The 56,457-nt window shown below is 71.9% G+C and carries 54 protein-coding genes and 1 riboswitch (1 of these 55 only partly in view); of the genes, 7 read left to right on the top strand and 47 right to left on the bottom strand.

Translation table 11 applies throughout. The features are described from left to right. The 9 genes from AB0G59_RS24770 to rpsB all read right to left on the bottom strand — a co-directional run. Window positions 1-62, bottom strand: partial view of an ABC transporter ATP-binding protein gene (locus tag AB0G59_RS24770; RefSeq protein ID WP_360915518.1) — the 5' end (the start) only. It extends 961 nt beyond the left edge of the window; the window shows 62 of its 1,023 coding nt (coding positions 1-62); it begins with the start codon at window positions 60-62; the stop codon falls past the left edge of the window. Continuing rightward, complete coding sequence (locus AB0G59_RS24765; RefSeq protein ID WP_360915579.1) at window positions 63-1,676, bottom strand: iron ABC transporter permease; 1,614 nt, start codon at window positions 1,674-1,676, stop codon at window positions 63-65. Between the two features lie 83 nt (window positions 1,677-1,759). Further along, on the bottom strand, window positions 1,760-2,848 hold the full coding sequence (locus tag AB0G59_RS24760) for a thiamine ABC transporter substrate-binding protein (RefSeq protein ID WP_360915515.1): 1,089 nt from the start codon (window positions 2,846-2,848) through the stop codon (window positions 1,760-1,762). After that, window positions 2,844-2,949, bottom strand: a riboswitch (TPP riboswitch). It overlaps the preceding gene by 5 nt. 32 nt (window positions 2,950-2,981) lie before the next feature. Then, a complete protein-coding gene (gene rlmN, locus AB0G59_RS24755) occupies window positions 2,982-4,091 on the bottom strand; it encodes a 23S rRNA (adenine(2503)-C(2))-methyltransferase RlmN (RefSeq protein WP_360915511.1) in 1,110 nt (369 codons plus the stop codon). A 186-nt stretch (window positions 4,092-4,277) separates the two neighbouring features. After that, entirely contained in the window at window positions 4,278-5,381 is a 1,104-nt protein-coding gene (locus tag AB0G59_RS24750; protein ID WP_360915509.1) for a phosphatidate cytidylyltransferase, read from the bottom strand. Continuing rightward, window positions 5,381-5,938 carry a ribosome recycling factor gene (frr, locus tag AB0G59_RS24745; protein ID WP_360915506.1) on the bottom strand — a complete coding sequence of 186 codons (558 nt, stop codon included), beginning with the start codon at window positions 5,936-5,938 and terminating at the stop codon, window positions 5,381-5,383. The genes AB0G59_RS24750 and frr overlap by 1 nt, the downstream gene beginning before the upstream one ends. Before the next feature lie 167 nt (window positions 5,939-6,105). After that, window positions 6,106-6,885, bottom strand: coding sequence for a UMP kinase (pyrH, locus tag AB0G59_RS24740; protein WP_071965840.1), 780 nt, complete (start codon window positions 6,883-6,885; stop codon window positions 6,106-6,108). A gap of 161 nt (window positions 6,886-7,046) precedes the next feature. Further along, window positions 7,047-7,883, bottom strand: coding sequence for a translation elongation factor Ts (gene tsf / locus AB0G59_RS24735; RefSeq protein ID WP_360915502.1), 837 nt, complete (start codon window positions 7,881-7,883; stop codon window positions 7,047-7,049). A 173-nt stretch (window positions 7,884-8,056) separates the two neighbouring features. Then, window positions 8,057-8,908 carry a 30S ribosomal protein S2 gene (rpsB, locus tag AB0G59_RS24730; protein WP_071965842.1) on the bottom strand — a complete coding sequence of 284 codons (852 nt, stop codon included), beginning with the start codon at window positions 8,906-8,908 and terminating at the stop codon, window positions 8,057-8,059. A 312-nt stretch (window positions 8,909-9,220) separates the two neighbouring features. On the opposite strand from rpsB, the gene AB0G59_RS24725 reads away from it, so the two are divergent. Further along, window positions 9,221-9,883, top strand: a complete 663-nt coding sequence (locus AB0G59_RS24725) for a M23 family metallopeptidase (protein WP_360915499.1) — start codon at window positions 9,221-9,223, stop codon at window positions 9,881-9,883. Here AB0G59_RS24725 and AB0G59_RS24720 read toward each other — a convergent pair. The 18 genes from AB0G59_RS24720 to proS form a co-directional block, all read right to left on the bottom strand. Further along, entirely contained in the window at window positions 9,837-10,394 is a 558-nt protein-coding gene (locus AB0G59_RS24720) for a TetR/AcrR family transcriptional regulator (protein WP_071965843.1), read from the bottom strand. The genes AB0G59_RS24725 and AB0G59_RS24720 overlap by 47 nt on opposite strands. A 94-nt stretch (window positions 10,395-10,488) precedes the next feature. Next, a complete protein-coding gene (gene whiG, locus AB0G59_RS24715; protein WP_360915496.1) occupies window positions 10,489-11,325 on the bottom strand; it encodes an RNA polymerase sigma factor WhiG in 837 nt (278 codons plus the stop codon). 254 nt (window positions 11,326-11,579) lie between these two features. Beyond that, complete coding sequence (dprA, locus tag AB0G59_RS24710; protein ID WP_360915493.1) at window positions 11,580-12,767, bottom strand: DNA-processing protein DprA; 1,188 nt, start codon at window positions 12,765-12,767, stop codon at window positions 11,580-11,582. Next, window positions 12,764-14,428: a YifB family Mg chelatase-like AAA ATPase gene (locus AB0G59_RS24705; protein WP_360915490.1), complete on the bottom strand. Its 1,665-nt coding sequence runs from the start codon at window positions 14,426-14,428 to the stop codon at window positions 12,764-12,766. Before AB0G59_RS24705 ends, dprA begins: the two co-directional genes overlap by 4 nt. Further along, complete coding sequence (locus AB0G59_RS24700; protein WP_360915487.1) at window positions 14,428-14,787, bottom strand: YraN family protein; 360 nt, start codon at window positions 14,785-14,787, stop codon at window positions 14,428-14,430. The genes AB0G59_RS24705 and AB0G59_RS24700 overlap by 1 nt, the downstream gene beginning before the upstream one ends. 127 nt (window positions 14,788-14,914) lie before the next feature. Next, window positions 14,915-15,223: a DUF2469 domain-containing protein gene (locus AB0G59_RS24695; RefSeq protein WP_071965846.1), complete on the bottom strand. Its 309-nt coding sequence runs from the start codon at window positions 15,221-15,223 to the stop codon at window positions 14,915-14,917. Window positions 15,224-15,262: 39 nt separating this feature from the next. Next, window positions 15,263-15,769 (bottom strand): NUDIX hydrolase, encoded by a 507-nt coding sequence (locus tag AB0G59_RS24690; RefSeq protein WP_360915484.1) that lies wholly within the window; start codon window positions 15,767-15,769, stop codon window positions 15,263-15,265. Then, the gene (gene lepB, locus AB0G59_RS24685; protein ID WP_360915481.1) at window positions 15,762-16,502 is read right to left on the bottom strand and encodes a signal peptidase I; all 741 of its coding nucleotides are present in this window, start codon (window positions 16,500-16,502) and stop codon (window positions 15,762-15,764) included. The genes AB0G59_RS24690 and lepB (AB0G59_RS24685) overlap by 8 nt, the downstream gene beginning before the upstream one ends. A 114-nt stretch (window positions 16,503-16,616) precedes the next feature. Then, window positions 16,617-17,642, bottom strand: a complete 1,026-nt coding sequence (lepB, locus tag AB0G59_RS24680; RefSeq protein WP_360915576.1) for a signal peptidase I — start codon at window positions 17,640-17,642, stop codon at window positions 16,617-16,619. Further along, complete coding sequence (lepB, locus tag AB0G59_RS24675; protein WP_360915478.1) at window positions 17,581-18,648, bottom strand: signal peptidase I; 1,068 nt, start codon at window positions 18,646-18,648, stop codon at window positions 17,581-17,583. The genes lepB (AB0G59_RS24680) and lepB (AB0G59_RS24675) overlap by 62 nt, the downstream gene beginning before the upstream one ends. 112 nt (window positions 18,649-18,760) lie before the next feature. Next, complete coding sequence (gene lepB, locus AB0G59_RS24670) at window positions 18,761-19,588, bottom strand: signal peptidase I (RefSeq protein ID WP_360915475.1); 828 nt, start codon at window positions 19,586-19,588, stop codon at window positions 18,761-18,763. A gap of 45 nt (window positions 19,589-19,633) precedes the next feature. Then, complete coding sequence (gene rplS, locus AB0G59_RS24665; RefSeq protein WP_071961628.1) at window positions 19,634-19,984, bottom strand: 50S ribosomal protein L19; 351 nt, start codon at window positions 19,982-19,984, stop codon at window positions 19,634-19,636. 130 nt (window positions 19,985-20,114) lie between these two features. Continuing rightward, window positions 20,115-20,930 (bottom strand): tRNA (guanosine(37)-N1)-methyltransferase TrmD, encoded by an 816-nt coding sequence (gene trmD / locus AB0G59_RS24660; protein ID WP_360915471.1) that lies wholly within the window; start codon window positions 20,928-20,930, stop codon window positions 20,115-20,117. Next, window positions 20,930-21,487, bottom strand: coding sequence for a ribosome maturation factor RimM (gene rimM, locus AB0G59_RS24655; protein WP_360915468.1), 558 nt, complete (start codon window positions 21,485-21,487; stop codon window positions 20,930-20,932). The genes trmD and rimM overlap by 1 nt, the downstream gene beginning before the upstream one ends. A gap of 156 nt (window positions 21,488-21,643) precedes the next feature. After that, entirely contained in the window at window positions 21,644-21,880 is a 237-nt protein-coding gene (locus AB0G59_RS24650; RefSeq protein ID WP_360915465.1) for an RNA-binding protein, read from the bottom strand. A gap of 2 nt (window positions 21,881-21,882) precedes the next feature. Continuing rightward, a complete protein-coding gene (rpsP, locus tag AB0G59_RS24645; protein ID WP_360915462.1) occupies window positions 21,883-22,317 on the bottom strand; it encodes a 30S ribosomal protein S16 in 435 nt (144 codons plus the stop codon). Window positions 22,318-22,504: 187 nt separating this feature from the next. Beyond that, window positions 22,505-23,095 (bottom strand): hypothetical protein, encoded by a 591-nt coding sequence (locus tag AB0G59_RS24640; protein ID WP_360915459.1) that lies wholly within the window; start codon window positions 23,093-23,095, stop codon window positions 22,505-22,507. A gap of 269 nt (window positions 23,096-23,364) precedes the next feature. Continuing rightward, a complete protein-coding gene (proS, locus tag AB0G59_RS24635) occupies window positions 23,365-24,780 on the bottom strand; it encodes a proline--tRNA ligase (RefSeq protein WP_360915456.1) in 1,416 nt (471 codons plus the stop codon). Window positions 24,781-25,096: 316 nt separating this feature from the next. On the opposite strand from proS, the gene AB0G59_RS24630 reads away from it, so the two are divergent. Further along, window positions 25,097-25,924: an SAM-dependent methyltransferase gene (locus AB0G59_RS24630; RefSeq protein WP_360915453.1), complete on the top strand. Its 828-nt coding sequence runs from the start codon at window positions 25,097-25,099 to the stop codon at window positions 25,922-25,924. A 71-nt stretch (window positions 25,925-25,995) separates the two neighbouring features. Here AB0G59_RS24630 and ffh read toward each other — a convergent pair whose 3' ends face one another. The 5 genes from ffh to AB0G59_RS24605 all read right to left on the bottom strand — a co-directional run bounded on the left by ffh (window position 25,996) and on the right by AB0G59_RS24605 (window position 33,539). Continuing rightward, a complete protein-coding gene (gene ffh, locus AB0G59_RS24625) occupies window positions 25,996-27,546 on the bottom strand; it encodes a signal recognition particle protein (protein ID WP_360915450.1) in 1,551 nt (516 codons plus the stop codon). A 148-nt stretch (window positions 27,547-27,694) separates the two neighbouring features. Next, entirely contained in the window at window positions 27,695-30,103 is a 2,409-nt protein-coding gene (locus AB0G59_RS24620; RefSeq protein ID WP_360915447.1) for a [protein-PII] uridylyltransferase, read from the bottom strand. Between the two features lie 21 nt (window positions 30,104-30,124). Further along, window positions 30,125-30,463, bottom strand: a complete 339-nt coding sequence (locus tag AB0G59_RS24615; RefSeq protein ID WP_360915444.1) for a P-II family nitrogen regulator — start codon at window positions 30,461-30,463, stop codon at window positions 30,125-30,127. Continuing rightward, on the bottom strand, window positions 30,460-31,734 hold the full coding sequence (locus AB0G59_RS24610; protein ID WP_360915441.1) for an ammonium transporter: 1,275 nt from the start codon (window positions 31,732-31,734) through the stop codon (window positions 30,460-30,462). The genes AB0G59_RS24615 and AB0G59_RS24610 overlap by 4 nt, the downstream gene beginning before the upstream one ends. Window positions 31,735-32,039: 305 nt before the next feature. Next, window positions 32,040-33,539 carry a hypothetical protein gene (locus AB0G59_RS24605; protein ID WP_071964633.1) on the bottom strand — a complete coding sequence of 500 codons (1,500 nt, stop codon included), beginning with the start codon at window positions 33,537-33,539 and terminating at the stop codon, window positions 32,040-32,042. Window positions 33,540-33,989: 450 nt separating this feature from the next. Here AB0G59_RS24605 and AB0G59_RS24600 point away from each other — a divergent pair, with 450 nt between their 5' ends. After that, window positions 33,990-34,661 (top strand): bifunctional DNA primase/polymerase, encoded by a 672-nt coding sequence (locus AB0G59_RS24600; RefSeq protein ID WP_360915437.1) that lies wholly within the window; start codon window positions 33,990-33,992, stop codon window positions 34,659-34,661. 108 nt (window positions 34,662-34,769) lie between these two features. On the opposite strand, the gene ftsY is transcribed toward AB0G59_RS24600, so the two are convergent. Continuing rightward, window positions 34,770-36,008 carry a signal recognition particle-docking protein FtsY gene (gene ftsY / locus AB0G59_RS24595; RefSeq protein ID WP_071964635.1) on the bottom strand — a complete coding sequence of 413 codons (1,239 nt, stop codon included), beginning with the start codon at window positions 36,006-36,008 and terminating at the stop codon, window positions 34,770-34,772. Between the two features lie 220 nt (window positions 36,009-36,228). Here ftsY and AB0G59_RS24590 point away from each other — a divergent pair, with 220 nt between their 5' ends. Continuing rightward, the gene (locus AB0G59_RS24590) at window positions 36,229-37,725 is read left to right on the top strand and encodes a cytosine permease (RefSeq protein ID WP_360915433.1); all 1,497 of its coding nucleotides are present in this window, start codon (window positions 36,229-36,231) and stop codon (window positions 37,723-37,725) included. A 280-nt stretch (window positions 37,726-38,005) separates the two neighbouring features. On the opposite strand, the gene AB0G59_RS24585 is transcribed toward AB0G59_RS24590, so the two are convergent. The 4 genes from AB0G59_RS24585 to AB0G59_RS24570 form a co-directional block, all read right to left on the bottom strand. Beyond that, on the bottom strand, window positions 38,006-39,424 hold the full coding sequence (locus AB0G59_RS24585) for a sugar porter family MFS transporter (protein WP_360915430.1): 1,419 nt from the start codon (window positions 39,422-39,424) through the stop codon (window positions 38,006-38,008). 203 nt (window positions 39,425-39,627) lie between these two features. Then, window positions 39,628-43,188: a chromosome segregation protein SMC gene (smc, locus tag AB0G59_RS24580; protein WP_360915427.1), complete on the bottom strand. Its 3,561-nt coding sequence runs from the start codon at window positions 43,186-43,188 to the stop codon at window positions 39,628-39,630. A gap of 190 nt (window positions 43,189-43,378) precedes the next feature. Then, entirely contained in the window at window positions 43,379-43,579 is a 201-nt protein-coding gene (locus tag AB0G59_RS24575) for a hypothetical protein (protein WP_360915424.1), read from the bottom strand. 405 nt (window positions 43,580-43,984) lie between these two features. After that, window positions 43,985-44,266 carry an acylphosphatase gene (locus AB0G59_RS24570; RefSeq protein ID WP_360915421.1) on the bottom strand — a complete coding sequence of 94 codons (282 nt, stop codon included), beginning with the start codon at window positions 44,264-44,266 and terminating at the stop codon, window positions 43,985-43,987. A 228-nt stretch (window positions 44,267-44,494) separates the two neighbouring features. Between AB0G59_RS24570 and AB0G59_RS24565 the strand changes: the two genes are divergently transcribed. Then, a complete protein-coding gene (locus tag AB0G59_RS24565) occupies window positions 44,495-45,577 on the top strand; it encodes a CAP domain-containing protein (protein ID WP_360915418.1) in 1,083 nt (360 codons plus the stop codon). Window positions 45,578-45,647: 70 nt separating this feature from the next. On the opposite strand, the gene AB0G59_RS24560 is transcribed toward AB0G59_RS24565, so the two are convergent. Next, complete coding sequence (locus tag AB0G59_RS24560) at window positions 45,648-46,232, bottom strand: flavodoxin family protein (RefSeq protein WP_360915415.1); 585 nt, start codon at window positions 46,230-46,232, stop codon at window positions 45,648-45,650. A 106-nt stretch (window positions 46,233-46,338) separates the two neighbouring features. Between AB0G59_RS24560 and AB0G59_RS24555 the strand changes: the two genes are divergently transcribed. Next, window positions 46,339-46,725: a helix-turn-helix domain-containing protein gene (locus tag AB0G59_RS24555; RefSeq protein ID WP_360915412.1), complete on the top strand. Its 387-nt coding sequence runs from the start codon at window positions 46,339-46,341 to the stop codon at window positions 46,723-46,725. Window positions 46,726-46,728: 3 nt separating this feature from the next. Here AB0G59_RS24555 and mutM read toward each other — a convergent pair whose 3' ends face one another. From mutM to AB0G59_RS24510, 9 genes are all read right to left on the bottom strand, one after another. Beyond that, window positions 46,729-47,619, bottom strand: coding sequence for a bifunctional DNA-formamidopyrimidine glycosylase/DNA-(apurinic or apyrimidinic site) lyase (gene mutM, locus AB0G59_RS24550; protein WP_360915409.1), 891 nt, complete (start codon window positions 47,617-47,619; stop codon window positions 46,729-46,731). 52 nt (window positions 47,620-47,671) lie between these two features. Then, window positions 47,672-48,508 (bottom strand): ribonuclease III, encoded by an 837-nt coding sequence (gene rnc / locus AB0G59_RS24545; protein ID WP_360915406.1) that lies wholly within the window; start codon window positions 48,506-48,508, stop codon window positions 47,672-47,674. 19 nt (window positions 48,509-48,527) lie between these two features. Beyond that, window positions 48,528-48,701: a 50S ribosomal protein L32 gene (gene rpmF, locus AB0G59_RS24540; RefSeq protein ID WP_360915403.1), complete on the bottom strand. Its 174-nt coding sequence runs from the start codon at window positions 48,699-48,701 to the stop codon at window positions 48,528-48,530. Between the two features lie 2 nt (window positions 48,702-48,703). Then, on the bottom strand, window positions 48,704-49,300 hold the full coding sequence (locus tag AB0G59_RS24535; RefSeq protein WP_360915400.1) for a YceD family protein: 597 nt from the start codon (window positions 49,298-49,300) through the stop codon (window positions 48,704-48,706). 191 nt (window positions 49,301-49,491) lie between these two features. Beyond that, entirely contained in the window at window positions 49,492-50,607 is a 1,116-nt protein-coding gene (locus AB0G59_RS24530; protein ID WP_360915397.1) for an ATP synthase F0 subunit B, read from the bottom strand. Window positions 50,608-50,720: 113 nt separating this feature from the next. Next, complete coding sequence (gene coaD / locus AB0G59_RS24525; RefSeq protein WP_071961648.1) at window positions 50,721-51,230, bottom strand: pantetheine-phosphate adenylyltransferase; 510 nt, start codon at window positions 51,228-51,230, stop codon at window positions 50,721-50,723. Next, window positions 51,227-51,826, bottom strand: coding sequence for a 16S rRNA (guanine(966)-N(2))-methyltransferase RsmD (rsmD, locus tag AB0G59_RS24520; RefSeq protein WP_360915395.1), 600 nt, complete (start codon window positions 51,824-51,826; stop codon window positions 51,227-51,229). Before rsmD ends, coaD begins: the two co-directional genes overlap by 4 nt. A gap of 118 nt (window positions 51,827-51,944) precedes the next feature. Next, complete coding sequence (gene recG / locus AB0G59_RS24515; protein WP_360915392.1) at window positions 51,945-54,140, bottom strand: ATP-dependent DNA helicase RecG; 2,196 nt, start codon at window positions 54,138-54,140, stop codon at window positions 51,945-51,947. A 48-nt stretch (window positions 54,141-54,188) separates the two neighbouring features. After that, window positions 54,189-55,865, bottom strand: coding sequence for a DAK2 domain-containing protein (locus AB0G59_RS24510; RefSeq protein ID WP_360915389.1), 1,677 nt, complete (start codon window positions 55,863-55,865; stop codon window positions 54,189-54,191). A 247-nt stretch (window positions 55,866-56,112) separates the two neighbouring features. Between AB0G59_RS24510 and rpmB the strand changes: the two genes are divergently transcribed. Further along, on the top strand, window positions 56,113-56,298 hold the full coding sequence (rpmB, locus tag AB0G59_RS24505; protein ID WP_003957616.1) for a 50S ribosomal protein L28: 186 nt from the start codon (window positions 56,113-56,115) through the stop codon (window positions 56,296-56,298). Window positions 56,299-56,457 lie beyond the last annotated feature (159 nt).

Genomic DNA, 56,457 nt, shown 5'->3' with positions numbered 1-56,457 from the left:
GCGTCCAGGGCGGGCCGCCCGCCGAAGCCGACGGTCACCCCTTCGAGTCGCAGCAAGGACACCTAGAACTCTCCCGTACGGTCGGTGCGAATGCGCTCCAGTACCAGCAGCGCCACCGCGCACACCAGCATCAGGATCGTGCTGAGGGCCATCGCCTGGCCGTAATTGAGCTCGCCCGGGCGGCCGAGCAGCCGGGCCACGGCCACCGGAAGGGTGGGGCTGTCGGGCCGGGCGATGAAGACGGTGGCCCCGAACTCGCCCAGCGACACGGCGAACGCGAAGCCCGCCGCCACCGCGAGCGCCCGCCCGACCAGGGGCAGGTCCACCTCGCGCCACGCCCGCAGTGGCGAGGCGCCGAGCACGGCCGCGGCCTCCCGCAGCCGGGCGTCCACCGCGCGCAGTACCGGCAGGACGGTCCGTACGACGAAGGGCACGCCCACCAGGGCCTGGGCCAGCGGCACCAGGATCCAGGAGGTGCGCAGGTCCAGCGGAGGCTCGTCCAGCGCGATCAGGAAGCCGAAGCCGACGGTCACGGCGGAGGTGCCCAGGGGCAGCATCAGCAGCGCGTCGAAGCCCCGCACGAGCCGGCCCTCGCGCCGGGTGAGCGCCGCCGCGGCGAGACCGCCCACCACCACCGCGATGACCGTGGCGGCCAGCGCGTACGCCAGGGAGTTGCCGATCGCCTCCAGGGGCGCGACGACGAACGTACCGCCGCCCTCGCCCGCCGAGGCCAGGGCGCGGTAGAAGGCCAGGCCGTAGCCGTCGGGCCCGTCGAAGGAGCGCAGGACGAGCACCACGAGCGGTACGAGCACGAGCAGCGCGACGACGGCCAGGACCGAGCCCAGCAGCGCCCACTGGGCGGCGCCCTGCGGGCGGCGGGCGGTGCGGGAGGCGTCCACCAGCTTCAGCGTCGCCTCCCGCCGCCGCACGGTCCAGGCGTGCACACCCAGCAGGGCGGCCACGGCCGCGAACTGCACGAGGGTGAGGACGGCGGCCGTGGGCAGGTCCAGCAGCTGCGCGGTCTGCTGGTAGATCTCCACTTCCAGCGTGGCGTAGTGCGGCCCTCCGAGGATCTGGACGACGCCGAAGGAGGTGAAGGTGAACAGGAAGACCATCAGGGCGGCGGCGGCCACGGCCGGGCCCAGCGCGGGCAGGGTCACCCGCCGCCAGGCGGCGAGGCGGCCGGCGCCCAGGACGCGCGCCGCCTCCTCCTGGCGGGGGTCGAGCTGGGCCCACAGGCCGCCGACCGTACGGACGACGACGGCGTAGTTGAAGAAGACGTGGGCGAGGAGGATCGCCCAGACCGTGGTGTCCAGACGCACCCCCCACAGCTCGTCCAGCAGCCCCCCGCGTCCCAGCAGCGCCAGGAAGGCCGAGCCGACCACGACGGTCGGCAGCACGAAGGGGACGGTGACCACGGCCCTCAGCAGGTGCTTGCCGGGGAAGTCGAAGCGCGCGAAGACGTACGCGCCGGGGAGCGCGAGCAGGAGCGTGAGGGCGGTGGAGGCGGCGGCCTGCCAGGTGGTGAACCACAGGACGTCGCCGATGCGGGGGTCGGTGACGACCTCGCCGATGCGGGCGAGCTGCCACTGGCCGCCGGCCTTCAGGCCACGGGAGACGATCGCGGCGACGGGGTAGGCGAAGAAGACCCCGAAGAAGGCGAGCGGCACGGCCATCAGGGCGAGCCGCGTCGCCGTCCGCCGGGGGCCGCCCGGCAGGGGTGCCTGACGGGCGGCCGCTCCGGGGCCGGTCTCGGGACCTACTTCAGGACGAGCGAGGACCATTCCTTGACCCACTGGTCGCGGTTCTTGGCGATCTTCTCGGGCGCGAGCGTCTCCGGGCGGTCGATCCGCGCGCCGTACTTGGTGAAGACCTCGGGCAGCTTGGCGTCCTGGTGGGCCGGCTTGACGAACATCTGGAGGGGCATGTCCTCCTGGAACGTCCTGCTCAGCAGGAAGTCGATCAGGGCCTTGCCGCCCTCGGCGTTCTTGGCGCCCTTGAGCAGGCCCGCGAACTCGATCTGGCGGAAGCAGGTGCCCGTCGCCACGCCGGTCGGGCCCTCCTTGGGCTCCGGCTTCACGCCGAGGACCTCGGCGGGCGGGCTGGAGGCGTAGGAGACGACCAGGGGCTTGTCGCCCTTGGCCTTCCTTCCGGCGGCGGAGCCGGAGAAGCGGTCGTTGTAGGCCTGCTCCCAGCCGTCGACGACCTCGACGCCGTTGTCCTTCAGCTTCTTCCAGTAGTCCTTCCAGCCGTCGTCGCCGTACTTGGCGGCGGTGGCGAGCTGGAAGGCCAGGCCGGGCGAGGAGGTCGCGGCGTTCTCGGTGACCAGGAGGTTCTTGTACTCCGGCTTGACCAGGTCGTCGAAGGACTGCGGCGGGGCCAGCTTGTGGTCCGCGAAGTAGGCGCGGTCGTAGTTGACGCAGATGTCGCCGGTGTCGACCGGGGTGACCCGGTGCTCGGCGGCGTCGGCCTGGAGGTCCTTGGGGACGCCGTCCAGGCCCTTGGCCTCGTACGGCGCGAACAGGCCGTTGTCGAGCGCGCGGGAGAGCAGGGTGTTGTCGACGCCGAAGAAGACGTCGCCCTGCGGGTGGCTCTTGGAGAGGATCGCCTGGTTGACGGCCCGGCCGGCGTCGCCGCTCTTGAGGACCTTGACGGTGTAGCCGGTCTGCTCGGTGAACTTCTCGAGCACGTCCTTGGAGGCCGTGAAGGAGTCGTGCGAGACGAGGGTGACGGTCTTGTCCCCGGACGCCCCCGAGCCCTTGTCGTCCGAGCCGCAGGCCGCGAGGGCGGGCAGGCCCAGCGCGACGGCGGCCGCCGCGCCGAGGGCACGCCGAAGGTTGGTGTTCATGGTGGTGCTGACTCCCTACGCCGGTATGACCCGGATCAGGTCCGAGGGTCTGCGGGCCGTGCCGCACTCTCAGCGCTTGCTGCGCTCCCCTGTCGGATTGTTCATTTGTACGAGTTGATGCAGAGGGACAGTATCAGCGCTCGGTGGCGGCCAGCTGTCCGCACGCCCCGTCGATCTCCTGGCCCCGGGTGTCACGCACGGTCACGGGCACGCCGTGGGCCGCGATCGCCTCGACGAAGGCCCGCTCGTCCTCCGGCCGGGACGCCGTCCACTTCGAGCCGGGGGTGGGGTTGAGCGGGATGAGGTTGACGTGCACCCGCTTGCCCTTGAGGAGCCTGCCGAGCAGGTCACCGCGCCACGCCTGGTCGTTGATGTCGCGGATCAGGGCGTACTCGATGGAGATGCGGCGGCCGGACTTCTCCGCGTACTCCCAGGCGGCGTCGAGGACCTCGCGGACCTTCCAGCGGGTGTTGACCGGCACGAGGGTGTCGCGCAGCTCGTCGTCCGGCGCGTGCAGCGAGACCGCGAGCCGGCACTTGAAGCCCTCGTCGGCGAAGCGGTGCATCGCCGGGACCAGGCCCACCGTGGAGACGGTGATGCCGCGCTGGGAGAGGCCCAGGCCGTCGGGCTCGGGGTCGGTCAGCCGGCGGATGGCGCCGACGACGCGCTTGTAGTTGGCCAGCGGCTCGCCCATGCCCATGAAGACGATGTTGGACAGCCGGGCGGGGCCGCCGGGGACGTCGCCGTCGCGCAGGGCGCGCATGCCGTCGACGATCTGGTGCACGATCTCGGCCGTCGAGAGGTTGCGGTCCAGGCCCGCCTGGCCGGTGGCGCAGAACGGGCAGTTCATGCCGCAGCCGGCCTGGGAGCTGATGCACATGGTGACCCGGTCGGGGTAGCGCATCAGGACGGACTCGACGAGCTTGCCGTCGTGCAGGCGCCACAGGGTCTTGCGGGTGGTGTCGTTGTCGCACGAGATGTGCCGCACCACGCTCATCAGGTCCGGCAGCAGCTCGCCGGCGAGCTTCTCGCGGGACGCGGCCGGGATGTCCGTCCAGGCCGCCGGGTCGTGCGCGTACCGGGCGAAGTAGTGCTGGGAGAGCTGCTTGGCGCGGAACGGCTTCTCGCCGATCGCGGCGACGGCCTCGCGGCGCTCGGCGGGGGTGAGGTCGGCAAGGTGCCGCGGGGGCAGCTTGGCCCCGCGGGGGGCGACGAACGTCAGTTCTCCAGGCGCGGGGGCCATGAGCGAAAACTCCTCATTGCGACGAGAGCGGATGATCTCCGCAGTCGCGGAGCCAGCGGCAGGACGATGCCGGAACCCGGAGGTCTCAGAAAGGGGCACCCCCGCGTGCGCGGGGCCGGAAAAGGGCCCGCCGCGCAGCGACGAGCCCTTCCAGGGTACCTGGCCCGCATCCGGGCCCGATTCGATCTAGGCGGAGCCCACGAACGCCACCATCAGCAGCCACACCACGGGCGCGGTCGGCAGGAGCGAGTCCAGCCGGTCCATGATCCCTCCGTGGCCGGGCAGCAGGGCGCCCATGTCCTTGATGCCCAGGTCCCGCTTGATCATCGACTCGCCGAGATCGCCCAGCGTGGCGCTGACGGCGACCGCGAGGCCGAGCAGCAGCCCCTCCCACCACACGCCGTCCTCGATCAGGAAGTGCATGCACAGCGCGCCCGCCACCATGGCGAACGCCACGGCGCCGAGGAGCCCCTCGCGGGTCTTGCCGGGGCTGATGCGCGGGGCGAGCTTGTGCTTGCCGAACCGCCAGCCCACCGCGTAGGCCCCGGTGTCGCTGACGACCGTCAGGACGAGGAACGTCAGCACCCGCCAGGCGCCGTCCTCCGCCGAGAGCATCAGCGCCACGAAGGTGGCCAGGAACGGCACGTAGAACGCCGCGAAGACGCCGGCGGTGACGTCCTTGAGGTAGTCGTCCGGCGGCTCGGTCATGCGCCACACCAGCACGGCGAGCGCGGTGAAGGCCATGGCCACCCACGCGCCCTCGGGCCCGTTGACATAGCCCGCGACGATCATCGCGGCGCCGCCGATGGCCAGCGGCACCAGGGGTGCCTTGATGGCCTTGCGCTCGGCGAGCCGGGAGGTCAGCTCCCACAGCCCGACCACCACGGCGAGAACGATCACGCCGAGGAAGACGGGCTTGTAGATGAACAAGGAGGCGAGGATCACCGCGCCGAGGCCGATACCGACCCCTATCGCGGCACGCAGATCCCGGCCCGCGCTCTTCTTCGCCTTGGCCCCCTGGGGGGTGGCAGGCTCCTGCGGCCGGATGTCGGGCTCCTGTTCATCGCGGAACAGGGGACCACCGATGTGGGCGGCCCCCTGCTCACGGTCGTCCTGGTCTCCCCCTGCTCCGGGCACGATAGGCATGGGCCGAGTCTGCGCCGCGACGCCCACGTCGTGCAGGGGACCCGCCGGAAGGGGCACCTCCCGGGGGTAGCCGGGGGCGAGTCCCTGATCGGTGGACCCCCAGTGTCCGGCGCGCGGCGGGGCTCCCCAGGATGCGTCGTTCATCAGACCTCGAGCAGCTCGGATTCCTTGTGCTTGAGCAGCTCGTCCACCTGCGCGACGTACTTCGCGGTGGTGTCGTCGAGCTCCTTCTCCGCGCGGCGCACCTCGTCCTCGCCGGACTCCTTGTCCTTGACGAGCTTGTCGAGGGCGTCCTTCGCCTTGCGGCGGATGGAGCGGATCGAGACCTTGGCGTCCTCGGCCTTGGTCTTGGCGACCTTGACGAACTCCCTGCGGCGCTGCTCGGTCAGCTCCGGGAAGGTCACCCGGATGATGTTGCCGTCGTTGCTCGGGTTGACGCCGAGGTCCGAGTCGCGGATCGCCTGCTCGATGTTGCGCAGCGCGCTCTTGTCGAACGGCGTGACCACGGCCATGCGCGGCTCGGGCACCGAGAACGACGCCAGCTGGTTGATGGGCGTCAGCGCACCGTAGTAGTCCGCCACGATCTTGTTGAACATCGCCGGGTGCGCACGCCCGGTGCGGATCGCCGCGAAGTCCTCCTTGGCGACCACGACGGCCTTCTCCATCTTCTCCTCGGCCTCGAGGAGGATCTCTTCGATCACCACTTGCTCCTGGTGTTATCAGTAAGCAGAGCCTCGCCCCTGCGCGCGTCTTCTCCTGCACGGTGTCCGACCGGCAGGCAGTTGTCCATCCCCGTGCCGAGGTCTTCCCACGGCACGGGGTTGCCGCCCGTGCCCCTTCGGTGCGCGGTACGGGCGGCGGTGCGGGCTCAGGCCCGCGTGGCCTGGTCGCTCACGAGCGTGCCGATCTTCTCACCCTTCACCGCACGCGCGATGTTGCCCTCGGCCAGCAGCTCGAAGACCAGGATCGGCAGCTTGTTGTCCATGCACAGGCTGATGGCGGTGGCGTCGGCGACCTTGAGGCCGCGGGCGAGCACCTCGCCGTACTCCAGCGCGTCGAACTTCACCGCGTCGGGGTTCTTCTTGGGGTCGGAGTCGTAGACCCCGTCGACGCCGTTCTTGCCCATGAGGATCGCCTCGGCGTGGACCTCGAGGGCGCGCTGGGCGGCGGTGGTGTCGGTGGAGAAGTAGGGCATGCCCATGCCCGCGCCGAAGATCACGACGCGGCCCTTCTCCAGGTGGCGCACGGCGCGCAGCGGGATGAACGGCTCGGCGACCTGGCCCATGGTGATGCCGGTCTGGACCCGGGTCTCGACGCCTTCCTTGGCCAGGAAGTCCTGGAGGGCGAGGCTGTTCATCACGGTGCCGAGCATGCCCATGTAGTCCGAGCGGGCCCGGTCCATGCCGCGCTGCTGGAGCTCGGCGCCGCGGAAGAAGTTGCCGCCGCCGATGACCACGGCGATCTCGTAGCCCTCACGGACCACGGCCGCGATCTCGCGGGCGATGGCGTGCACGACGTCGGGGTCGACGCCCAGTCCGCCGCCACCGGCGAAGGCCTCACCTGACAGTTTCAGCAGGAACCGACGGGGCTTGCCCTGGTCGGCGCTCTTGTCGTCGGCGGCCTGCTTGGTGTCCGCGCCCTGGTTCATTGGAGTTCTCCTCGTGCACATACGAAGAAGGCCATTGCCGGATGGATCCTTTCGGTTCCTTCTGCGGCAATGGCCTCCTCGTCACATCAGCGGCCGGCCGGTGGACGGTCGGCTGCGTACGACCCTAGCGGGTCGCGGGTCATTCGCTGTCCTGCGAGGGCTCAGGCGCCGACGCGGATGCGGGCGAAGCGCTTCAGCGTGACACCGGCCTCGTCCAGGATCTTCTGGACGGTCTTCTTGTTGTCCTTGGCGAACGCCTGGTCCAGCAGGACGCTCTCCTTGAAGAAGCCCGTGACGCGACCCTCGACGATCTTCGGCAGGGCAGCCTCGGGCTTGCCCTCCTCGCGAGCGGTGGCCTCGGCGACGCGACGCTCGTTCTCGACGACGTCGGCCGGGATCTCCTCGCGGGAGAGGAACTTCGGCGCGAACGCGGCGATGTGCTGCGCGACGTCCTTGGCGACCTCGGCGTTCTCCTTGTCCAGCTCGACCAGCACGCCGACCTGCGGGGGCAGGTCCGCGGCGGTGCGGTGCATGTACGCGGAGACGAAACCGCCGGCGAACTGCGCGAAGCGGTCGACGACGATCTTCTCACCGAGGGTGGCGTTGGCCTCGTCCACGAACGCCTGGACGGTCTTGCCGGCCTCGATCTCGGACGCCATCAGCGCCTCGACGTCGGCCGGGGCGGCCTTGGCGATGTGGGCGGCCAGGGCGTTGGCGACGGCGATGAACTTCTCACCCTTGGCGACGAAGTCGGTCTCGCACTTCAGCTCGACGATGACACCGGAGGTGTTGTCGTCGGCGATGACGGAGACGACGGCGCCGTTCTCGGTGGTGCGGCTCTCGCGCTTGGCCACGCCCTTCAGGCCCTTGACGCGGACGATCTCGACGGCCTTCTCGAGGTTGCCCTCGGCCTCGTCGAGCGCCTTCTTGCAGTCCATCATGCCGGCGCCGGTCTGCTCGCGGAGCTTCTTGACGTCAGCGGCGGTGAAGTTCGCCATCCTTCAATCCTTCTTCTGCACTACGCCCTGCCAGGGCCTTCGGGCGTCACTGGCAAGGCTGGTCCGTCTTGAGGTCACCACACCTGACGGCCCCCGTCCCGCTGACGGGGTCCGACAGTGGATCCACCGACCGACGGCGGGGGTCACACCCCCGCCGTCGACAGGGCAGGACGTCAGGCCTGCTCGGCGTCCGCGGCCGGCTTCTCGGCCTCGGCGGCCGGAGCCTCGGCCGGCTTCTCGTCGGCCTTCTTCTCGCCCTCGAGCAGGTCGCGCTCCCACTCGGCCAGCGGCTCGCCGGCGGCCTTGTCGGCCTTCGCGTCACCGGTGGCGGCACCGGAGCGGGCGATGAGGCCCTCGGCGACGGCGTCGGCGATCACGCGGGTGAGCAGGGTGACGGAGCGGATGGCGTCGTCGTTGCCCGGGATCTTGTAGTCGACCTCGTCGGGGTCGCAGTTGGTGTCGAGGATCGCGACGACGGGGATGCGCAGCTTGCGCGCCTCACCGACGGCGATGTGCTCCTTCTTGGTGTCCACGATCCAGACGGCGCTGGGCACCTTCTGCATCTCGCGGATACCGCCGAGGGTCTTCTCGAGCTTGGCCTTCTCGCGGGAGAGGACCAGGAGCTCCTTCTTGGTGAGGCCGGAGGCGGCCACATCCTCGAAGTCGATGAGCTCGAGCTCCTTCAGGCGCTGCAGGCGCTTGTAGACGGTCGAGAAGTTGGTGAGCATGCCGCCCAGCCAGCGCTGGTTGACGTAGGGCATGCCGACGCGCGTCGCCTGCTCGGCGATGGCCTCCTGGGCCTGCTTCTTCGTACCGACGAACATGATGGAGCCGCCGTGCGCGACGGTCTCCTTGACGAACTCGTAGGCGCGGTCGATGTACGACAGCGACTGGAGCAGGTCGATGATGTAGATGCCGTTGCGCTCCGTGAAGATGAAACGCTTCATCTTCGGGTTCCAACGACGGGTCTGGTGACCGAAGTGGACGCCGCTCTCCAGCAGCTCCCGCATCGTGACGACGGCCATGGCCGCGCTCCTTGCATACTCGGTTACACGACGGCCGGGCGGCCGCCGCTCCTGACGCCCCGACGCGCCTGCCGTGGACGGCGCCCTTGCGAGAGCCGTTCCATGGACCGAGAGACACGGCCACCGTGCTGCCCGAGAGGGTCTGACGCGCCGGTGGCGGGGCGTGCGAAGTCGACCCGGTGACCCGGATCGCCATGAGAAGTGTACGGGACCGGAGAACCCCCGGGTGACGGCGTTGTCCACAACCGGCGAGTAGTCCACAGAACCCGGTCAAGATCCCCGCGATCCGGCGATCACGGCCAGGGTGACGCCATGCGACGACTGCGTACCGCCGTGCGAGCACTCCTGCTCTGGATGCTGCCCCCACTCATCACATGGTTCACATGCGCCCCAGCCGTATCAGGGCCCGCGCCACCGGGGCCGGGACCGGCGCGTCCGGGGCCCGCGGCGCCGGGCGGGGACCGCGCCTGGCCGGTCGCGGGATCGCGCGGTGCCCGGCCGCTGGTGCTGCGCGCCTGGGAGCCACCCCCGGCGCCCTGGGCGGCGGGTCACCGCGGGGTGGACCTGGAGGCCCGGCCGGGAGCCTGGGTACGGGCGGCCGCCCCGGGGACGGTCTCCTTCGCGGGCACGGTCGCCGGGCGCGGGGTGGTCTCCGTAGAGCTGGCCGGCACGGGCGACCCTCCGCTGCGCACGACCTACGAGCCGGTGCGGGCCACGGTGGGCGAGGGCCGGGCCGTGGCGGCGGGCGAGGTCGTGGGGGTGCTGGAGGCCGGGCCGGCCCACTGCGCGGCGGGCTGCCTGCACTGGGGGCTGCGGCGCGGTGCCGTCTATCTGGACCCGCTGGGCCTGCTGCCGCCGTGGATGCTGCGGCGCCCGCCCTCGCGGCTGCTGCCGCTGTCCGGGCCGCTCGGCGCCGGCGGCGGTGGCATCAGCCCCGCACTCCGCGCAGGGCCATGGAGACAGCCGCCTCCGTGATGTGGTCGGGCTCCTCGGCCGCGCCGAGCTCGATGCGGCGCACGGCGGCGTCCACCACGCCCTGGAGCAGCATGGCCGTCAGGCGCGGCTGGTCGTGGCCGAGGGCGATGAGGGCCTCCCCGACCATGGTCACCAGGCCGCCGTGCGCGGCGCGGATCTTCTCGCGGGCGCCGGCGTCCAGCTCCCCGGCGGAGATGGCGACGACGGCGCGGTGGCGGCGGTCGCCGACGAGCGCGAGCTGCTGTCGCACATACGCCTCGATCTTCCCCTCCGGCGTGTCGGCGCGCTCCATGGCGGCCTCGACCTCCGCCGCCCAGACGGGGAAGTCGACGGCGCACAGCTCCTCGACCACGGCGGCCCGGGAGCGGAAGTACTCATAGACCGAGGACCGCGCGAGTCCCGTGCGCTCGGCGAGGGCGGGGAAGGTCAGCGCCTCCGTTCCGCCTTCGGACAGCAGGGAGCGGGCGGCGTCCAGCAGGGCGCCGCGCTGCATCGTCCGGTGCTCGGCCACTGAGGCCGCTCGAATCCTGGGCACGGTCCCACTTTACGGACAGGCCCCGCCGGGGACGACGCTGGAGGGACGATTCAGCGACCGGGACCGCGATTCAGCGGCCCACGTCGGCGAGCTTGGCCCGGAGCTGGAGGACCGACTTGGTGTGGATCTGGCTGACCCTGCTCTCCGTGACGCCGAGGACGTGACCGATCTCGGCGAGGGTGAGGCCCTCGTAGTAGTAGAGGGTGACCACGGTCTTCTCCCGCTCGGGGAGAGTGTTGATGGCGCGGGCGAGCAGCCTGCGCAGCTCGTGGTCCTCGGCGACCTCGACGGGGTCGTCGGCGGCGGTGTCCTCGAGTGTGTCCATCAGGCTCAGCCGGTCGCCGCCCTCGCCGCCCACGTGCAGCAGCTCCTCCAGCGCCACCACGTTGGCCAGCGACAACTGACTGAAGACCGCGTGCAGTTCGTCGAGGGTGATCCCCATCTCGGCGGCCACCTCCGCCTCGGAGGGCGTTCGGCGCAGCTCGGCCTCGAGGGTGGCGTAGGCGCGCTCGACGGCGCGCGCCTTCTGCCGGACGGAGCGCGGGATCCAGTCCAGCGCCCTCAGTTCGTCGATCATCGCGCCCCGGATGCGGGTGATCGCATAGGTCTCGAACTTGATGGAACGGGCGGGGTCGAACTTCTCGATGGCGTCGATGAGGCCGAAGATGCCGGAGGAGACGAAGTCCGCCTGTTCGACGTTGGGCGGCAGCCCGACGCTGACCCGCCCCGCCACGTACTTCACCAGGGGCGAGTAGTGGAGGATCAACTGCTCCCGCAGCCGGTCGTCGCCCGAGGCCTTGTACGACCGCCACAGCTCATCGAGCGTCGAGGGTGCGGGCGGGCGCACGGCGCCACGCGCTGCTGGCGGTGCCGCCGCGCGGTCGGACCCGGAGGTGTGCTGGGGCATTCGTCGTCTTGAGCCGTTCTGCTGTGACGTGGACCGGTGGTACGAATGGATGGATTCCGTGAGCGTAGCGTGAGCGCGCCACTGCGGTGAGCGAGGAGACCCCTTCGATATACACGGATACTTTCCGCGGGGGCGGACACCTTCCGCGGGCCGCTTCCGTGTGACGGCCACTGGGGGTGCCCGCCGGCCGCACGGAGCCCGCCGTATCGGCCGCCGCGGTCACCGCCTTAACCCTTTCACCCGATCACCCCAGGTCAAGCACCGCCTCGCCGCGCAGGGGGGCGCCGTCCGGGGGGCTTGGGGGTGCCGGATGTTGACGCGGCGTCAGCCAACTGCCAGCGATCGCCCAGCCGTTCCACGAACCCCAGCGCCTGGAGTTCGTACAGGCGGGCGAGCGCGTGCTCCCTGCCCATCCCGGCGTCGCGGGCGATGAGGCCGAGGTCCCCGCCGCCCCGCCCGGGCACCGCCTCCAGCGCCCTGACGGCCCCGGCGTCCAGCAGGTCCCTGGCCACGACCGGCCCGCGACGGCGCGGGGCGAGCTCCCCGATGCTGCCGACCAGCTCGACGACCTCGTCGGCATCGGTCACCAGGCACGCACCCTCGCGCAGCAGTTCATGCACCCCGGCCGAGAGCCCCGATGTCACGGGCCCGGGCACACCCATCGTCTGCCGGCCCAGCTCCCGCGCCCGGCGCGCCGTGACGAGGGATCCGCTGCGGTACTGGGCCTCCACCACCACCGTCCCGCGCGTCAGCGCGGCGATGACGCGGTTGCGCAGTACGAAGCGGCTGCGCGTGGGGTGCCCGCCGGGCGGCAACTCCGCGAGGACCAGCCCCTGTTCCGCGATCCGCCCGATCAGCTCGGCATGGCCGCGCGGATAGGGCACGTCGATCCCCGAGGCCAGCACGGCCACCGTCGCCCCGCCCGCGGCGAGCGCCCCCCGGTGGGCCGCCCCGTCCACGCCGTACGCCGCCCCGGAGATCACCACCCACCCGCGCTCGGCGAGCCCCGAGCCGAGCAGGGCGGCGACGCGCGAGCCGTAGTCGGTGCAGGCCCGGGCACCCACCACCGCGACGGACCGCAGCGCCCACAGCCGTACGTTCGGACTGCCCCGCACCCACAGGCCGATGGGCCGGGCGTCCCCGAGGTCGTCGAGCTGCCCGGGCCACTCGGTGTCCCCCGGGCACAGGAAGCGCCCGCCGAGCCGGGCCACGGTCGCGAGGTCGCCGCGGGGGTCGAGCGTCCCGGCCCGGGCCCGGCACCCCGTCAGCCGGTCCTCCCGGGCCCCCTCGGGCGGCGGCCCCGCCCCGGTCAGCCCGCGCACCAGCCGCACGGCCCCCATCCGTCCCAGCCAGCGCCCGACGTTCTCGTCCCCCGGCTCGGTCAGCCGCGTCAGCGCCGCCCGCGCCAGCCGCTCCTCCCCGCTCACCGCCCCGGCCGTCACCCGTCCTCCCCCGCCGTGGCCAGGGCGGGCACCGGGGCCGGCCGGGGGACGGGCAGCGGGGCTCCCCTGGCGATGCCGGTGCGCAGTTCCAGGGCCAGCGCCACGTCGGCGGCGTCGGGGCGGTCATGACCCCCGAGGTCCGCGAGGGTCCAGGAGACCCTCAGCACCCGGTCCAGCCCACGGGCCGTCAGCAGGCCGCGCTCCAGGTCACGCTCGGCGGCGGCGAGCGCTCCGGGAGCGGCCCGCCAGCGGGTGCGCAGCTCGTGACCGGGCACCTCGCTGTTGGCGGTCCAGGGGGTGCCAGCCAGCCGTCGCCCGGCCCGCTCCCGGGCCTGTGCGACGCGCTCGGCGACCGCTGCCGTCGTCTCTCCCCGGCCGCCCTGGCCCATCAGGTCGGCCCGCTGGACGGATTCGACCTCCACCCTCAGGTCCACCCGGTCCAGCAGGGGCCCCGAGAGCCGGGCCTGGTATCTGCGGATCACCGAGGCGGGGCACTCGCAGCCCGCGCCGCGCAGCGTGTGCCGCCCGCAGGGGCAGGGGTTGGCGGCGAGCACCATCAGGAATCGCGCGGGCAGCCGCACCACACCGGCGGTGCGTGCCACCACCACATGTCCCGCTTCCAGCGGCTGGCGCAGCGCGTCCAGGGCCTTGGTGCTGAACTCGGGCGCTTCATCCAGAAAGAGAACTCCGCGGTGGGCGAGAGAGACCGCGCCGGGCCTGGGCAGGCCGTTGCCGCCGCCGACCAGCGACTGCATCGTCGCGGAGTGGTGCGGCGCGCAGTAGGGGGCACTGGCGACCAGCGGCTCGCCCGGGGGCAGCATGCCCGCCACCGAATGCACCGCGGTCACCTCGAGGGACTCCTGCCGGCTGAGCGGCGGGAGGATGGCCGGCAGCCGCTCCGCCAGCATGGTCTTGCCCGCGCCCGGCGGCCCCGACAGCAGCAGGTGGTGGCGCCCGGCCGCGGCGACCTCCAGGGCGAGCCGCGCCGTGCGCTGTCCCGCCACGTCCGCGAGATCCGGCCCGCTCCCCGCTCCTGCCCCGCGGGCGCCCGTGGCCAGGCCGCAGCCCACCCCCGCACCGGGCACCATCAGGCCGGCGAGCATGGCGTCGGGGCGCCCCTCCCCGTCCGGCTCCTCGTGCGGGACGGGGGCGTCGGTGAGCACGGCGATGAGCTGGCGCAGGCTGCGCACCCCGAGCACCGAGACGCCGGGCACCAGGGCGGCCTCCGCCGCGGTCTGTTCGGGCACGACGACCTGCTGATAGCCGGCGTCGGCGGCGGCGAGGACGGCCGGGAGGATGCCGCGCACCGGCCGGACCCTGCCGTCCAGGCCCAGCTCGCCGATCATCACCAGGTCGGCGATGGACGCGGGGTCGACGCCCTCGGCGGCGCCGAGGACGGCGACGGCCACCGCGAGGTCGAACCCCGAACCGCTCTTGGGCACCGACGCCGGGCTCAGCCCCACGGTCAGCTTCTTCTGCGGCCACTGGGCCCCGGAGTTCACCACCGCGGCGCGCACCCGGTCCCTGCTCTCGACCAGGCTCTTGTCGGGCAGCCCCACCAGCGTGAAGGCGGCCACTCCGGGCTCGAGGTCGGCCTGGACCTCGACCACCACCCCTTCGACCCCGACCAGGGTCACCGAGCACGTACGGGCGAAGCCCATCAGGCCACCCCCTTGACGTGCTCGACGAGGGGCGCGCCGCGGTCGGGCACCACCACGCCCACCAGGTCGATCCGCACGCCCCCCGGCGGCGACCCGCCGTGCCGGGCCAGCCAGTGCCCGGCGAGCAGCCGCAGCCGGTCGGCCTTGCCGGCCCGGACCGCCGCCATCGGATGTTCGTACGACCCCTGTCGCCGGGCCTTGACCTCACAGATGACCAGGACGTCGCCGTCCAGCGCCACAACGTCGATCTCGCCCGCGCGGCACCGCCAGTTGCGGGCCAGCACGGTCATTCCGGCCTCGGTCAGCCGCCGTACCGCCAGGTTCTCCCCGTAGCGGCCGAGTCCCCCTCGGGCGTTCATCGGCACCACCTCCGGTGCCGACTATGGAGCCCCCGCCGATCGCTATGGGATCTTGGTGGACAACCGGCGGAATGTGGACAACTTCGTCACCCACACACGCCACACAGGACTCATGTCCCCACAGGCCTCATGTCCCCGGAAGGTCCAGATCGCTCTTGTTGAGCTCCTCGATGTTCACGTCCTTGAACGTGAGCACCCGCACCTGCTTCACGAAGCGCGCGGGCCGGTACATGTCCCACACCCAGGCGTCCGCCATCGAGACCTCGAAGAAGACCTCGCCCTGCACGGAGTGCACCTGCATCTCGTAGTCGTTCGTGAGATAGAAGCGCCGCTCGGTCTCGATCACGTATTTGAACAGACCGACGACGTCGCGGTACTCCCGGTAGAGCTTCAGCTCCATCTCGGTCTCGTACTTTTCGAGGTCCTCGGCGCTCATGGCATGTTCCCCTTCAGCCGTGCGTCCCCCCATTGTGCGTCAGGCGCGCTCAGTCTCCAGGAGCACCGGCGTACTCGGGGGTCCCTCGTCGAGCAGCGTACGCAGCAGCTCGGCGAGCCTGGTCGGATACACCGTCTCACGGGTGGCGAACAGTTCTTCGCAGGTCCACCAACGCAGTCCCGTGACGCTGCGCCGCTCCAGCTCCGTACCGCCACCGGTCCAGGCGGGCGTCTGCTCGGTACGGGCGAGGTAATACCGTTCGTCCTGGTCCCAGCGCCGGCCGTCGAAGGGGAAGGAACAGGTCCGCGTCCACAGCACCGGGCCCAGCTCGACGTCCGTGATCCCGGTCTCCTCGGCCAGCTCACGGCGCGCCGCCTCCTCCCAGCCCTCGTCGCCCTCCAGTCCGCCGCCCGGGGTGAACCACCAGGTGAGTGTCGGGTCGCCGGGCTCGAAGCCGTGCATCAGCAGCACGCGGTCGGCGGGGTCGAGCAGGATCACCCGCGCGGCCCGGCGCAGGCCGCCGCCGATCGCACCGGAGTCAGCCATGGGGCACCGCCGCCTTCCCACGACCCGCGAGCCGCCGCGCCAGCGGCCCGTACGCCGCACCTCCCAGGATGAGCACGGCACCCACGACGGCGCACGTCACGATCAGCGGCAGCGGCCCGGGCCGGGACGTGCCGCCGGGCAGGGCGTCGAACGCGCCGGGTCGCTGGATCATGCCCCAGCCGGACAGGGGCCAGGCCTTGGCGTCCACGCGCGCCCGTACCGCGTCGCGCGGCACCGTGCCCTGGCCGCCGTCGGTCATATGGGTGCGGGAGTCCACCGAGGTGATGCGGTGGTCGCCCAGGAGGAAGAGCCGGTCCGGGGGCACGGTGGCGGAGAAGCCGCTGGGCGAGGCCTGGCCGGGGGTGTGGAGGTAGGGCTCCTCGACGGCCACGCCGTTGACCGTCAGCCGGCCCTGCCGGTCGCAGCACTCGACCTTGTCGCCGCCGATGCCGACGACCCGCTTGATCATCGGATCGTTGCCCCAGACCCGGTCCTCGAAGACGACGACGTCCCCGCGCCGCACCTCGCCGCCCGCTATCCGCTGGGCGAGAACCCGGTCGCCGATCCCGATGGTGGGCGCCATCGAGTCGGTCGGGACGGTGAAGGGCCGGTACAGGAACGCGGCCCAGGCGAAGGAGCCGAGGAAGAGCACACAGCCGACGGCCACGGCCAGCCCGGACAGTGCTCTGCCCGCGCGGCCGTGGCCGTCCTCGTCCCGCTCCATGTCGCGCATGTCCGTCCCCCGCGCCGCGTCAGGATCCACCGGGCGCGGACCGCACCCGGTGGAAGTCGGATTCCGAATGCCCAGGGGCATGGAATCGCACACTACCCGGCGGTAGGACGTCAGTCAGCCCCTCGTCGCGGCCTTCGTCGCGGCCTGCTCCTCCAGCGCGCGCCGGCTGCGGCTGCGGCGCCAGAGCACCAGCGGCACCGCGCCCGCGAGCCCGAGCGCGGGCGGCGCCACGGCGGCCGCCGCGCTCAGCCCCGGCTGGTCGAAGGTGGACGGCACCGGCAGGGTGGACCAGCGGTTCACCGGCCAGGCCACGACGATCGCGCGCCCGACGACCTCGTCCTCGGAGACCGTGCCCTGGAACTTGTCGAGGTCCTGGTGGTAGCGCGAGTCGAGGGAGTCCTGGCGGTGGTCGCCCATCACCCAGATGCGGCCGTCCGGAACCTTGATCGGGCCGAAGGGCTTGTCACCGCAGGGGGTGTTGCCCGGGAAGATGTACGGCTCGTTCAGCGCCTTGCCGTTGACCGTCACCGGTTCGTTGTTGCCCTTGCACTCCACCGTGTCGCCGCCGACCGCGATGACCCGCTTGATCAGGTCCTTCTCCTCCGCGGAGGGCATCAGACCGATGAAGCTGAGCACCTTCTGGACGGCGCCGGCCACCGGACCGTTGTCGGCGGTGGCCGTCTCGCCCAGCCAGCCGCCCGGATCGTGGAAGACGACGACCTCGCCGCGCTCGGGCTTCGACCCGAACCACGGCGTCAGCTTGTCCACCAGCACCCGGTCGCCGCGCTGGAGGGTGTTCTGCATCGACTCGGAGGGAATCGAGAACGCCTGCACCAGGAACGTCTTGATGATCAGCGCGAGCAGCAGGGCGATGCCGACCAGGATCGGCAGTTCCTTCCAGAAGGATCGTTGCTTCTTGGGCTCCCTCGTACGCGGCTCCGAACCGCCCGCTCCCCCGGCGCCCGCCTCGGGCGTCACGGTCGCGGCGCCCGGCTCCGCGGCGGGTCCGTCGGTCGCCTGGGACCTGGCCTCCTCGGGCGCGACGCCCGCGGACTCTCCGGACGACTGACCGAGCGCCTCATCCGTCCGCCCGGGCCGCTTCTCGGGCTCTCCGTGACCGGAACGCGCGCCGACCGCCAAATCCCCCACATCCACTCCTCACTCCACGCTGCCGCCTGTCGCACAAACGACGCAGGCCCACCACTCCCATAACGAGCGGGAGTTCCGCAGGGGTCGGGAGCCGGATCAACCCTTCTTGATCCGTGGAGGACACACTATGCGGCGAAGCGTCCGCACGCGTCCCCGTCTGCGGCGCGTCCCGTACCGAAGCGAAGGGCTCCGGTTCCGACAGCCCCTTCCAGTGCCCCACCGGCCATGCGACGACCACCGCACGCCCCACCACCAGGTCTTCCGCGATCGTGCCCTGGCCCTTCTCGTCCAGGTGATAGCGCGAATCCGCCGAGTCCGAGCGGTGGTCCCCCATGACGAAGAGCCGGCCGGCCGGCACCTTCACCTCGAACTTCAGCTGCGAGGGCGGATTGCCCGGATGGACGTACGGCTCGAGCAGGGGCGTCCCGTTGACCGTGACCCTGCCGTCGTTGTCGCAGCACTTGACCGTGTCCCCGCCGGTGCCGACCACACGTTTGATCAGGTCCTGCTCGTCGGCCGAGGGCAGCAGGCCGATGAAGGCCAGCAGCTCCTTCGCCTGCTTGATCCCCACCGGGTCCCGGCCCCCGTACGACTGCTCCCCGTCCAGCCAGCCCCCCGGGTCCTTGAAGACCACCACGTCGCCGCGCTCGGGCTTCGACCCGAACCACGGCGTCAGCTTGTCCACCAGCACCCGGTCGCCGATCTGGATGGTCTGTTCCATCGAGCCCGACGGGATGACGAACGCCTGCAGGAGGAAGGTCTTCAGCACCAGGGCGATCAGCAGGGCCACGCCTATGAGGATCGGCACCTCCTTGGCGGCCGACCGGCGCTGCCGGCGCCGCTTGATCCGCGTCGCCGCCTTCCGCCGGGCCGCCCGGCCACCGGCCGGGGGCGGCGACGCCGGCCCCGCCCCGGAGCCCCTGCGGTGCCCCGCCGGAGCCGTACCGGCCGCGGCCGAACCGGCCTCCGCGGTACCCGCGGAGGCACCCGTGTCCATCCGGGCCCGGGCACCCCCGTCGGTCCGGGCATGGGCACCGGCGTTCGTCCGTGCATGGGCACCGGCGCCCGCACGGGCCTCCGCACCCGTACGCGCCTCCGTACGCCCCCGGCTACCCATGCGGGCCGCCGAGGTGACCCCCGCCCGCGCCGTGGCCCGGATCGCCCGGATCCGGTACGTCGGCGAAGGCACCCGGCCGCTTCAGCGAGGTCATCCGGCCCAGGGGCCAGCCGATCCAGTCGGCTCGGCCGATGACATGGTCCAGCGGGACCGTGCCACCCCCGGGCTCGCCCAAGTGGTCACGGGAGTCACGGGAGTCACTGCGATGGTCACCCATGACCCATAGCTTGCCCTCCGGCACCACGATGTCGAACGGCACTTGGGAAGGTTCGTCCCCGGGGAACAGATAGTCCTCGAGCACCGGCCGGCCGTTGACCTCCAGCCGCCCGCGCTTGTCGCAGCACCGGACGCGGTCGCCGCCGATGCCCACGACCCGCTTGATGTAGTCGGTCGCCGCCGGCCGCATCAGCCCGACGGACGACGCGCCCTTGCGCACCAGCGCGGCCACCGGGTTCTCGGCCGGCCGGGTCTGGACGAACGAGTCGGTGCCGTCGAAGACGATCACATCACCCCGGCGCGGCTCGTTCCCGAAGCGGTAGGCGAGCTTGTTGACCAGTACCCGGTCGCCGATCTGGAAGGTGCTCTTCATCGATCCACTGGGGATCAGAAAGGGCTGCACAACGTAGCTGCTGACCAGAAGCACGAAGACCAAACAGACGATCAGCAACAGCCCGGCCCGGCGCAGGGGGCCGCCACCGGCCAGCCACTGCCGCGCACGGGCGGGAAAACGCGCGGAGCGCGACCGCCGTCCCTCCCCCTCGTCGGGGTCGGGAGAGCGGTCGCGCTCCGGAAGCTGTGCGAGCTGTGCGTCGGTGTCCATCGGACCGAAAGCCTATCCGGCCGGTCCTGGACTCCGGCGAGAAGCTCAGTTGTCGCGCTTCTCCTTGATCTTCGCGGCCTTGCCGCGGAGCTCACGGAGGTAGTACAGCTTGGCGCGACGGACGTCACCGCGGGTCACGAGCTCGATCTTCTCGAAGATCGGGCTGTGCACCGGGAAGGTGCGCTCGACGCCGACGGAGAAGGAGACCTTGCGGACCGTGAAGGTCTCGCTGACGCCCGCACCCTGGCGGCGGATGACGACACCCTTGAACTGCTGGATGCGGGAGCGGTTGCCCTCGATGACGCGAACGTGGACGTTCACGGTGTCGCCGGGGCGGAAGGCCGGGACGTCGGTGCGCAGGGAGGCGCCGTTGACGTTGTCGAGCAGGGAGGACATGAGCGTCTGCTTCCTCGCCGATGCCACAGGTCATCAGCGGAATTCGTGCCGAAGGTGAAGGGTGCCGAAAGCGCCGGGCGGACGTCGTTCCCCCTGTGGCAGGGGCGTGCGCCGGACGCAAGGCAACGGCTTATTCTTCCACGACCGGACCCAGACGCCCAAATCGGCCGTCCTCGCCCGGCGCCCAGCCCAGGATCGAGAGCATCTCGCGATCCTTCTTGTCGAAGGCGGCGGGGTCGGCCCGTTCGATCAGATCCGGCCGGTTCGCGGTCGTGCGCCGGAACGCCTCGTCGCGGCGCCAGCGGGCGATCTTGCCGTGGTGGCCGCTGAGCAGGACGTCCGGGATGCCCCGGTCGCGCCACTGCGGCGGCTTGGTGTAGACGGGGCCCTCGAGCAGGTCGGCCATGGCGCCGGGCGCGAAGGAGTCGTCGCGGTGCGACTCGGCGTTGCCGAGCACGCCGGGGAGCAGCCGGGCGATGGCCTCGACCATGACCAGGACCGGGGCCTCGCCGCCGGCCAGCACATAGTCGCCGATGGAGACCTCGCGCACGTCGAGGCGGTCGCCGTACTCCTCGATGACGCGGCGGTCGATGCCCTCGTAGCGGGCGGGGGTGAAGACCAGCCAGGGCTTCTCGGAGAGCTCGACGGCGAGCTCCTGCGTGAAGGGCCTGCCGCTGGGCGTCGGGACGACGATCACCGGGCGGTCCTCGCCCTGACCGGACTCGATGACCGAATCCAGCGCCTCGCCCCAGGGCTCGGGCTTCATGACCATGCCGGGGCCGCCGCCGTACGGGGTGTCGTCGACGGTGTTGTGCTTGTCGTGGGTCCACTCCCGCAGGTCGTGGATGCGTACGTCCAGCTGACCGCGGGCGCGGGCCTTGCCGACGAGCGAGACGTTCAGCGGCTCGAGGTACTCGGGAAAGATCGTGACGACGTCGAGGCGCATTACTCCTGCCCCTCCTCGGCGTCGCGGGAGCTCGCGACCTCGGCCTGGTCGCCGTCGAGCAGGCCGAGCGGCGGGTCGACGACCGCGACCTGCCGGTCCAGGTCGATCTCGGTGACGATCTCGGAGACGAAGGGGATCATCACCTCGCTGCCGTCGGGCCGCTCGACGATGAAGAGGTCCTGCGACGGCAGGTGGGAGATCTCGGTGATCCGGCCGACGGCCGTGCCGTCGACGGTGACGACGTCGAGGTCCATCAGCTGGTGGTCGTAGAACTCCTCGGGGTCCTCGGGAGTCTCCTCCGGGTCCACCTCGGCGATCAGCAGGGTGTTGCGCAGCGCCTCGGCGGCGTTGCGGTCGCTCACGCCCGCGAAGCGCAGCAGCAACCTGCCGCTGTGGACGCGGCCGGTCTCGATGGTCAGCGGCCCCGTACCCGCGGGGTCGGTGGCCAGCACGGCGCCGGGTCCGAGCCGCAGCTCGGGCTCGTCCGTGCGCACCTCAACCGTGACCTCGCCCTTGATCCCATGGGCGCGGCCGATCCTGCCGACTACGAGCTGCACGCTTTCACTCCGTTGAGAAGTTGAGAAGGGTTGCGGAAAAAGGCTGAGAGCCGGGGGCGTGATGCCCCCGGCTCTCAGTGTCTCGCAACCATCGATCGAGCGACCTCACGACCGACGGCCGCCGCCGCGTGAGCGGTGGCGGCCGGGCCGCACAGGTCAGACCTGGTCGACGTCGACGAGGTCGACGCGGATGCCGCGGCCGCCGAGGGCGCCCACGACGGTGCGCAGTGCGCGCGCGGTGCGGCCGTTGCGACCGATCACCTTGCCGAGGTCATCGGGGTGGACCCGGACCTCCAGCACACGCCCGCGACGCAGGTTGCGCGAGGCTACCTGGACGTCGTCGGGGTTGTCGACGATGCCCTTGACGAGGTGCTCGAGAGCCTCCTCGAGCATGCTCAGGCCTCGGTCGACTCAGCGGACTCGGCCTCAGCGGCCTCGTCCTTCTTCTCCGACTTCTTCGCCTTCGGGGTGATGGCCTCACCCTTCGACGCGTCGGCGGCGTTCACGACGGCCTCGAAGAGACCGCTGTGGTCCTTCTTCGGCTCGGCCACGAGCATCGGGGCCGGGGCGGGCAGGCCCTTGAACTTCTGCCAGTCGCCGGTGACCTTGAGGATGGCCAGAACGGGCTCGGTCGGCTGCGCGCCGACGCTCAGCCAGTACTGGGCACGCTCGCTGTCGACCTCGATGCGCGAGGGGTTCTGCACCGGGTGGTACAGGCCGATCTCCTCGATGGCCCGGCCGTCACGGCGGGTACGGGAGTCGGCGACGACGATGCGGTAGTGAGGCGAACGGATCTTGCCCAGACGCTTCAGCTTGATCTTGACTGCCACTGGAGTGGTGTCTCCTGGTCTTGACGTGGTTGGGCACAACGAGATGCCACGTGGGGTTTGCGGTACTCGGGGTGCCCGATGGACGCGTCAGCCGGAGGAGAGAGGGGTCCTATGCGACTGTCGAGTACAGCCACTCATTGTGCCACACCGCCACGCGGCCGCCGAACCCCGCCGGCGACCGCTGCGCTCAGCCGACCGAGACGGCCTCGGGGATCCGGAACGGCTGGCCACAGCCGCCGCACATGATCGGCGCCTGGGCGAGCACGGACGGCACGACCCGGACGTTGCGCCCGCACTGGCACACCGCCTTCACCCGGACCCCGCCGCCGGAGGAGCCGTGGCGCGCCGCCGGGCCCCGGAAGGTGCGCGAGGTGTCGGCGGTGGTGGCGACCGTGTGGGCCTTCAGGGCGCGCTGGAGTCTGTCGATCGTCGGGCGGTAGCGCTTGCGCGCCTCTGGGTTGAGCACGACGAGCGAGAAGCCACTGCTGGGATGCGGCTCCTCGCTGTGGTCGAGCCCGAGCTCCTCGGCGATCGCCAGGAACCGGCGGTTGTGGTAGCGGCCGGCACGAGAGGTGTCGCGGACACCGCGGGCGGCCGCGATGCCGTGCACTGCCTCGTGCAGCAGCCTTTCGAAGGAGAGCTCGGCGCCGCAGGCGGACGACGACTCCCCGATCAACGATTCGGGCGCGGCTAGATCCGGCAGCTCGGGGTGGAACCGCTGAATGTCGGCCCACGCCTGCGCCAGCTCTGCGGCGAGAACAGGTGGTGTCGTGCTCACGTCGTGACAACGAGCGGGCACAGCCCGGTGTTCCGATACCGGGCCATCCCAAATAATTTGCACGTACCAGTCAGTTTCCCGCCTCATACGTCCTGAGGAGGGCGGGTGCGCAGAACTACGGAGAAGGCGGATTAGCCGTGCACCAGTTCGCAAGGTGGGACGTACTGACGCATCAGTAAGTGCGAGTCTCGTACGCAAACCCCGGCGCACGCCGGAGCGCAAAACCCCCGGCCGTGCGCCGAAGCGCACGACCGGGGGCCAGAGGTGAATCAGTAGGCGCGCGCGACGATCGCGATGGCGCCCTCGGCGTCGTCGGACTCCGGCACCGAGCCGTCCGGCATCACCAGGCAGCGCACGGTCACGGCCTGCTCGGCCAGCTTGGCCTCGCCCTCCGCGCCCAGCGTCGCCCACGGGATGCGGGCCCAGCCACCGGCGACCGCGGCCTCGGCGGCCTCCTCGATGGTCTTCACGTCCGTCGTGCGGGACTCGCGGCGCTCACGCGACTCGCGCAGCAGCTGCTCCTGGTCCTCCTCCAGGACCTTGGGCAGCAGCGCGGCCAGCTCGTCGATGCGCACCGGCTCCTTGCCGCCCGGAATGCGGCGGGCCAGCATGGCCGTGCCGTTCTCCAGGTCGCGCGGGCCGATCTCGATGCGGACGGGAACGCCCTTGAGCTCCCAGTCCACGGCGCGGCGGCCGAAGGGGGTGTCGGTGCGGTCGTCGACCTGCACCCGCACGCCCGCGGCCTTGAGGACGTCGCCGATCTCGCGGACCTTGGCCAGCACGGCCTCGTCGCCCTTGATCGCCAGGACCACGGCCTGGACGGACGCCAGCCGCGGCGGGACCCGCAGGCCCTTGTCGTCGCCGTGCGACATGATCAGACCGCCGACCATGCGGGTCGAAACACCCCAGGACGTCTGCCAGACCAGCTCCTGCTGCCCGTCCTTCGACAGGTAGGAGGTGTTGAACGCCTTGGCGAAGTTCTGGCCCAGCTCGTGGCTGGTGCCCAGCTGCAGCGCCTTGCCGTCGCCCATCATGCCCTCGAGGGTGAGGGTGTTGATGGCGCCCGCGAAACGCTCCTTGGGCGTCTTGCGGCCGAGCACCACGTCGATGCCCAGGACGTTCACCATGAAGTCGTAGTAGACGTCGCGGTGGATACGGGCCGCGTAGTCGCGGGCGTCCTCGTACGTGGCGTGGGCGGTGTGGCCCTCCTGCCAGAGGAATTCGCTCGTGCGGAGAAAGACGCGCGGACGCATCTCCCAACGGACCACGTTCGCCCACTGGTTGATCAGCAGGGGCAGGTCGCGGTAGCTCTGCACCCACTTCGAGAAGTACTCGTTGATGATCGTCTCGGACGTCGGCCGGACGACGACCGGCTCCTCGAGCTCCTTGCCGCCGCCGTGGGTGACGACCGCGAGCTCGGGGGCGAAGCCCTCGACGTGCTCCGCTTCCCTCGTGAGGTAGGACTGCGGAATGAACAGCGGGAAGTACGCGTTGGAGGCGCCCGCGTCCTTGATCCGGGCGTCCATCTCCTGCTGCATGCGCTCCCAGAGACCGTAGCCGTACGGTCGGATGACCATGGTGCCGCGCACCGGGCCGTTGTCGGCCAGCTCGGCCTTGTTGATCAAGTCCTGGTACCAGCGCGGGAAGTCTTCCGCCTGGGGGGTGAGAATGGGAGCCTTTGCCATGCTGCGAATGGTACGGGGCCCGTCAGGCCGAGTGTGAATCCGTCCGCCCGCAACCCCCGCTTTCCCGCCCCGCCACCCTGCCGTACGGCCGTGCCGGGGCCGTTCCATTTCATGCGATGACGCCCGGCACATGCCATCGTGGGCATACGGGAACGTTCTCGCGCCTTCCCCCTGGACTCCCGGCCGGAAGCGGAGTTCTCTGGCATCGGGGGGTTCTTCACCGCACCGCGCGCACGGCAGCACTTCGGCAGCACTCATGGGGGCGGAACCACGGACAAGGATCAGGACACCTCACCCGCGGAATGGGGCGCATTCGATGACACCAACGCTCGTGCGGCGGCACCGGCCGTCCCCGACCTCGCCCGCGTCACGGGCCCGCGACTGGGCGGAAATCCAGGAACGGATGCTGGTTCCGCTTTACGAAGCGGTGTACGAGCGCCTGGAGGCCGGCCCCGGCACCCGGCTGCTGAGCCTGGGCTGCGGATCCGGACTCGCCCTGCTGATGGCCGCCGCCCGCGGCGCCACGGTGTGCGGCGTCGACCGGGACGGCCGCCGGCTGGAGCTGGCCCGTGAGCGCCTGATGCCGGAGGGCGCCGCCGGCCACGGCACCCGCCTCGGCCTCGGCGGCCCGGAGACCGTGCTCGACCCCGACGGCCCGCCCTTCACCCTCGTGACCGCCTTCGACCCGCTGTTCTGCGCGGGCGCCGGTTCCCACGGCCTGGCGGAGGCCCTCTCCCGCGCCGCCGCCTGTGCCGAGCCCGGCTCGCCCGTGGTCCTCGCGGGCTGGGGCCCGCAGGAGCGCTGCGCGGCCTCCGGAGCGCTCCGGGTGGCCGCGCGCCTGGCCGATCCGATGTGCGCCCCAGCCCGCTGGCGCCCCAGCGGCCGCGACGACCTGGAGAACCTCGCCCGCGAGGCGGGCCTGGCCCCGGACGGCTCGGGCCGGGTCGCCTGCCCGTACGGCTACGCCGACCTCGCCAGCGCCGTCCGCGGCCTGCTGTCCACGGGCGCCTTCGACGCGGCGGCCCGGGCCACGGACGAGGAGCAGGTCGTCAAGGAGCTGACCGAGGCCCTCCACCCGTACCTGCGGTGCGACGGGACGGTGTGGATGCCGAACGTCTTCCGTTATCTGATAGCGCGGGTCTAAACCCGCCGACGCCGCCGAAATCGCCGACAGCCCCCACGGCCGAGGCCGAGGGGGCTGTCGCGAGGGCTTGATCAGCCCATGAACTTCTTGAACTCGTCGGGGAGTTCGAAGTTCTGGGCGTCCTGACCGCCGGGCGGCAGGCCCAGCGGGTTGGCGGCCTGCGCCTGCTCGCGGCGGGCGGCCGCGGCCTGCTCCTCGGCCTTGCGCTTCATCGGGTTGCCGCTCTGGCGCTTGCCCTTGGCCTGCTTGATCTGCTTCTTCTTCTTGCCGGGGCCCCCGCCCATGCCCGGGATGCCGGGCATGCCCGGCATGCCGCCGCCCTGGGCCATGCGCGACATCATCTTGCGGGCGTCGAAGAACCGCTCGACCAGGTTCTTCACGGCGCTGACGTCCACGCCGGAACCCTTGGCGATACGGGCGCGGCGCGAGCCGTTGATGATCGTCGGGTCCTGGCGCTCGGCCGGGGTCATCGACTTGATGATCGCGGCGGTGCGGTCCACGTCGCGCTCGTCGAGGTTGTTGATCTGGTCCTTGATCTGCCCCATGCCGGGCAGCATGCCGAGCAGCTTGGAGATGCTGCCCATCTTGCGGACCTGCTCCATCTGGGACAGGAAGTCGTCGAGCGTGAACTCCTTGGGCCCCTTCGCCAGCTTGGCCGCCATCTTCTCGGCCTCGTCCTGGCTGAAGGTCTGCTCGGCCTTCTCGATGAGGCTGAGCATGTCGCCCATGCCGAGGATGCGGGACGCCATGCGGTCCGGGTGGAACGCGTCGAAGTCGTCCAGCTTCTCGCCGTTGGAGGCGAACATGATCTGCTTGCCGGTCACGTGCGCGACCGACAGCGCGGCACCACCGCGGGCGTCGCCGTCGAGCTTGGAGAGCACCACGCCGTCGAAGCCGACGCCGTCGCGGAAGGCCTCGGCGGTGTTGACCGCGTCCTGACCGATCATCGCGTCGACGACGAAGAGGATCTCGTCGGGGCTGACGGCGTCGCGGATGTCCGCGGCCTGCTGCATCATCTCGGCGTCGATGCCGAGGCGGCCGGCGGTGTCGACGATGACGATGTCGAACTGCTTGGTGCGGGCGTACTCGATGGAGTCCTTGGCCACCTGCACCGGGTCGCCCACGCCGTTGCCGGGCTGGGGCCCGTAGAAGCCGACGGCGGCGCGCTCGGCGACGACGCCGAGCTGGTTGACGGCGTTGGGGCGCTGCAGGTCACAGGCGACGAGCAGGGGGGCGTGGCCCTGCGCCTTCAGCCAGTGGCCGAGCTTTCCGGCGAGCGTGGTCTTACCGGCACCCTGCAGACCGGCGAGCATGATGACGGTCGGCGCGGTCTTGGCGAAGCGCAGACGGCGGGTCTCGCCGCCGAGGATGCCGATGAGCTCCTCGTTGACGATCTTGATGATCTGCTGGGCCGGGTTGAGGGCCCGCGAGACCTCGGCGCCGAGCGAGCGCTCCTTGACCTGCTTGATGAACGCGCGGACGACGGGCAGCGCCACGTCGGCCTCGAGGAGGGCGATGCGGATCTCGCGCGCCGTGGCATCGATGTCCGCCTCGCTGAGGCGCCCCTTGCCGCGAAGGTTCTTGAAAGTCGCTGCGAGGCGATCGGAAAGAGTGTCGAACACGGCGGTCGCAGATCCTCGGGTCGGGGGCGGGTCAGTCGCACCCAGGGTATCCGGCCCGGCAAGCGCGACGCCCTCGCCTGCCGAATCCGGTGAAACCGACGACCTCCGGGCGCCGCCCAGGCGCCCGTCGTACGGGGACGGCGAACCCTCACCCCGTCCCCCGGTCCAACGCCCCCTCCACGCGCTGTGCCACGGCCACGGCCTCGTCCCCCGCCAGCGGCGCCCCGTCCGCGTCCGTCACATAGAACGCGTCCACCACGTTCGCCCCCAGCGTGCTCACGTGCGCGCTGCGCACCCATACGTCCGCCTCGTCCAGTGCCCGCCCGATGCGGTGCAGCAGCCCGGGGGCGTCCTGGGCCCGTACCTCGAGCACCGTCGCGACCTGCGAGCCGCCGGGCGCGATCGTCACCCGCGCCGGCGCGTGCGCCGCTCCCCTGCGCCGCCGGCCGTAGGCGGCCTCGCGCTCGGCGAGGCGTCCCGCGATGTCCAGCGAGCCGTCCAGGGCGCGGACGAGGTCGCCGCGCAGCAGCGCGGCATCCGGCGGTGCGCCGTACTCGGCCGCCACGCGCCAGTTCAGCAGCAGGGCGCCGCCGAGGCCGCGCAGCTCCGCCGTGCGGACGGTCAGGCGGTGCAGGGCGAGGACGCCGGCCGTCGCCGGCAGGACGCCGGGCTGGTCGGGGACGGCGACGGTCAGCTCCAGGGTGTCGCCGACGCCCTCCGGGGGCGCGCTCAGCTCCACCACGGGCCCCGCCGTGCGCAGCGCCTCGGCCGCCAGCGCCTCCTCCCGGGCCGTCGGCGCCGCCGGCTCCGTGCGGGCCGCCACCGGCTCCCCGGCCAGGGCCGCGGCCGCGCGCCGGACCAGCTCGGCCACCAGCGAGGCCCGCCAGTCGCTCCACGCCGCCGGTCCCGTGGCCAGGGCGTCGGCCTCGGTCAGCGCGTGCAGCAGTTCCAGGGTCCCGGCGCAGCCGACCGCGTCCGTGACCGCACGGATGGTGGCGGGGTCGTCGAGGTCGCGGCGGGTGGCGGTCTCGGCGAGCAGGAGGTGGTGGCGTACGAGCGTGGCGAGGACGGCCGTGTCGGCGCCGTCGAAGCCGAGGCGGGGGGCGATGGCGCGGGCGAGTCTCTCGCCGACCGCGCTGTGGTCGCCGGGGCGCCCCTTGCCGATGTCGTGCAGGAGCGCGGCGACGAGCAGCAGGTCGGGGCGGCCGACGCGGCGGGTGAGGGCCGAGGCGCGCGCGGCCGTCTCGATCAGGTGCCGGTCGACGGTCCAGCGGTGCACGGGGTTGCGCTGCGGGCGGCAGCGGACGTGCTCCCATTCGGGCAGCAGCCGGGAGACCAGGCCCTCGGCCTCCAGGGCTTCCCAGACGGCCACCGTGGACTCGCCCGCTCCGAGGAGGGTGACGAGCTGTTCGCGGGCCTCCGCGGGCCAGGGCAGCGGCAGCGGGACGGCGGCGGCCATGCGCCGCACGGCGTGCCGGGACAGCGGCAGCCCCGCCTGGGCGGCGGCCGCGGCCGCGCGCAGGGGCAGCACGGGGTCGCGGTCGGGGCGGGCGGTGCGGGCCAGGACGACTTCGCCGTCCTGTTCGACGACGCCTTCGGCGAGCGGGATCCGCTCGGGCTCGACGAAGCCGCCCCGGCCGCCGCGGCCGCCGAGGATGCGGCGCAGCCGGGGCCGTCCGGAGCGCGACCGCAGCACCCGGCCCACCTCGCGCCAGGTGACGTCGGCGGCGTAGGAGACGGTGCGGGCGGCCTCGTACACGCCGCGCAGCAGCGCGTCGGCGTCGGCGAGGCCTAGGCCGGCGGCGACTTCGGCCTGTTCCTGGAGTGCGAGCCGGTCGGTGGCCCGGCCGGTGGTCAGGTGGAGGGCGTCGCGGGTGTCCAGAAGGAGGGAGCGGGCGTGTTCGAGGCCCTCGCGGGGGGCGTCGGCGAGCCAGGAGGCGGCGACGGCGCGCAGTGCGGTGGCGTCGCGCAGTCCGCCGCGCGCCTCCTTCAGGTCGGGCTCCAGCAGGAACCGCAGCTCGCCCTGGCGGCGGCCGCGTTCCTCGCACAGCTCGCGCAGCTCCGGCAGGCGGGCCGGGGCCTGGGCGCGCCAGTCCTCGTAGGCGGCGGTGCGCAGGGCGCCGGTCAGGTCCGCGTCGCCGGCGATGTGGCGGGCGTCGAGGAGGCCGAGGTGGGCCTTGAGGTCGCCGGAGGCGGTCTTGCGGGCCTCGGCGGGGGTGCGGACGGAGTGGTCGAGGGCCAGGCCCATGTCCCAGACGGGGTACCAGACGCGGTCGGCGACGGCGGCGATGCCGGGGGCGCCGGTCCTGCCGTCGTGCAGGAGGAGGACGTCGAGGTCGCTGCGCGGGGAGAGCTCGCCGCGCCCGTAGCCGCCGACGGCCACGAGCGCGACGCCCTGGGAGGGGCCCAGGAGCCCGCTCAGCCACCGGTCGGTGAGCCGGGCGAGCTCCGCCCGCAGCGGTGGTCCGGACAGGGACTCCTCGTGCAGGAGCCGCAGCCGGGCCGCGGCGTAGCCGCCGGATTCCGGGTCGGTGGCGGCGGCCTCGGTCCGCGTCATGTCAGGCCCCTTCCCCTGTGCTCAGAGCGCGTCCGCGCCGCGTTCGTCGGTGCGGACGCGGACGACCGTCTCGACCGGGACGACCCACACCTTGCCGTCGCCGATCTTGTCGGTGCGGGCGGCCGCGACGAGGACGTCGATGATGTCGTCGGCGTCGTCGTCCTCGGCGAGGATCTCGATGCGGATCTTGGGTACGAGGTCGATCTCGTACTCGGCGCCGCGGTAGACCTCGGTGTGGCCGCGCTGGCGTCCGTAGCCGCTGGCCTGGGTGACGGTCAGGCCCTTGACGCCGAAGGCCTGCAGCGCCTTCTTGACGTCCTCGAACCGGTGCGGTTTGACGACCGCGGTGATGAGCTTCATGCGTCCACCTTCTTGTTCCGGGTCTGCTGCGCGGGGGCGGGCGTCGACCCGCGGCCGGCCGCGGCGCCGCCCACGGCGCTGAAGTCGTACGCGGTTTCGGCGTGGTAGGCCTGGTCGACGCCGCTGAGCTCGTCCTCCTCGCTCGCCCGGAAGCCGATCAGCTTGTCGACGAGCTTGGCAAGCACCCAGGAGACGGTGAAGGAGTAGGCCAGGACGGAGAACGCCCCGGCGGCCTGGCGGCCGAGCTGGGTCAGGCCGCCGACGCCGCCGGTGGCCAGGAGGCCGACGAGCAGGGTGCCGATGATGCCGCCGACGAGGTGGACGCCGACGACATCGAGGGAGTCGTCGAAGCCGAGCTTGAACTTCAGGCCGACGGCCCAGGAGCAGACGGCGCCGGCGACGAGGCCGATGAGGATGGCGCCGAAGGCGTTGACGGCCGCGCCGGCCGGGGTGATGGCGACCAGTCCGGCGACGGCGCCGGAGGCCGCGCCGAGGGTGGTGAAGGCGCCGTGCTTGATGCGCTCGTAGGCGAGCCAGCCGAGCATGGCGGCGCCCGTGGCGACCTGGGTGTTCATGGCCATGTTGGCGGCGACGCCGTTGGCGGCGAGCGCCGAGCCGGCGTTGAAGCCGAACCAGCCGAACCACAGCAGCCCCGCGCCGAGGATCACCAGCGGCAGGTTGTGGGGGCGCATGGGGTCCTTCTTGAAGCCGATGCGCTTGCCGACGACCAGGACGGCGGCGAGCGCGCCGATGCCGGCGTTGATGTGGACGGCCGTACCGCCGGCGAAGTCGATCACCTTGAGCTTGAAGAGCCAGCCGTCGGCCTGCCAGACCCAGTGGGCGACGGGGAAGTAGACGATCGTCACCCAGAGCGTGATGAACAGCGCCCAGGCGCTGAATTTCACGCGGTCCGCGAGGGCGCCGCTCATCAGGGCGGGGGTGAGGACGGCGAACATCAGCTGGAAGAGGGCGAAGGCCAGGACCGGAATGCCCTCCTTGCCGCCGGTGAGGGTCTCGGGGCTGATGCCCTTGAAGCCGATGTGGTCGAGGTTGCCCAGGAGTCCGGCGCCGAGGTCATCGCCGAAGGCCAGCGAGTACCCGAAGAGCACCCACAGGACGCTGACGATGCCGAGCGAGATGAACGACATCATCAGCATGTTGAGCGCGCTCTTGACCCGCACCATGCCGCCGTAGAAGAAGGCCAGGGCCGGTGTCATCAGCATCACGAGCGCGGCACTGATCAATACGAATGCGGTATCTGCGCCATTCAATGTCGACGTCTCCTCGTGGCCGCGGCCCGTGCCCCCGTGCGGGCCGGTCTTCCCAGTGGGCCGGTGTCGCCACGAGGCTCGCGCGGCACGGTTTCAGCCGACGCCACGGGTTGTTTCGCGGCCGTGACGATGAGGGGGGACGTGTTACGCGCCGATGAACGGCGGGACGGCCGCGCGAGCCGTCCCCCGGGACGGCTCGCGACGGGAACAACCGACCGCGGCGACCCTCCGGAGTGACCTGGCGTGGGGGGCCGAGTCGGGCGGTACGGGAGGGTCACCGCGGCCGGGTACGGGGGCCGGACGGCTCAGACCGCGTGGGCGGCCTCGGCGGATTCCGGCAGGTGGACGGCGAGTTGCTCGGTGAGCTGCACGACCTCGGCGACGTCGCCGAATTCGCGGACGGCATTGTCGACGGTCTTGCGCAGGCGGTTGCTGACGCGCTCGGACCGCACCTGCTTGGCGATCCTCAGCGCCTTCCCGGCCATGACGGCGCCCTCTTCCGGCTCGCGCTCCAGCAGGTGCACGGTGGCCATGCCGATGAGGTTGAGCGCATACGAACGCTGGTGTTCGTTGTCCTGCTCGAACAGCTCGACGGCCCGCTCCATCTTGGGGCGCGCCAGCGAGGCGTAGGTGGGGCTGCGGCCGGCCACGTAGGCGAGGTCGCGGAAGGAGTGGGCGTTCTCGGCGTTGAGCTCGGCTTCGGAGAAGAACCGGATCCAGTCGGGGTCGCCGTCGCCCGGCTCGCAGTCGCCGAAGCAGTCCTCCGCCATGCTCACCGCGCGCTTGACCTTCGCGGGCTGGCCCATGTTGGCGTACGCGCGGGCCTCCATCGCATACAACATGGCCTGCGTCCGGGGGGTGGCCGTCTCCCGCGATCCGTACTGCCCGAGGTGGATGAGCTCCAGGGCGTCGTCCGGGCGGCCCAGGTGGATCATCTGGCGGCTCATGCTGGAGAGGATGTACGAGCCCAGGGGGCGGTTGCCGGCCTCCTTGGCGGCGTGCAGGGCCAGCACGAAGTACTTCTGGGCGGTGGGGTGCAGCCCGATGTCGTAGCTCATCCAGCCCGCGAGCTGGGACAGTTCGGCGGCGACCTGGAACAGCCGCCGGGAGGTGTCCTCGGGCTGGGGCTCCTGCAGCAGGTCGGTGACCTCGTGGAGCTGCCCCACCACGGCCTTGCGGCGCAGGCCGCCGCCGCACTGGGCGTCCCACTGCCGGAACATCACGGCCGTGGACTCCAGCAGCTCCAGCTCCGGGGCGGAGAGCCGGGAGCGGCGGGGGCGCTCCCGGTCCGACGGGCCCGCGCTCTCGCGGCCGGGGGTGCCGGGCACCAGCCAGCGCTGCATGGGCTCGATGAGGGCGGGGCCGGCGGACAGCGCGAGCGAGGTCCCGAGGAAGCCGCGGCGGGCCAGCATCAGGTCGCTGCGGGAGAACTCGCTCAACAGCTCCACGGTCTGCGGGGCCGCCCAGGGCAGGTCGACGCCCGACACGGAGGGCGACTGGTGGGCGGCGCGCAGCCCGATGTCCTCGACGCCCACCACACAGCCGAAGCGCTCGGAGAACAGCTCGGAGAGGATCTTCGGAATCGGCTCGCGCGGCTGTTCGCCGTCCAGCCAGCGGCGTACGCGGGAGGTGTCGGTGCTGATGTGATGGGCGCCCAGCTGCCGGGCCCTGCGGTTCACCTGCCGCGCCAGCTCGCCCTTCGACCATCCGCTGCGCAGGAACCAGGAGTTCAGCTGCTCGTTGGGGCGCTTCTCGGCCTTATCAGCCCTGTCGGCACCACCGGTACCACTGACATTGCCGCTCACGGGAACGCCCCCATCCGAAAACTCTGCGTCTACGCGTCTGCACCCATGACGTGCCTCGACATCCACGTGTGCAACCACATCCATAGCGTGCATCCGCACGTCTACGCGCGAACCGCCAACAGCTTGCCGCGCTTTGCGGCCGCTTGTCCGGCAGGGCCCATGTACCGAAAGTAATCCTACGATCACCGCTCCCGCGAGGGCAGTCCAGTAAACGCCACCATTCGCCACCCCAACGAATGAACTCCTTCCGCCCGCATCGCGATTGACTTGACACGGAACGAACACGAGGAAACCGGCGAGAAGGTGAATGGATGTACGCCACGGCGCGCGTCTCGCGGCGCACCACCGGTCGCGCACCGCCGCGCCGCCTCGCGGCATGGGTCGGCGACCGTCCGTGTCCGAGACACTCCGACACGTAACCAACTGCGAGCACGACCCGTTGGAGGGGGCATGGGCTTCACAATCGGCGGCATCCGGGATCTGCGCTCGGGCTCTCGGCGTCGGGGCCGCGCGTCCGAGTCCGTGACGACGGTCGCGGAGTACACCGGCCTGTGGGGGTGGGACGTCGTTCCCGGCGCCCGGGCCTCGCGCGGCAGCCGGGTCAGCTGCTCGTGCGGCGCCGCCGAGTGCCCCTCGCCCGGAGCCCACCCGCTCTCGTTCGCCCCTCCCGTCAAGGCCGGCTCCACGCTGGACGAGGCCGCGGCGGCCTGGGCCGAGGTGCCCGGCGCGGCCGTGCTGCTGCCCGTCGGCCGCTCGTTCGACGTACTGGAGGTCGCGGAGGCGGCGGGCCGGCACGCGTTGGCACGGCTGGAGCGGATGGGGGTGCCGCTGGGGCCCGTGGCCCTCACCCCGCACGGCCGCGCGCTGTTCTTCGTCGCCCCCGGCGCCGCCGCGGAACTCCCCCAGCTCCTGTACCGCATGGGGTGGGACGACGCCCGGCTCGACCTGCACGGCCTGGGCCACGGCGACCACATCACCGCGCCGCCGTCCGACTTCGCGGGCCTGGGCCCGATGCGCTGGCTGCTGCCGCCGACGCTGGACACGGCGGGGCGCCCGCCGGAGGCGCGGCTGCTGCTGGGGACGCTGGCGTACGTCTGCCACCGCTCCGCGGGCGCCGGCTGACGCCCGGCGGGTCCGGGGGCCCGACCCCGTATACGAAAGGGCCCCCGTCGCAGCTGCACCTGCGACGGGGGCCCTTTCTTCTGCCTGCTGCTGCGGGCGTCGTGCCCGTCAGTCGCCGATGAGGGCGTCCACGAACGCCTCGGGCTCGAAGGGCGCCAGGTCGTCCGCGCCCTCGCCCAGGCCCACGAGCTTGACCGGGACGCCCAGCTCGCGCTGGACCGCCACGACGATGCCGCCCTTGGCGGTGCCGTCCAGCTTGGTGAGGACGATGCCGGTGATGTTCACGACCTCGGCGAAGACGCGCGCCTGCACCAGGCCGTTCTGACCGGTGGTGGCGTCCAGGACCAGCAGCACCTCGTCGACCGAGCCGTGCTTCTCCACGACGCGCTTGACCTTGCCGAGCTCGTCCATGAGCCCGGTCTTGGTGTGCAGCCGGCCGGCGGTGTCGACGAGCACGACGTCGGCGTTCTCGGCGATGCCCTCCTTGACCGCGTCGAAGGCGATCGACGCCGGGTCGCCGCCCTCGGGGCCGCGGACCGTGCGGGCGCCCACGCGCTCGCCCCAGGTCTGGAGCTGATCGGCGGCGGCGGCGCGGAAGGTGTCCGCCGCGCCCAGGACGACGGACTTGCCGTCGGCGACGAGCACACGGGCGAGCTTGCCGGTGGTGGTGGTCTTGCCGGTGCCGTTGACGCCGACGACCATGACGACGCCGGGCTTCTCCTCACCGTTCACGCCCACACCCGGCTCGGTGTGGACGCTGCGGTCGAAGTCGGTGCCGATGAGGGTCAGCAGCTCCTCGCGGAGCAGGGCGCGCAGCTCCTCGGGCGTGCGGGTGCCGAGCACCTTCACGCGCTCGCGCAGCCGCTCCACCAGTTCCTGCGTCGGCGCGACGCCGACGTCGGCGGTGAGCAGGGTGTCCTCGATCTCCTCCCAGGTGTCCTCGTCGAGGTGCTCACGGGAGAGCAGGGTCAGCAGACCCTTGCCGAGGGAGTTCTGCGAGCGGGAGAGCCGGGCGCGCAGCCGTACGAGGCGGCCGGCGGTGGGCTCCGGGACCTCGATCTCTGGTGCGGCCGGGGCCGGGGCCGCGGTCTCCGGCTCGACGGCGGGAGCGGTCTCCTCCGCGGCGGGGGCCTCGGGGAGCTCGACCTCTTCGACGGTGCGGCGCGGTTCCGCGCGCGGGGTCTCGGCCTCCTCGCCGACGTGCGGCTCGGCGGGCGGCGCGGTGACGGACGGGCTGCTCGGCGGAGCGGGGGGCAGCTGCTTCTTCTTGCGGCTGCTGACCACGAGCCCGCTGATCGCGCCGAGCGCGACCACAGCGATGACTACAGCAAGGATGACGATTTCCATAACGCACCCAGTATCGGACACCTCGGGCGCCGGGCGCCGCAGTGCCGTCGGGACGGCGCTGTTCGTGCTTTACGACAAGGACTAACGGCACTAACCGGCCAAAGTTAGATCAAAGTACGATGGCGTGGGCTCACGCGACGCGCGTAGAGTCCCAACGTCCCTTTCTGCCCAGGCCCCGCCCTGTCACACCCCGCACGGAGCCCCCGATATGGCCCCCACCATGGACAACGCTGCCGACGGCGCCAACGTGTCCAGCCCCGAAGGCGCCGCCGGCGCCGGAAGCGCCATCGAGACCCGCGGCATCGAGCCCGTACCCGACCACGAGCGGCACGGCCGGGTCCGGGAGCTCTTCCCGACCTGGGTCGCCGCCAACATCAGCGTTCTGCTGCTCACCATGGGCGCGGCGCTGATCGTCTTCAACGCCCTGAACTTCTGGCAGGTCCTGATCGTCGCGGCGTGTGCCGCGCTCGTGTCGTTCGGGCTCGTCGGCGTGCTGTCCGTGTCCGGCAAGTGGGGCGGCGCGCCCGGCGCGATGCTCTCCCGGGCCACGTTCGGAGTGCGCGGGAACCTCTTCCCGGGCGCGATCCTGTGGGTCGCCCGCTTCGGCTGGGAGACGATCAACGCGGTCACGGGCGCGTACGCGGTGCTCACCGTTCTCGATCTGCTCCTCGGCGTGAAGAGCAACACCCCGCTGATCGTCGTCACGCTGTTCGTCTTCGTCGCCTGCACGTTCCTGGTGAGCGGCATGGGGCGCAAGGCGCTCAACGTGTGCAACCAGTGGTCGACGTACCTCTTCGGCATCTTCAGCGTGCTGGTGCTCGGCTATCTGATCGTGCACATCAAGTGGGACGAGGTCTTCTCCAAGCCGGCCGGTACGACCGCGATGATGATCGCCGGCATCGGGACCATCGCGGCCGGCGGCATCAGCTGGGTGCCGACCGGCCCCGACTTCGCGCGGTACCTGCCGCACGCCGCGTCGGGCAAGAAGATCGTCGGGGCGACCGTCTCCGGTGCCGGTCTGGTGATGGTGCCGATGGTTCTCATGGGCGCCGTGATGGCCGTGGCCACGCCCGAGCTCGCCGACGCACCGGACCCGGTGTCCTTCCTCGGTGACATCCTGCCGACGTGGCTGGCGGTTCCGTACCTGGCCACCGCGATCGTGGGCATGCTGCTGATCAACAGCCTCTCGATGTACTCGGCCGGCTTCACCGCCCAGACCATGGGCGTCAAGCTGCCGCGGGCGATGGCCGTCAGCATCAACGCGATGATCTCCCTGGTGGGCGGTCTGCTGCTGATGCTCGTCGCGAAGAGCTTCCTCAGCTCCTTCATCACGTTCCTGATCCTGCTGGCCGTCTCCTTCTCCGCGTGGATCGGCGTCTACGCCGTCGACATGGCGCGGCGCCGGGCGCGGGCCGTCCGGTACGACGCCGAGGGGCTGATGGACACCGGTCGTACGAGCCGGTACTGGTACGTGGGCGGCTTCTGCTGGCAGGCGATGACGGCGTGGGCCGTGGCGCTGGCGGCGGGCCTCTGCTTCACGAAGTGCGACTGGTTCAGCGGGCCGCTGTCCGGCACGTTCGTCGGCAAGTACGGGCTGGGCTGGGCGGCCACCATCGTGATCTCGGCGGCGCTGATGGCGGTGCTGCCGGTGCCTCGCGAGAACGAGGCGGCTGTTGAGGCCTCTGGCGCGGAGCGCGAGAAGGTTGCCGCCGCGTAAGCGCTGACCGCTTTCCGCTGGTTGATGAGGGCCCCCTGTTCGGGGGCCCTCTTCGTTTGTGCGCCCTGGCCCTGGGGCGTCTCGTGGTGCCGGGGGCGGGGTGGGCAATCGCCCCGCCACCCGTTTGTGGGCAATCGTTCCGCAGGGCGGAACGGGTGGGCACAAACCCGACCACCGGGCCGCACCACCCGCTGTGCGCCGCAGGCGCACACAGAAAGGGCGCTGCCCCCAGCCGTAGCCGGGGGCAGCGCCCTTTCGAGGAGAGGGGCGGCGGGGGGGGTTAGCCCATCTCCTCCAGCGCCTTGCCCTTGGTCTCCTTCACGTACTTGAGCACGAAGGGAATCGAGAGCACGGCGAAGACCGCGTAAATGACATACGCACCGGAGAGGTTCCAGTCCGCGAGGCTCGGGAAGCTGGCCGTGATGGCCCAGTTCGCCACCCACTGGGCGGACGCGGCGACGCCGAGCGCCGCGGCGCGGATGCGGTTGGGGAACATCTCGCCCAGGAAGACCCAGACCACGACGCCCCAGGAGAGCGCGAAGAAGAGGACGAAGGCGTGGGCCGCGATGAGGGCCACCGTGCCCTGCGTGGTCGGCAGGGTGCCGTCCGCCGTCTTGGAGGCGAAGGCCCAGGCCTCGAGGGCGAGGGAGAGGGCCATGCCCACGGAGCCGACGAGCGCGAGCGGCTTGCGGCCGATGCGGTCCACGAGGACCATCGCGATCACGGTGCCGACGATGTTGATGATCGACGTGGTGAAGCTGTAGAAGAACGAGCTCTCCGGGTTCACGCCCACCGACTGCCACAGCGTCGAGGAGTAGTAGAACGCGACGTTGATGCCGACGAACTGCTGGAAGACCGAGAGGCCGATGCCGACCCAGACGATCGGCAGGAAGCCGAAGCGGCCGCCGAGCAGGTCCTTGAAGGTGGACTTCTGCTCGCTCTTCATGGCGTGCTCGATCTCGGCGACGCGCTTGTCGAGGTCGACGGTGTGACCCTCGACGTCGGCCAGGACCTGCTTGGCCTTCTCGGTCTTGCCGACCGAGATCAGGAAGCGGGGCGACTCGGGGATCGCGAAGGACAGCAGGCCGTAGAGGACGGCCGGGACGACCATGACGCCGAGCATGACCTGCCAGGCCTCGATGCCCATGACGTCACCGCGCTGGTCGCCGTCGGCGACGTTGAGGATGCCCCAGTTGACCAGCTGCGAGACGGCGATGCCGATGACGATCGCGGCCTGCTGGAACGCGCCGAGACGGCCGCGGTAGGCGGGCGGGGAGACCTCGGCGATGTAGGCCGGGCCGATGACCGAGGCCATGCCGATCGCGATGCCGCCGAGGACGCGCCAGAAGGCGAGGTCCCACAGGGCGAAGGGCAGCGCCGAGCCGACGGCGCTGATGGTGAAGAGCGTCGCGGAGATCTGCATGACGCGGATGCGGCCTATGCGGTCCGCGAGGCGGCCCGCCGTGGCGGCACCGATGGCGCAGCCGATCAGCGCGATGGCGATGACCTGGGCCAGGGCGGCGGAGCCGATGTCGTACTTCCCGCGGATGCCCTCGACGGCGCCGTTGATCACGGAGCTGTCGTAGCCGAAGAGGAAGCCACCCATGGCCGCGGCCGCGGTGATGAAGATGACATGGCCGAGGTGGTCGGGCTGGGCCTTGCGGCCCTCCGTCCCCGGCGCCGTCGCAGTGCTGGTCAACGTGTACTCCTGGGGCCCGGCCACGTTGCCGGGGTGAGGGGGTGGCCATTCCAGTGGGGCACAAGATCAAAGCGCCCACCACTTGAAGGCGTAAGCAACGTGGGAGACCCTACGTCTTCATTTTTCGAAGTCAATAGAACGTGACGAAGAAGTTTCTCCCAGGTTTTGACCAGGTTGAGTTCAACACTTGAAGTGATCTTGATTTAGCCGAGCCGGCTACTGATCACCTTCGACACTCCGTCGCCCTGCATGGACACTCCGTAGAGCGCGTCGGCGACCTCCATGGTCCTTTTCTGGTGAGTGATCACGATGAGCTGGGAGCTCTCCTGGAGCTCCTTCATGATGGCGATCAGACGCTGGAGGTTGGTGTCGTCCAGGGCCGCTTCGACCTCGTCCATGACGTAGAACGGGCTCGGGCGGGCCTTGAAGATCGCCACGAGGAGGGCCACGGCGGTGAGGGAGCGCTCGCCGCCGGAGAGCAGGGACAGGCGCTTGACCTTCTTGCCCGGCGGACGGGCCTCGACGTCCACGCCCGTGGCGAGCATGTCGTCCGGGTCGGTGAGGACCAGGCGGCCCTCGCCACCGGGGAAGAGGCGGGAGAAGACGCCCTCGAACTCGCGGGCCGTGTCGTGGTACGCCGCGGTGAAGACCTCCTCCACCCGCTTGTCGACGTCCTTGACCACCTGGAGGAGGTCGCTGCGGGTCTTCTTCAGGTCCTCGAGCTGCTCCGAGAGGAACTTGTGGCGCTCCTCCAGCGCCGCGAACTCCTCCAGGGCGAGCGGGTTGACCTTGCCCAGCTGCTGGTAGGCCCGCTCGGCGGCCTTGAGGCGCTTCTCCTGCTCGGCCCTGTCGTAGGGGACGGGCCGGTTGCGGGGGTGGTCCGGGTCCTCGGGCAGCTCCTCGCCCTCCGCCGGGGGCGAGGGGGGCACGGGCTGGTCGGGGCCGTACTCGGCGACCAGGCCGGCCGGCTCGACGCCGAGCTCCTCCAGGGCCCTGGTCTCCAGCTGTTCGATCCGCAGCCGCTTCTCGGCGCCCAGCACCTCGCCCCGGTGGACCGAGTCCGTGAGCTTGTCCAGCTCGCTCTTCAGCTCGCGCGCCCGGTCGCGGCCGGCGGTCAGCTCGACCTCCCGCTCGGCCTTGGCGGCCTCCGCCGCCCGCCGCTCCTCGTCGGCCCGCACGAGCGAGACCTCGACGTGCGCCAGCAGCTGACGGGCTCCGGCGGCGACGGCCGCCGCGACCTCGGCCTCGTGACGCAGCCGGGTCCGGCGCCGCTCGGCGCGCTCGCGCGCCTCGCGCTCGGCCCGGGCCGCCCTGTCCAGGGCGTCCGCCCGGCCGGAGAGCGCCTTCACGCGCTCCTCGTGCGTACGGACCTGGAGCCGGGCCTCCATCTCGGTCTGCCGCGCGTTGGCCCCGTCGGCGGCGAGGCGGTCGCGTACGGACGTGTCGGGCTCGTCCGCGCCGTCCTCGTCGAAAGTCCGCTCCTGGGCCGCCGCCAGGCGCCCGGCCAGCTCCTCGGCCTCCTCGGTGGCACGGGCCAGGGCCTCCCGGGCGCGGTCGGCGGCCGCGGCCGTCCGCTCGGCCTCGCCGGCGGCGGCCCGGGCCGCTCCGGCGAGCCGGCCGAGGGCCTGGGCGGCCTGCGACCTGTCCCGGTCGGCGGCGCTGCGCCGGGCCCCGAGCTCCTCCATGAGCGCGGCGCAGCGGGCGCGGTGCTCCTCGGCGTCGTGCCGCCGCGCGTTCAGGGCGGTGCAACGCGCGTCGAGTGCGGTCAGCTCGGCCGCCGCCTCGTCGACGGCCGCCTGGACCTCCAGCAGGCTGGGCGCTCCGCTGGAGCCTCCCTGTGCGAAGTGGGCGCCGAGCAGGTCGCCCTCGGCCGTCACGGCCGTCAGCGCGGGGTGCGAGGTGACGAGGTCCTCGGCGTCCTCGAGGGTGTCGACGACCACGATGCCGCGCAGGAGCCGGCGCACGGCGGGCCGCAGTTCGAGGGGGGCGCGCACGAGTTCGGCGGCACTCCGGTGCGGGCCGGGCGGTTCCGGGGCCTCCTCGGGGGCCCCGGTGAGCAGCAGGACCGCGCGGCCGGCGTCCTCCTTCTTCAACAGGCGCAGGGCCTCGGCGGCGGCGGAGGGGCTCGTGGCGGCGAGCGCGTCCGCCGCGGCGCCCAGCGCGGCGGCGACGGGAAGTTCGTAACCCGGGGTGACGGACAGGAGTTCCGCGGCCGGGCCGAGGAGTCCGCCCAATCGTTCCTTCGCCGACAGGAGCGCGCCCGTGCCGTCCTTGCGGCGCAGGCCCAGGGCCAAGGCGTCGTGACGGGCGGTGATCGCCGCCCGGCGGCGCTCGGCCTCGGTCGCCTCCTCCCGGGCGGCTTCGAGGGCGGCCGAGGCGTCGGCGAGGGCGGCCTTGGCGCTCTCGTGACGGCCGGTCAGCTCGGCGTCGTCCGCGTCGGCACCGTCGGCCTCGGCCTGGTGGCGCTCGTACTCCTCCTGTGCGGCCGCGGCCCGCTCGGCCGCCTCGTCGCGGGCGGCCGCGAGGCGGCCGATCTCGGCCTCGGCCGAGGCAGCCCGGCCGCGGGCCGCGGTGACCTGGCCGTGCAGCCGGGCGAGCTGTTCGCGGCGGTCGGCGATGGCGCGGGCGGCGTCGCGCAGGCGGCGTTCCTCCTCGGCGAGCCGGCGTTCGAGGTCGGCGCGGTGCTCGGCGGTGTCCTCCAGGGCCCGGCTCGCGGCCTCCAGGGCGGCTTCGAGCTCCGCTTCCTGTTCGCGGATGCGGACGGCCTCCCGCTCGAGGTCCTCCGGGTCGCGGCCGCGCCGCTCCTCCTCGGGGGCGGTGGTGGCGCTGACGACGCGGGCGTCCGCGAGGCTCACCGTGCCGCGCACCCGCTCGGCCAGGCGGGAGAGTTCGTACCAGGTCTGCTGGGCCCGGGCCAGGCGCGGGGTCAGCTCGCGGACCTGCTCCTCCAGCGCCGCCTCGCGCTGGGCGGCCGTGCGCAGCTCGGCCTCGGCGGCCTCCTTGCGGCTCTTGAGGGCGGCCTCGTCGGCGATCTCGGTGCGCAGGGCCTCGCGCAGGGCGACCAGGTCGTCGGCGAGCAGCCGCAGCCGGGCGTCGCGCAGGTCGGCCTGGATGACGGCGGCCCGGCGGGCCACGGCGGCCTGCCGGCCGAGCGGCTTGAGCTGGCGCCGCAACTCGTCGGTGAGGTCCTGGACGCGGGCGAGGTTGGCGCGCATCGCGTCCAGCTTCCGCAGCGCCTTCTCCTTGCGCTTGCGGTGCTTGAGGACGCCGGCGGCCTCCTCGATGAAGGCGCGGCGGCCCATGGGGTCGGCGTGCAGGACGGAGTCGAGCTGGCCCTGGCCGACGATGACGTGCATCTCGCGGCCGATGCCGGAGTCGGAGAGCAGCTCCTGGATGTCCAGGAGCCGGCAGGTGTCCCCGTTGATCTGGTATTCGCTGCCGCCGTTGCGGAACATGATCCGCGTAATGGTGACCTCGGCGTACTCGATGGGGAGCGCGCCGTCGGAGTTGTCGATGGTCAGCGAGACCTCGGCGCGGCCCAGCGGGGGGCGGCCGGTCGTCCCGGCGAAGATGACGTCCTCCATCTTGCCGCCGCGCAGCGACTTGGCGCCCTGCTCGCCCATGACCCAGGAAAGGGCGTCGACGACATTGGACTTACCGGAACCGTTGGGACCCACGACACAGGTGATGCCGGGTTCGAAGCGCAGGGTGGTGGCAGAGGCGAAGGATTTGAACCCGCGCAGGGTCAGGCTCTTGAGGTGCACGCGGTAGGACTCTACCGTTCATCTCGGTTTCACCCGGGAACGTGCCGGGCACATCATCCGTAGGAGGCGACGGGGGAAATCTGGCGATTCTCCGGAAACGACGAAGGGACGCCGAAGCGTCCCTTGCAACTGCAACTCTCAAGCGGCTGACAGTGCAGCCCGACCGGGCCCCCGGGGCAGGGCAGCGCGATCAGGCGAGCGCAGGCTCCGCCTTGGTTACGTCGATGCTGTCGAGCAGCTCGTGGTGAGCGGCGGCAGCCAGCGCGTCGTTCTCGGCCTGCATCCGAATGAGCTCGGATTCGAGGTCCTGGACACGCTGCTGGAGCCGTCGCATCTCGGAGAGGACTCGGGGGTCGGAGCCGCCGACGTAACCGAGAAGCGCCTTTGCCATGATGGATGGTCCTCCACACTGAGTGACCGACCGTAGCGGTGTGGGTCGTGAGGGATTCGCACCCGCGGTGTCTGCCATCACATACTGCGGTGTTTCAATGCCAAACAGCTAAGGTGCGCGGGGCTTCCAGAGTCTCACCAAATGGTTTGACGGTCAACACGATCACACCCTGTATCCACGGGCGTCCCGGGGGTGCACGCGGGAGAAACCGCGCCGCATTCCGCTCCCGGGGCCCGAGGGGCGTAGAGATCATCCGTTGAGAGGCAGCCTTGCACGATGCGGCCGAGTTGGCAACCATCAGGCAATTTCCAGTGAACACATATGCCAAAGGCATATGTGTTCGTAGGTCATCCCCCGCGGCCGGCCTTCGGAATCGAGTCGGAATGCGATTTCCCGGTCGTGCGATCAGCGGATCTCGAAGCCGTCATATCCACCCTTGGGTGTGTCCCAGATCTCGGTGACGCCGTCCACGCGCCCGGGCGTGTCGCCCTTCTGGAGCCAGTCGAGCAACTGTTCGCACCCCTGACGGGATCCCTCGGCGACGACCTGGACCCGGCCGTCGGCGAGGTTGGAGGCGAAGCCGATCAGCTCCCCGATGCGCAATGCGTTGGCCCGGGTGAACCAACGGAAGCCGACACCTTGCACATGACCACGGACCCACGCAGTGAGGCGGACATCTTCGTTCATGTCTGCACGTTAACCGGCCAATTACATAAGCAGCACTTCGACCCGGCACACCGTGCCGTACAGTCGCGCCCAAATAAGGCTCCCCCGTACGAGTGACGCACTTTCACGCCGAACACGTAAGGAAGGCAGCGGATGGGTCGCCATCGACGCTCTGCCCGCGCGACCGCTGACGAAGCGGTGGCGAATGCCCGGAAAGCCCGGGATCCCCTCACGAGCGAGTCGGCCGAAGTGTTCGAGCTCGAGGATCCGGCCGAAGCAGTAACCCAGCCCATCCCCGTCGTCCGCACCGCTCCCCCCGGTGCCGGACGCCACAGGAGTCCGCACCGGGCCAAGCGGACCCGGGCGGGCGCGGCGGGCAACGCCGGTGGCAGGACCGGCAAGGTGGGCAAGACGGCCAAGGGCGGCAAGGCCGCGGCGCCCGGCCGGCGCACGGGGCTGCTGGGCGCGTCCGCCGCCGTGGCCATGGGCGCGGTCGCGGTGGTCTCCGGACTGCTGCCCAGCGGCGTCTTCTCGGTGGGCGGCGACGCCGGGCACTCCCCCGGCGCCGGTACGACGGGACAGGTGCGGGCCGACGGCCCGCCCGAGACCCCCGAGCAGCACTCCCGCCCGGCCGCCGCCCCGGCGGACCGGGCGGACCAGCGCGAGCAGCCGCGGCAGCGGGCCCGGGCGGCGCGGGCGGGCGGCGTGGACCAGGCCGGTCTGCGCGAGTCCGTGCCGGCGAGCCGGGGGGCCGAACGCCCGCCGTCCGCCCCGGCCTCCGCGCCCCCGCCGTCGGCGTCGCCGTCGGCCACGCCCGCCGACCGGTTCGCCGGCGCCGATCCACGGCACGGTGCCCCCGCCGCGCGGCCGGCCCGCACGGCGGCGAAGCCCCACTCCCCCGCGGCCGCCGCCGACGACGGCCTGGCGCAGGTGCACGGCACGCTGGCCGACCCCCGGTCGTCCGCGGCGCACCTGGTGCTGTCCCTGGTCAACGCGGAGCGGGCGAAGGCGGGCTGCCGTCCGCTGCGGGCGAGCGGCAAGCTCAACCGCCTCGCCCAGTCCTTCAGTGAGGACATGGCCAGGCGGGGGTTCTTCGACCACACCGACCCGGAGGGCAGGACGCCGTGGGACCGGGCCGCCAAACGCGGCGTCAGGAACCTGGGCGGGGAGAACATCGCGCGCGGCCACCCGGACGCGCACACGGTGATGGACGCCTGGATGCGCAGCAGCGGCCATCGGGCGAACATCCTCAACTGCGACTACAAGAGCATCGGCGTCGGAGTGCATCACGGCGGCAACGGCCCTTATTGGACGCAGGACTTCGGCTACTGAACGCAGCCGCCCCGGCCGGACGGTCTCGAGGCCGTCCGGGCCGGGGCGGGGGTGCGCCGGGCGGGGTGCGTCAGAGGGCGGCGCGGCCCGCGACGTAGACCCGCGCCTGCTCGGCGATGCGGCGGCCGAGGAGCTCGGCGGTGGCTATGTCGGCCTTGTGCACGCCCTCGGGGCCCTGGTCGTTGTTGGTCTGGGCGCCGGCGCCCAGGAAGAAGCCGAGGCGGTTGATGTCGTTCTCGGAGGCCGTGGAGCTGTTCCAGCCGGGCATGGCGCCGAGGCCCACCCAGTGCATGCCGTGCTGGGCCGCGAGGACGGTGAAGAACTGCAGGGTGTGCAGCTTGTCGCCGCTCTTGGAGGCGGAGTTGGTGAAGCCGGCCGCCAGCTTGTCCTGCCAGGCGCGGGTGAACCAGCGCTTGGAGGTGGCCTCGGCGAAGACGTGGAAGGCGCCGGAGGCGGTGCCCATGTAGGTGGGCGAGCCGAAGACGATCGCGTCGGAGGCGTCGAGCTGCTCCCACTGGGCCTCGGTGATCTCGGCGACGTTGATCAGGTTGACGGTCGCGCCGGCCTCGGCGGCACCGGTCCGGACGGCCTCGGCGAGGACGGCGGTGTGGCCGAAGCCGGAGTGGTAGGCGATGGAGACGACAGGCGTGGTCACAGGGGGCTCCAGGAAGCGGTTGCGCCGAATGGGTGACCACAGGAAAGCACTAACTTTTAGAAAGCGCAACCTGTTGGTTAGCGCTGCATCACAGTATGGTGTTCTCATGACGACGCACGACGGCCCGGACGAGCACCTGCCCTTCGACGTCTTCGCGCGCTGCTGCCCGGCGCGCGAGACCCTGGGGCACGTCACGGGTCGCTGGGGCAGCCTCACGCTCGGCGCGCTCCGCGAGGACACGCTGCGCTTCAACGAGCTGCGCCGGCGGGTGGAGGGCGTCAGCGAGAAGATGCTGGCGCAGACGCTCCAGGCACTGGAGCGTGACGGGCTGGTGCACCGCGAGGCGCAGCAGACCAACCCTCCGCGGGTGGACTACCGGCTGACGCCGCTGGGGCGGGAGGCCGCCGAGCGGCTGCTGGGCCTGATCGAGCTGCTGGAGGAGCGGATGCCGGAGGTCCTGGCGGCTCAGGAGCGCTACGACGCGGGGCGCTAGGGCCTATCGAGCGGGGCGCGGAGCGGGCTGGCAGCGCGGGCAGAAGTAGCTGGAGCGGTTCATCCAGGGCCGGCGGCGCATCGCCGTGCCGCAGCGGCGGCAGGGCTCGTCCTCCCGGCCGTAGGCGTCCAGCGAGCGGTCGAAGTACCCCGACTCGCCGTTCACATTGACGTAGAGCGCGTCGAAGCTGGTCCCGCCGGCGGCGAGGGCCTCGTTCATGACCTCGCGGATGTGGGTGAGCAGCTCGGCCGTGCGCGGCCGGGTCAGGCCCGCGGTCGGCCGGTCGTAGTGCAGCCGGGTGCGCCACAGCGCCTCGTCGGCGTAGATGTTGCCCACGCCGCTGATCAGCGACTGGTCGAGCAGCGCGCGCTTGATCGTCGTGCGGCGCCGGCGCAGCGCGGCGTGGAAGGCGTCGTCGTCGAAGGCGGGGTCGAGGGGGTCACGGGCGATGTGCGCGATGACGTCGGGAAGACCCTCGACGTCCCCGGGCACCGTGTCGTGCAGCGAGAGCCCGCCGAAGGTGCGCTGGTCGACGAAGCGCAGCTCGGTCGCCTCGGCGTCGGCGAAGCGGACGCGGATGCGCAGGTGCTTCTCGTCGGGCGAGCCCTGGGGCTGTACGAGCAGCTGTCCGCTCATGCCGAGGTGGGCCAGGACGGCCCGGGCCGGGGCTTCGCCCGTGTCCGTGGGCGACTCGACGGGCAGCCAGAGGTACTTGCCCCGCCGCCGGGCGGGGCCGAGGCGCTGCCCGGTCAGCTGGGCGGCGAAGTCGTCCGGCCCGGCGAGGTGGCGGCGTACGGCCCGGGGGTGCAGGACCTCCACCGCGGCGACCGTGCGCCCGCAGACCCAGCGCTCCAGGCCACTGCGGACGACCTCGACCTCGGGCAGCTCGGGCACGGCATTCCTTCCGGGACGGGAACGGGAAGAGAAAAAGGGGCCGGCCCGGGTATCAGTTCGCCGTGCCCGGCACGCTGTCGGAGGACGTGTCGTCCCCCGGCACCACACCGGATTCGGCGGCGGCCTTCTCGGCCGCCACGCGGGCTTCCGCCGCGCTGTTGATGGCGCGCCAGGCGGACTCCGCCGCCTGCTGCTCCGCTTCCTTCTTGCTGCGGCCGGTGCCGGTGCCGTACGCGACACCACCGACGCGGGCAGCAGCCGTGAAGGTCTTCTCGTGGTCGGGACCGGTCTCGGAGACCAGGTACTCGGGGACCCCGAGACCCTCGGTGGCGGTCAGCTCCTGGAGGCTGGTCTTCCAGTCCAGGCCTGCGCCGAGGTTGGAGGACTTCTCGATCAGCGGATCGAAGAGCCGGTGCACCAGCTCGGCAGCGGCCTCCAGGCCCTGGTCGAGGTAGACCGCACCGATGACCGCTTCGAGGGTGTCCGCGAGGATCGACGCCTTGTCCCGGCCGCCCGTGCCCTCTTCACCCCGGCCGAGCCGGATGAAGGAGCCGAGCTCCAGGCCGCGGCCGACCTCCGCCAGCGCCCTCGAGTTGACCACCGCGGCCCGCAGCTTGGCCAGCTGGCCCTCGGGCAGGTCGGGGTGGATGCGGTAGAGGGTGTCCGTGACCACCAGACCCAGGACCGAGTCCCCGAGGAACTCCAGCCGCTCGTTGGTGGGAAGACCGCCGTTCTCGTACGCGTAGGACCGGTGCGTCAGCGCACGCACCAGAAGGGCGGTCTCGAGTGTGTACCCGAGCCGCCCTTCCAGAAGCGTGTGAGACGAGGCCGTGTCCGCCGGCGCCGATCCATTCCCGCGATTGCGGGACGGCGTAGTGGCATCTGACATGAAGCCTGTCACCCGCCGATCAGACCGCGATGACCTGGCGCTTGTTGTAGGTGCCGCAGCTCGGGCACGCGATGTGCTGCAGCTTCGGCTCGTGGCAGCTAGCGCATGCCACCAGGGTGGGGACCGCAGCCTTCCACTGCGACCGGCGGTGGCGCGTGTTGCTGCGCGACATCTTCCGCTTCGGAACAGCCACGGCTACTTCTCCTGTGAGTCATCCCCGTTGGCACGGGGTGCGTTTTCCTTCTCGCCGTCCTGGTCGGAACCGGCGAGTCCCTGCAGTGCCGCCCAACGGATGTCGACGGCGTCGTGGTGGTGGTCCGGGTCGTCCGCCAGCCGTGCCCCGCACTCGGAGCACAGGCCAGGGCAGTCTTCCTGGCACACCGGCTGCAGCGGCAGTGAGAGCACCACCGCGTCCCGCAGCACGGGTTCGAGGTCGAACATGTCGTCCTCGAGGAAGAGCGTGTCCTCCTCATCGTCCTCGGCGTCGTCGCCGGTGTCCGCGTGGCGGCTCCGGGCGTCGGCGTCGGGGTAGGAGAACATCTCCTGGAAGTCCGCTTCGAGCTCTCGCTCCAGCGGCTCCAGACACCTTACGCACTCCCCGGTGAGCGGTGCACGGGCGGTGCCTGTGACGAGCACCCCTTCCATGACCGACTCGAGCCGGAGGTCCAGCTCCACCGCGGCGCCCTCGGGCACACCGATGACCTCGATGCCGAGGTCCTGGGGAGCGGGGACGGAGCGGGAGACCCGCTTCAGCGCGCCGGGTCGCCGGCCCAGCTCGCGTGTGTCGAACACGAGAGGGTTGCGGGGATCAAGGCGGGCGTTCAGGGCTTCCTGCTTTCTACGCTGCGGTGACGACGACCCCCGGGCTCTGAGGCACGGAGGGCAGCCTGGATCGCGGACGTACACGCGACCGAAGAGCCAGGATACTGGACGGCTCGCCCTGGACCCAATCCGGACCCATCGGACCGGCCGCGGAGGCCGGTTCAGCGCCCCTGTTCGTACCGCCGGAGCTGGTCGAGGTCGATCATCGAGGTGTCGAAGAGGCTGGTCTCGTCGAGCGCCCCGCCCTGCGGCTGCTGCCCCTGGGCGTGCTGGGGCTGGTGCGGCTGGGCGTGCTGCTGCGGCTCGCCGTAGCCCCCCGGGGCGCCGTAGCCGTGCCCGCCGTCCTGGGGCTGCCAGGCGTAGGGGTCGGGCTGCTGGTAGCCGCCCTGCACGGCGTACGGATCGGTCTGGGGCGCGTAGGGCGTGCCCTGGTGCTGGGGGTAGCCGTACGGGTCCTGCTGGGCGGCATAGGCGGGCGCGGGGGCGGAGTAGTCGCCCCAGGCGGGCTGCAGGGGCTGCTGGGGCTCCTGAGGCGCGGAGTAGGGCTGCGGCGCCTCCTGCGGGGCGGCCAGCTCGGCCAGGAAGTCGGCGTCGCTCGTGGGGCGGCCGGTACGCAGACCATCCTGGGCGGCCATGTGGGCGCCGAGCTCGTCCGCGGGCCGGGCCCCGAGCAGCTTCTCGCGGCCCCGCCCGACGGCCTCCAGCGTCTTGGCCAGCACCGCCGAGACGGCGCCCATCTTGGCGTCGACGTACTCGTCGGCGCGGTGGCGCTGGGTCGCGGGGTCGGCGCTGCGCTCCGGAGCGTCCTCGTCCGCCGACTGGGCGTCCGCGCCGGGCAGGCCGAGCAGCTTCTCGCGGCCGCGGTCGACCGAGCCGATGGTCTTGGTGAGGACGACCTCGAAGTTGGCGAGCTTGCTGTCGACGTAGTCGTCGGCCTCCGCGCGGATCTCCGCCGCTTCCCGCCGGGCCTCGGCGAGGATGCGGTCGGCCTCCTCCTGGGACTGGCGGGCGACCTCGGTGTCGGAGATCAGGGAGCCGCGCTGGGCGCGGGCCGACTCCAGGATGCGCTCGGCCTCCTCGCGGGCGTCCGCCACGAGCTGCTCCCGGCCGCCGATGACCTCCCGCGCCTGGGCGAGCGAGCCGGGCAGGGCGCCGCGCACCTCCTCGAGCAGGGCGAGCAGCTCGGCCCGGTTGAGGACGCAGGAGGCCGACATGGGCAGGGCACGGGCGCCGGCGACGGTCGTGACGATCTCGTCGAGCTTCTTCTGGACGTCCACCTTGACGGTCGCCGCCTTCTTGGAATCCGGGGGGCCTTCCGGCCGACGTAACGAACGAGACGACTGTACGGCCGGCGGACCCGCCCCGCAGCTACTGACGATGCGTCAGATACTCACTGCTGCCCCAGCCGCTCCTTGAGCGCCTCCAGCACCAGCGGCGGCACCAGGTGGGAGACGTCGCCACCCCAGGTCGCGACCTCCTTGACCAGGCTGGAGGAGAGGAAGCTGTAGGTGGGGTTGGTGGGGACGAACAGGGTCTCGACGCCCGAGAGCCCGTTGTTCATCTGGGCCATCTGCAGCTCGTAGTCGAAGTCGCTGACCGCCCGCAGGCCCTTGACGATGGCGGGGATGTCACGCTGCTTGCAGAAGTCGACGAGAAGGCCGTGGAAGGACTCGACCCGCACGTTGCCGTACTCGGCGGTGACCTGCCGCAGCAGCTCTATCCGCTCGTCGACGGTGAACAGGCCCTGCTTCGACTTGTTGATCATCACGGCCACGTGCACGACGTCGTACAGCTTGGACGCGCGGGCGATGATGTCGAGGTGTCCATTGGTGACGGGGTCGAACGACCCCGGACAGACGGCGCGGCGCAACGGTGGTTCCTCGCTCTCCGGTCCATTCATGACGTGCCTGACGTTGTGTCGGCAGTGCACGCCGAGGCGGCGCGACCGTACCAAAGCGTCCCCTCGCCGTAACGACGGGCCCTCAGTGCGTCAAAACCGTCCGGCCAGCGGAATTCCCCGCCCCGGGTGCTGCGCTCCACGGTGATCAGCGCGTCGTCCGTGAGCCAGCCCCCGGTACGCAGTGTGAGCAGGATCTCGCGGAGCTCGTCGTCGCTCACGACGTAGGGCGGGTCGAGGAAGACCACGTCGTACGGGCTCGCCGGCGGCGGGCCGGCGACGGCCTGCTCGGCCTTGCCGCTGCGCACCTCGGCGCCCGGCAGCCCGATCGCACGGACGTTCTCCCGGATGACCCGGACCGCGCGGGCGTCCGCCTCGACCAGCAGGACGTGCGCGGCGCCGCGCGAGAGGGCCTCCAGCCCGACCGCGCCCGAGCCGCCGTAGAGGTCCAGCACACGCGTGCCGTCCAGGGTGCCGAGGAGGGACACCCAGGTGGAGAACAGGCCCTCGCGCGCGCGGTCGGAGGTCGGACGGGTGCCGGTGCCGGGCGGCACGGCCAGGCGGCGTCCGCCGGCGGCGCCGGCGATCACGCGGGTCATGGGGTCTCGAGTCCTTCGCGGTGGGTGGCGCGGTGTCGTGTGGTGTCGGCGGCGGGGGCCGCCGCCCCTTCAGCGTATGGCGTCGGCGCCGCGGCGGCCGCGCGGGTGCGGCGGGAGCTCATCCCTTGTCGAGGAATTCCTCCCGCTCCTTGTCCAGCAGGGCGTCCAACGCGGTGCGCAGCGCGGGCAGTCCGGCCAGCTCCGGGTCGGCCGCCACGATCGCCGCGGCCTCCTCGCGGGCGGCCGCGATGACCTCCTCGTCGTCGATGACGGTGAGCATCCGCAGGCTGGAGCGGACGCCGGACTGCGCCTGGCCGAGCACGTCGCCCTCGCGGCGCTGCTCCAGGTCGATGCGGGAGAGCTCGAAGCCGTCCAGGGTCGCCGCGACGGCGCCCAGCCGGGCCCGGGCCGGGCTCGCCTCGAAGGCCTCGGTGACCAGCAGGCACAGCCCCGCGGCCGAGCCGCGGCCCACCCGGCCGCGCAGCTGGTGCAGCTGGGAGACGCCGAACCGGTCCGCGTCCATGATCACCATGACCGTGGAGTTGGGCACGTTCACGCCCACCTCGATGACGGTCGTGGCGACCAGGACGTCGACCTCGCCGGCCGCGAAGCGGCGCATGACGTCGTCCTTGGCGTCGGGCTGCATCCGCCCGTGCAGCACCTCCACGCGCAGGCCGGCCAGCGGCCCGGCCCCGAGCTGCTCGGCGATCTCCAGGACGGCCAGCGGCGGGCGCCGCTCGGCGTCCTCCCCGGCCTGCTTCTTCTTGCCGTCCTCCTCGTCGCCGATGCGCGGGCACACCACGTACGCCTGGTGGCCGCCCTCGATCTCCTCGCGCACCCGCTCCCAGGTGCGGGCGAGGAAGTGGGGCTTGTCCTTCGCGGGCACCACGTGGGTGGCGATCGGCGAGCGGCCGGCCGGGAGCTGGTCCAGCACGGACGTCTCCAGGTCGCCGAAGACGGTCATGGCGACCGTGCGCGGGATGGGCGTCGCGGTCATCACCAGCAGGTGCGGGGGCTGCTTGCCCTTGGAGCGCAGGGCGTCGCGCTGCTCGACTCCGAAGCGGTGCTGTTCGTCCACCACGACCAGGCCCAGGTCGTGGAACTGCACCTTGTCCTCGATCAGGGCGTGCGTGCCGATGACGATGCCGGCCTCGCCCGTGACGAGGTCGAGCAGCGCCTGCCGGCGGGCGGCGGTGCCCATGGAGCCGGTGAGCAGCACGACCTTCGTGCCCTGCTCGGCGCCGCCGAGCATGCCGCCCTCGGCGAGCTCGCCCATCATCTCGGTGATGGAGCGGTGGTGCTGCTGGGCGAGCACTTCGGTGGGGGCGAGCATCGCGGCCTGGCCGCCGGCGTCGACGACGCCGAGCATGGCGCGCAGGGCGACCATCGTCTTGCCGCTGCCGACCTCGCCCTGCAGCAGGCGGTGCATGGGGTGCTCGGTGGCCAGGTCGTCGAAGATCTCGGCGGAGACCTTCTGCTGGCCGTCGGTGAGGGTGAACGGCAGCTTGGCGTCGAAGGCGTCGAGCAGGCCGCCGGCCAGCGGCTTGCGGGGCACGGCCGGCAGCTGGGAGTCGGCGTGGCGGCGGCGGGCGAGGGCGACCTGCAGGACGAACGCCTCGTCCCACTTCAGCCGGGACCGGGCGTCCTCGATCTCGGCCTTGGTGCGCGGGCGGTGCACCTTGCGCAGCGCCTCCGGCAGCGGGAGCAGGCCGCGGCCCGCGCGCAGCGCGTCCGGCAGCGGGTCGACGACGCTCTGCCAGCCGGTGGCCTCCATCGAGGCCAGCACCACGTCGACGGCGTTGGAGACCTTCCAGGACTCCATCTGCGAGCAGGCCGGGTACAGCGGGATCAGCTGGTTGGCCCACGCCTCGACGGCGTCCGCGCCGCTGTCCTCGCCGAGCATCTCGTAGGCGGGGTGGGAGAGCTGGCGGATGGTGCGGAAGGTGCCGACCTTGCCCGCGAACATGCCGCGGCGGCCGGGGACGAGCTCCTTTTGGTGGTGGTAGATCGACCGGCCGAAGAAGACCAGCTGGAGCCGGCCGCTGCCGTCGGTGAGCGTGACCTCCAGGCGCTGGCCCTTGCCGTTGTTGAACTTCAGCACGCGGGCGTCGCTGACCTGCGCGACGACCGTGACGTGCTCGTCCAGCGGCAGGTCGGCGAGCCGGGTCAGCTCACCGCGCTCGGCGTAGCGGCGCGGGTAGTGGTGCAGCAGGTCGCCGACCGTGTGCAGGTCGAGGTGCTCGGCCATCACCTTCGCGGTGTTGCCGCCGAGAGTCTTGTGGAGGGGTTCTTCGAGCGCGGGCACGCGTTCCATTGCACACCACGCCTGTGACAACCGGGCCCATTCGGTGCCCGTCGCGGCCTATTCGATGCCGATGAGGAGCCGCGCGGACTGCTGTTCGCCCCGGTAGACCAGGGTGTCGACGGCGAGATGGCCGTCGCGTACGTGCCGTTGCAGGCGCTCGGCGACGGCGTCGGGGACCTCCGCGCCCAGGACGAGGGTGACCATCTCGCCGCCCGCCGCGAGCATCCGGTCCAGCACGGTCTCGGCGGTCCGGGCGAGCTCGGCGCCGATCACGGCGACGTCGCCGTCGATCAGGCCGAGCACGTCGCCGGCCTGGCAGACGCCCGCCATGGTCCAGGACTGCCGCTCGGCCACGACGAGCTCCGCGTAGCGGGTGGCGCCGGCGGCGGCGGTCATGGCGACGACGTCCTCGTCGAAGCGCCGGCCGGACTCGTGGACGGCCAGGGCCGCGATGCCCTGGACCGGCGAGCGGGTGGGGATCAGCGCGACCCGTACGCCCTCGCTGCGCGCCTGTTCGGCGGCAGCGGCGGCGGTGTGCCGCAGGTCGGCGTCGTTGGGCAGCAGGACGACCTCGCGCGCGTGGGCGCGCCGGACCGCCTGGAGCAGCTCGCCGGCGGCGGGCGGCTCCCCCGGCCGCACAGCCACCACGGTCGCCCCGGCCTGCTCGCACAGGGCCGCGAGGCCGGCGCCGGGCACGACCGCGACGACGGCCCGCTGGGCGGGCTCGCGTACGCGCTCCTGGTCGGCGGCGGCGAAGTGGGTGATGCGGATGCGGTACGGGCGCCCGGCCTCGACGCCCGCCTCGACGGCGGCGCCGGCGTCGTCGACATGGACGTGGACGTTCCACAGCCCGTCGCCGCCGACGACGACCAGGGACTCGCCCAGTGCGTCGAGCCGGGTGCGCAGGCGGGCCACGGCCGCGTCGTCGGCCTCCAGCAGGTAGATCACCTCGAAGGCGGGGTCGCCGCCCGCGGCGGCGTCGCCGAGGTCGGCCGGGCAGCCTTCGCTCTGCCAGGAGTGGGGGGTGACGGCCGGCCGCGCGCCGGGGGCCGCGCCGGGTGCCGGCTCCCCGCCGGCCAGGGCGGCGGCCAGGGCGCCCAGGACCTCCACGAGGCCCTTGCCGCCGGCGTCGACCACTCCGGCCCGGCCGAGCACCTCCAGCTGGCGGGGGGTGGCCTCCAGGGCCGTACGGGCCCCTTCGTGCGCGGCCCGGGCGACGGCCGCGCCGTCGCCGGCGGTGGTGGCGGCGGCCTCGGCCGCGGCCGAGGCGACGGTCAGGACGGTGCCCTCCACGGGCCGGGCGACCCCCTCGTACGCGGACTCCACCGCGCGCCGCAGGGCCCGCCGCAGCAGCGCCGCGTCGTCGGGGCCGGGGCCGCCGGGGCGGTGATCCGTGTCACCGGCCGGCACCAGGACCTCCGCCATGCCGCGCAGCAGCTGGGCGAGGATGGTGCCGGAGTTCCCGCGCGCCCCTATGAGCGCTCCGTGGGCCATGGCCCGTACGGCCTCGGCCAGGTCGGGGCGGGAGGCGGGGCCGGTGGTGGCGTGGCCCTCGAAGACGGCGTCGACCGCCCGGGTGGCGGACTCGACGGTCAGGTAGAGGTTGGTGCCGGTGTCGCCGTCCGCGACGGGATAGACGTTGATCGCGTCGATCTCCTCGCGGCTGCGGCCGAGCGCGTCGAGCGCCAGCGCGCACCAGGTGCGTACCGCATCGGCGTCCAGCGTGGGCGGCACCTGTGTCCTCCTCGGACTGTCGGGACGGTGGGCAGTGCTGGAGCAGAGTAGACCGGCCGGGGCGGCGGACGGGCGGGCCGGGCGGGGTCCGGGGCGGTCATGGTAGTTTCGTTGTCCAGGAGCGGTCGTTGTATGCTGCTCCGGTTGCCTGATGAGAATCAGGCCATACCCCCTGGCAAGCCAGTCACCACCGACATCGGTACGCCGGGATTTCCCGTAAGTGCATCTGAAGTCTTTGGAGTGACCCGTGGCTGCCAACTGCGACGTCTGCGGCAAGGGGCCGGGCTTCGGCAACAACATTTCGCACTCGCACCGCCGTACGTCCCGTCGCTGGAACCCGAACATCCAGCGTGTGCGTGCCGTGGTCGGTCGGACGCCGAAGCGCCTCAATGTCTGCACCTCGTGCATCAAGGCCGGCAAGGTCTCGCGCTAACTAGCTAGTAGCGCGGCAGCCTCGCCGACCCTTGAAAGCCGGTCCCCTTCGGGGGGCCGGCTTTTTTGCTGTTCCCCTACCCGCCCCTTCCCGTAACCGGGGCTCCGCCCCGGACCCCGGTCCTCAAACGCCGGACGGGCTGGATTTTCCAGCCCGTCC

Origin of the sequence: Streptomyces sp. NPDC021096 (assembly GCF_040641275.1) — a bacterium.
Classification (GTDB): Bacteria; Actinomycetota; Actinomycetes; order Streptomycetales; family Streptomycetaceae; genus Streptomyces.
This window is presented reverse-complemented; position numbering and strand designations above follow the sequence as displayed.

Bases quoted from the DNA above. Each gene is read 5' to 3' on its own strand.
- AB0G59_RS24765 (WP_360915579.1), bottom strand. From the start codon at position 1,676: ATGGCCGTGCCGCTCGCCTTCTTCGGGGTCTTCTTCGCCTACCCCGTC.
- AB0G59_RS24760 (WP_360915515.1), bottom strand. From the start codon at position 2,848: ATGAACACCAACCTTCGGCGTGCCCTCGGCGCGGCGGCCGCCGTCGCG.
- rlmN (WP_360915511.1), bottom strand. From the start codon at position 4,091: ATGGCCCCCGCGCCTGGAGAACTGACGTTCGTCGCCCCCCGCGGGGCC.
- AB0G59_RS24750 (WP_360915509.1), bottom strand. From the start codon at position 5,381: ATGAACGACGCATCCTGGGGAGCCCCGCCGCGCGCCGGACACTGGGGG.
- pyrH (WP_071965840.1), bottom strand. From the start codon at position 6,885: ATGAACCAGGGCGCGGACACCAAGCAGGCCGCCGACGACAAGAGCGCC.
- tsf (WP_360915502.1), bottom strand. From the start codon at position 7,883: ATGGCGAACTTCACCGCCGCTGACGTCAAGAAGCTCCGCGAGCAGACC.
- rpsB (WP_071965842.1), bottom strand. From the start codon at position 8,908: ATGGCCGTCGTCACGATGCGGGAGCTGCTGGAGAGCGGCGTCCACTTC.
- AB0G59_RS24725 (WP_360915499.1), top strand. From the start codon at position 9,221: ATGCGACGACTGCGTACCGCCGTGCGAGCACTCCTGCTCTGGATGCTG.
- whiG (WP_360915496.1), bottom strand. From the start codon at position 11,325: ATGCCCCAGCACACCTCCGGGTCCGACCGCGCGGCGGCACCGCCAGCA.
- AB0G59_RS24705 (WP_360915490.1), bottom strand. From the start codon at position 14,428: ATGGGCTTCGCCCGTACGTGCTCGGTGACCCTGGTCGGGGTCGAAGGG.
- AB0G59_RS24700 (WP_360915487.1), bottom strand. From the start codon at position 14,787: ATGAACGCCCGAGGGGGACTCGGCCGCTACGGGGAGAACCTGGCGGTA.
- AB0G59_RS24695 (WP_071965846.1), bottom strand. From the start codon at position 15,223: ATGAGCGCCGAGGACCTCGAAAAGTACGAGACCGAGATGGAGCTGAAG.
- AB0G59_RS24690 (WP_360915484.1), bottom strand. From the start codon at position 15,769: ATGGCTGACTCCGGTGCGATCGGCGGCGGCCTGCGCCGGGCCGCGCGG.
- lepB (WP_360915481.1), bottom strand. From the start codon at position 16,502: ATGCGCGACATGGAGCGGGACGAGGACGGCCACGGCCGCGCGGGCAGA.
- lepB (WP_360915478.1), bottom strand. From the start codon at position 18,648: ATGGACACGGGTGCCTCCGCGGGTACCGCGGAGGCCGGTTCGGCCGCG.
- lepB (WP_360915475.1), bottom strand. From the start codon at position 19,588: ATGGACACCGACGCACAGCTCGCACAGCTTCCGGAGCGCGACCGCTCT.
- rplS (WP_071961628.1), bottom strand. From the start codon at position 19,984: ATGTCCTCCCTGCTCGACAACGTCAACGGCGCCTCCCTGCGCACCGAC.
- trmD (WP_360915471.1), bottom strand. From the start codon at position 20,930: ATGCGCCTCGACGTCGTCACGATCTTTCCCGAGTACCTCGAGCCGCTG.
- AB0G59_RS24650 (WP_360915465.1), bottom strand. From the start codon at position 21,880: ATGCTCGAGGAGGCTCTCGAGCACCTCGTCAAGGGCATCGTCGACAAC.
- proS (WP_360915456.1), bottom strand. From the start codon at position 24,780: ATGGCAAAGGCTCCCATTCTCACCCCCCAGGCGGAAGACTTCCCGCGC.
- AB0G59_RS24630 (WP_360915453.1), top strand. From the start codon at position 25,097: ATGACACCAACGCTCGTGCGGCGGCACCGGCCGTCCCCGACCTCGCCC.
- AB0G59_RS24620 (WP_360915447.1), bottom strand. From the start codon at position 30,103: ATGACGCGGACCGAGGCCGCCGCCACCGACCCGGAATCCGGCGGCTAC.
- AB0G59_RS24615 (WP_360915444.1), bottom strand. From the start codon at position 30,463: ATGAAGCTCATCACCGCGGTCGTCAAACCGCACCGGTTCGAGGACGTC.
- AB0G59_RS24600 (WP_360915437.1), top strand. From the start codon at position 33,990: ATGGGCTTCACAATCGGCGGCATCCGGGATCTGCGCTCGGGCTCTCGG.
- ftsY (WP_071964635.1), bottom strand. From the start codon at position 36,008: ATGGAAATCGTCATCCTTGCTGTAGTCATCGCTGTGGTCGCGCTCGGC.
- AB0G59_RS24590 (WP_360915433.1), top strand. From the start codon at position 36,229: ATGGACAACGCTGCCGACGGCGCCAACGTGTCCAGCCCCGAAGGCGCC.
- AB0G59_RS24575 (WP_360915424.1), bottom strand. From the start codon at position 43,579: ATGGCAAAGGCGCTTCTCGGTTACGTCGGCGGCTCCGACCCCCGAGTC.
- AB0G59_RS24570 (WP_360915421.1), bottom strand. From the start codon at position 44,266: ATGAACGAAGATGTCCGCCTCACTGCGTGGGTCCGTGGTCATGTGCAA.
- AB0G59_RS24555 (WP_360915412.1), top strand. From the start codon at position 46,339: ATGACGACGCACGACGGCCCGGACGAGCACCTGCCCTTCGACGTCTTC.
- rnc (WP_360915406.1), bottom strand. From the start codon at position 48,508: ATGTCAGATGCCACTACGCCGTCCCGCAATCGCGGGAATGGATCGGCG.
- coaD (WP_071961648.1), bottom strand. From the start codon at position 51,230: ATGAATGGACCGGAGAGCGAGGAACCACCGTTGCGCCGCGCCGTCTGT.
- rsmD (WP_360915395.1), bottom strand. From the start codon at position 51,826: ATGACCCGCGTGATCGCCGGCGCCGCCGGCGGACGCCGCCTGGCCGTG.
- recG (WP_360915392.1), bottom strand. From the start codon at position 54,140: ATGGAACGCGTGCCCGCGCTCGAAGAACCCCTCCACAAGACTCTCGGC.